Annotated in this window: 51 protein-coding genes, 1 tRNA gene and 1 riboswitch (2 of these 53 running past the window's edge); of the genes, 26 read left to right on the forward strand and 26 right to left on the reverse strand. The window is 71.0% G+C overall.

What is annotated here, in order from left to right:
- Positions 1-361, reverse strand: the 5' portion of a protein-coding gene (locus ACIHIX_RS29020) for a GNAT family N-acetyltransferase (protein ID WP_399961170.1). Its footprint begins 134 nt before the window's first position; only the first 361 of its 495 coding nucleotides appear in the window; it begins with the start codon at positions 359-361; its stop codon lies beyond the left edge, outside the window.
- Positions 362-623: 262 nt separating this feature from the next.
- On the opposite strand from ACIHIX_RS29020, the gene ACIHIX_RS29025 reads away from it, so the two are divergent.
- Entirely contained in the window at positions 624-1,397 is a 774-nt protein-coding gene (locus ACIHIX_RS29025) for a LuxR C-terminal-related transcriptional regulator (RefSeq protein ID WP_399961172.1), read from the forward strand.
- A 13-nt stretch (positions 1,398-1,410) separates the two neighbouring features.
- Here the strand turns inward: ACIHIX_RS29025 and tamR are convergent, their stop codons facing one another.
- Positions 1,411-1,908, reverse strand: a complete 498-nt coding sequence (tamR, locus tag ACIHIX_RS29030; protein WP_126903729.1) for a MarR family transcriptional regulator TamR — start codon at positions 1,906-1,908, stop codon at positions 1,411-1,413.
- A gap of 89 nt (positions 1,909-1,997) precedes the next feature.
- On the opposite strand from tamR, the gene ACIHIX_RS29035 reads away from it, so the two are divergent.
- From ACIHIX_RS29035 to ACIHIX_RS29045, 3 genes are read left to right on the forward strand one after another with little or no spacing between them, the layout of a single operon-like run.
- Complete coding sequence (locus tag ACIHIX_RS29035) at positions 1,998-2,792, forward strand: trans-aconitate 2-methyltransferase (RefSeq protein WP_399961174.1); 795 nt, start codon at positions 1,998-2,000, stop codon at positions 2,790-2,792.
- A gap of 3 nt (positions 2,793-2,795) precedes the next feature.
- On the forward strand, positions 2,796-3,158 hold the full coding sequence (locus ACIHIX_RS29040; protein ID WP_399961176.1) for a VOC family protein: 363 nt from the start codon (positions 2,796-2,798) through the stop codon (positions 3,156-3,158).
- A 58-nt stretch (positions 3,159-3,216) separates the two neighbouring features.
- On the forward strand, positions 3,217-3,390 hold the full coding sequence (locus ACIHIX_RS29045) for a CsbD family protein (protein ID WP_399961178.1): 174 nt from the start codon (positions 3,217-3,219) through the stop codon (positions 3,388-3,390).
- 90 nt (positions 3,391-3,480) lie between these two features.
- Here the strand turns inward: ACIHIX_RS29045 and ACIHIX_RS29050 are convergent, their stop codons facing one another.
- On the reverse strand, positions 3,481-4,158 hold the full coding sequence (locus ACIHIX_RS29050) for a TetR family transcriptional regulator (RefSeq protein WP_399961180.1): 678 nt from the start codon (positions 4,156-4,158) through the stop codon (positions 3,481-3,483).
- Entirely contained in the window at positions 4,155-5,165 is a 1,011-nt protein-coding gene (locus ACIHIX_RS29055; RefSeq protein ID WP_399961182.1) for an acyl-CoA desaturase, read from the reverse strand. Before ACIHIX_RS29055 ends, ACIHIX_RS29050 begins: the two co-directional genes overlap by 4 nt.
- A 303-nt stretch (positions 5,166-5,468) precedes the next feature.
- On the opposite strand from ACIHIX_RS29055, the gene ppc reads away from it, so the two are divergent.
- The gene (gene ppc, locus ACIHIX_RS29060; protein WP_399961184.1) at positions 5,469-8,210 is read left to right on the forward strand and encodes a phosphoenolpyruvate carboxylase; all 2,742 of its coding nucleotides are present in this window, start codon (positions 5,469-5,471) and stop codon (positions 8,208-8,210) included.
- Between the two features lie 76 nt (positions 8,211-8,286).
- Here the strand turns inward: ppc and ACIHIX_RS29065 are convergent, their stop codons facing one another.
- From ACIHIX_RS29065 to ACIHIX_RS29100, 8 genes are all read right to left on the reverse strand, one after another.
- Positions 8,287-8,973: an LPXTG cell wall anchor domain-containing protein gene (locus ACIHIX_RS29065; RefSeq protein ID WP_399961186.1), complete on the reverse strand. Its 687-nt coding sequence runs from the start codon at positions 8,971-8,973 to the stop codon at positions 8,287-8,289.
- 135 nt (positions 8,974-9,108) lie between these two features.
- Positions 9,109-9,612 (reverse strand): hypothetical protein, encoded by a 504-nt coding sequence (locus tag ACIHIX_RS29070; RefSeq protein ID WP_399961188.1) that lies wholly within the window; start codon positions 9,610-9,612, stop codon positions 9,109-9,111.
- A 42-nt stretch (positions 9,613-9,654) separates the two neighbouring features.
- Positions 9,655-10,257, reverse strand: coding sequence for an aminoacyl-tRNA hydrolase (pth, locus tag ACIHIX_RS29075; RefSeq protein WP_399961190.1), 603 nt, complete (start codon positions 10,255-10,257; stop codon positions 9,655-9,657).
- Positions 10,258-10,341: 84 nt separating this feature from the next.
- Complete coding sequence (locus ACIHIX_RS29080) at positions 10,342-10,935, reverse strand: 50S ribosomal protein L25/general stress protein Ctc (RefSeq protein WP_399961192.1); 594 nt, start codon at positions 10,933-10,935, stop codon at positions 10,342-10,344.
- Between the two features lie 203 nt (positions 10,936-11,138).
- Positions 11,139-12,119, reverse strand: a complete 981-nt coding sequence (locus tag ACIHIX_RS29085) for a ribose-phosphate diphosphokinase (RefSeq protein WP_059196110.1) — start codon at positions 12,117-12,119, stop codon at positions 11,139-11,141.
- Between the two features lie 132 nt (positions 12,120-12,251).
- A complete protein-coding gene (glmU, locus tag ACIHIX_RS29090) occupies positions 12,252-13,700 on the reverse strand; it encodes a bifunctional UDP-N-acetylglucosamine diphosphorylase/glucosamine-1-phosphate N-acetyltransferase GlmU (protein WP_399961194.1) in 1,449 nt (482 codons plus the stop codon).
- Positions 13,701-13,811: 111 nt separating this feature from the next.
- Positions 13,812-13,885, reverse strand: a tRNA-Gln gene (locus ACIHIX_RS29095).
- Positions 13,886-13,896: 11 nt separating this feature from the next.
- Positions 13,897-14,769 (reverse strand): hypothetical protein, encoded by an 873-nt coding sequence (locus tag ACIHIX_RS29100; RefSeq protein ID WP_399961196.1) that lies wholly within the window; start codon positions 14,767-14,769, stop codon positions 13,897-13,899.
- A 167-nt stretch (positions 14,770-14,936) separates the two neighbouring features.
- On the opposite strand from ACIHIX_RS29100, the gene ACIHIX_RS29105 reads away from it, so the two are divergent.
- Positions 14,937-16,235, forward strand: a complete 1,299-nt coding sequence (locus ACIHIX_RS29105) for a sensor histidine kinase (RefSeq protein ID WP_399961198.1) — start codon at positions 14,937-14,939, stop codon at positions 16,233-16,235.
- A 22-nt stretch (positions 16,236-16,257) separates the two neighbouring features.
- On the opposite strand, the gene ACIHIX_RS29110 is transcribed toward ACIHIX_RS29105, so the two are convergent.
- A complete protein-coding gene (locus ACIHIX_RS29110) occupies positions 16,258-16,761 on the reverse strand; it encodes an SUKH-3 domain-containing protein (RefSeq protein WP_399961458.1) in 504 nt (167 codons plus the stop codon).
- A 50-nt stretch (positions 16,762-16,811) separates the two neighbouring features.
- Positions 16,812-17,369: a YwqJ-related putative deaminase gene (locus ACIHIX_RS29115; protein ID WP_399961200.1), complete on the reverse strand. Its 558-nt coding sequence runs from the start codon at positions 17,367-17,369 to the stop codon at positions 16,812-16,814.
- A 322-nt stretch (positions 17,370-17,691) separates the two neighbouring features.
- On the opposite strand from ACIHIX_RS29115, the gene ACIHIX_RS29120 reads away from it, so the two are divergent.
- The 3 genes from ACIHIX_RS29120 to ACIHIX_RS29130 all read left to right on the forward strand — a co-directional run bounded on the left by ACIHIX_RS29120 (position 17,692) and on the right by ACIHIX_RS29130 (position 22,580).
- Positions 17,692-18,699 carry an SMI1/KNR4 family protein gene (locus ACIHIX_RS29120; RefSeq protein WP_399961201.1) on the forward strand — a complete coding sequence of 336 codons (1,008 nt, stop codon included), beginning with the start codon at positions 17,692-17,694 and terminating at the stop codon, positions 18,697-18,699.
- A gap of 8 nt (positions 18,700-18,707) precedes the next feature.
- Positions 18,708-21,482, forward strand: a complete 2,775-nt coding sequence (locus ACIHIX_RS29125; RefSeq protein WP_399961203.1) for an SUKH-4 family immunity protein — start codon at positions 18,708-18,710, stop codon at positions 21,480-21,482.
- Between the two features lie 210 nt (positions 21,483-21,692).
- On the forward strand, positions 21,693-22,580 hold the full coding sequence (locus ACIHIX_RS29130) for a cellulose-binding protein (protein WP_399961205.1): 888 nt from the start codon (positions 21,693-21,695) through the stop codon (positions 22,578-22,580).
- A 54-nt stretch (positions 22,581-22,634) separates the two neighbouring features.
- Here ACIHIX_RS29130 and ACIHIX_RS29135 read toward each other — a convergent pair whose 3' ends face one another.
- The 4 genes from ACIHIX_RS29135 to ACIHIX_RS29150 form a co-directional block, all read right to left on the reverse strand.
- Positions 22,635-23,558 carry an RNA polymerase sigma-70 factor gene (locus ACIHIX_RS29135; protein ID WP_399961207.1) on the reverse strand — a complete coding sequence of 308 codons (924 nt, stop codon included), beginning with the start codon at positions 23,556-23,558 and terminating at the stop codon, positions 22,635-22,637.
- 45 nt (positions 23,559-23,603) lie between these two features.
- Complete coding sequence (locus tag ACIHIX_RS29140; protein WP_399961209.1) at positions 23,604-23,987, reverse strand: DoxX family protein; 384 nt, start codon at positions 23,985-23,987, stop codon at positions 23,604-23,606.
- Between the two features lie 89 nt (positions 23,988-24,076).
- Complete coding sequence (locus tag ACIHIX_RS29145; RefSeq protein WP_399961211.1) at positions 24,077-25,687, reverse strand: cation acetate symporter; 1,611 nt, start codon at positions 25,685-25,687, stop codon at positions 24,077-24,079.
- Positions 25,684-26,100 carry a DUF485 domain-containing protein gene (locus ACIHIX_RS29150; protein ID WP_399961213.1) on the reverse strand — a complete coding sequence of 139 codons (417 nt, stop codon included), beginning with the start codon at positions 26,098-26,100 and terminating at the stop codon, positions 25,684-25,686. The genes ACIHIX_RS29145 and ACIHIX_RS29150 overlap by 4 nt, the downstream gene beginning before the upstream one ends.
- 329 nt (positions 26,101-26,429) lie before the next feature.
- On the opposite strand from ACIHIX_RS29150, the gene ACIHIX_RS29155 reads away from it, so the two are divergent.
- The gene (locus ACIHIX_RS29155; RefSeq protein WP_399961215.1) at positions 26,430-27,128 is read left to right on the forward strand and encodes an NAD(P)-dependent oxidoreductase; all 699 of its coding nucleotides are present in this window, start codon (positions 26,430-26,432) and stop codon (positions 27,126-27,128) included.
- A 36-nt stretch (positions 27,129-27,164) separates the two neighbouring features.
- Here the strand turns inward: ACIHIX_RS29155 and ACIHIX_RS29160 are convergent, their stop codons facing one another.
- Complete coding sequence (locus tag ACIHIX_RS29160; RefSeq protein WP_399961217.1) at positions 27,165-27,671, reverse strand: GNAT family N-acetyltransferase; 507 nt, start codon at positions 27,669-27,671, stop codon at positions 27,165-27,167.
- 19 nt (positions 27,672-27,690) lie between these two features.
- Complete coding sequence (locus ACIHIX_RS29165; RefSeq protein WP_399961219.1) at positions 27,691-29,214, reverse strand: MFS transporter; 1,524 nt, start codon at positions 29,212-29,214, stop codon at positions 27,691-27,693.
- A 406-nt stretch (positions 29,215-29,620) separates the two neighbouring features.
- On the opposite strand from ACIHIX_RS29165, the gene ACIHIX_RS29170 reads away from it, so the two are divergent.
- From ACIHIX_RS29170 to ACIHIX_RS29185, 4 genes are all read left to right on the forward strand, one after another.
- Positions 29,621-30,409, forward strand: coding sequence for an ABC transporter ATP-binding protein (locus tag ACIHIX_RS29170; protein ID WP_399961221.1), 789 nt, complete (start codon positions 29,621-29,623; stop codon positions 30,407-30,409).
- Positions 30,406-32,970: an ABC transporter permease gene (locus ACIHIX_RS29175; RefSeq protein WP_399961223.1), complete on the forward strand. Its 2,565-nt coding sequence runs from the start codon at positions 30,406-30,408 to the stop codon at positions 32,968-32,970. Before ACIHIX_RS29170 ends, ACIHIX_RS29175 begins: the two co-directional genes overlap by 4 nt.
- A gap of 281 nt (positions 32,971-33,251) precedes the next feature.
- Positions 33,252-36,782, forward strand: a complete 3,531-nt coding sequence (gene mfd / locus ACIHIX_RS29180) for a transcription-repair coupling factor (RefSeq protein ID WP_399961225.1) — start codon at positions 33,252-33,254, stop codon at positions 36,780-36,782.
- A 75-nt stretch (positions 36,783-36,857) separates the two neighbouring features.
- Positions 36,858-38,855, forward strand: a complete 1,998-nt coding sequence (locus ACIHIX_RS29185) for an NACHT domain-containing protein (protein WP_399961227.1) — start codon at positions 36,858-36,860, stop codon at positions 38,853-38,855.
- Positions 38,856-38,858: 3 nt separating this feature from the next.
- Here ACIHIX_RS29185 and ACIHIX_RS29190 read toward each other — a convergent pair whose 3' ends face one another.
- From ACIHIX_RS29190 to ACIHIX_RS29200, 3 genes are all read right to left on the reverse strand, one after another.
- Positions 38,859-39,230 carry a MerR family transcriptional regulator gene (locus ACIHIX_RS29190; protein ID WP_399961460.1) on the reverse strand — a complete coding sequence of 124 codons (372 nt, stop codon included), beginning with the start codon at positions 39,228-39,230 and terminating at the stop codon, positions 38,859-38,861.
- A gap of 32 nt (positions 39,231-39,262) precedes the next feature.
- On the reverse strand, positions 39,263-40,018 hold the full coding sequence (locus ACIHIX_RS29195) for an SDR family NAD(P)-dependent oxidoreductase (RefSeq protein ID WP_399961229.1): 756 nt from the start codon (positions 40,016-40,018) through the stop codon (positions 39,263-39,265).
- 76 nt (positions 40,019-40,094) lie between these two features.
- Complete coding sequence (locus ACIHIX_RS29200) at positions 40,095-40,679, reverse strand: TetR/AcrR family transcriptional regulator (RefSeq protein ID WP_399961232.1); 585 nt, start codon at positions 40,677-40,679, stop codon at positions 40,095-40,097.
- A 162-nt stretch (positions 40,680-40,841) separates the two neighbouring features.
- Here ACIHIX_RS29200 and ACIHIX_RS29205 point away from each other — a divergent pair, with 162 nt between their 5' ends.
- Positions 40,842-41,741 (forward strand): hypothetical protein, encoded by a 900-nt coding sequence (locus ACIHIX_RS29205; RefSeq protein ID WP_399961234.1) that lies wholly within the window; start codon positions 40,842-40,844, stop codon positions 41,739-41,741.
- Between the two features lie 102 nt (positions 41,742-41,843).
- Here ACIHIX_RS29205 and ACIHIX_RS29210 read toward each other — a convergent pair whose 3' ends face one another.
- A complete protein-coding gene (locus ACIHIX_RS29210) occupies positions 41,844-42,029 on the reverse strand; it encodes an antitoxin (RefSeq protein ID WP_399961235.1) in 186 nt (61 codons plus the stop codon).
- A gap of 225 nt (positions 42,030-42,254) precedes the next feature.
- Here ACIHIX_RS29210 and ACIHIX_RS29215 point away from each other — a divergent pair, with 225 nt between their 5' ends.
- Entirely contained in the window at positions 42,255-42,989 is a 735-nt protein-coding gene (locus ACIHIX_RS29215; protein WP_399961462.1) for an HNH endonuclease family protein, read from the forward strand.
- A 67-nt stretch (positions 42,990-43,056) separates the two neighbouring features.
- The gene (locus tag ACIHIX_RS29220; RefSeq protein WP_399961237.1) at positions 43,057-43,800 is read left to right on the forward strand and encodes a GNAT family N-acetyltransferase; all 744 of its coding nucleotides are present in this window, start codon (positions 43,057-43,059) and stop codon (positions 43,798-43,800) included.
- 38 nt (positions 43,801-43,838) lie between these two features.
- On the opposite strand, the gene ACIHIX_RS29225 is transcribed toward ACIHIX_RS29220, so the two are convergent.
- Positions 43,839-44,642: a hypothetical protein gene (locus ACIHIX_RS29225; protein WP_399961239.1), complete on the reverse strand. Its 804-nt coding sequence runs from the start codon at positions 44,640-44,642 to the stop codon at positions 43,839-43,841.
- A gap of 121 nt (positions 44,643-44,763) precedes the next feature.
- Positions 44,764-45,447, reverse strand: coding sequence for a hypothetical protein (locus ACIHIX_RS29230; RefSeq protein WP_399961242.1), 684 nt, complete (start codon positions 45,445-45,447; stop codon positions 44,764-44,766).
- A 207-nt stretch (positions 45,448-45,654) separates the two neighbouring features.
- Between ACIHIX_RS29230 and ACIHIX_RS29235 the strand changes: the two genes are divergently transcribed.
- The 9 genes from ACIHIX_RS29235 to eno form a co-directional block, all read left to right on the forward strand.
- Entirely contained in the window at positions 45,655-47,847 is a 2,193-nt protein-coding gene (locus ACIHIX_RS29235) for an N-6 DNA methylase (protein WP_399961244.1), read from the forward strand.
- A gap of 225 nt (positions 47,848-48,072) precedes the next feature.
- Positions 48,073-48,741 carry a hypothetical protein gene (locus ACIHIX_RS29240; protein ID WP_399961246.1) on the forward strand — a complete coding sequence of 223 codons (669 nt, stop codon included), beginning with the start codon at positions 48,073-48,075 and terminating at the stop codon, positions 48,739-48,741.
- 38 nt (positions 48,742-48,779) lie between these two features.
- Positions 48,780-50,273 carry a protein kinase gene (locus tag ACIHIX_RS29245; protein WP_399961464.1) on the forward strand — a complete coding sequence of 498 codons (1,494 nt, stop codon included), beginning with the start codon at positions 48,780-48,782 and terminating at the stop codon, positions 50,271-50,273.
- Between the two features lie 169 nt (positions 50,274-50,442).
- Entirely contained in the window at positions 50,443-51,087 is a 645-nt protein-coding gene (locus ACIHIX_RS29250; protein ID WP_399961248.1) for a SurA N-terminal domain-containing protein, read from the forward strand.
- Between the two features lie 54 nt (positions 51,088-51,141).
- Positions 51,142-52,137 (forward strand): nucleoside triphosphate pyrophosphohydrolase, encoded by a 996-nt coding sequence (locus tag ACIHIX_RS29255; RefSeq protein WP_399961251.1) that lies wholly within the window; start codon positions 51,142-51,144, stop codon positions 52,135-52,137.
- A gap of 118 nt (positions 52,138-52,255) precedes the next feature.
- Positions 52,256-53,536 carry a cytochrome P450 gene (locus ACIHIX_RS29260; protein WP_399961253.1) on the forward strand — a complete coding sequence of 427 codons (1,281 nt, stop codon included), beginning with the start codon at positions 52,256-52,258 and terminating at the stop codon, positions 53,534-53,536.
- 191 nt (positions 53,537-53,727) lie between these two features.
- Positions 53,728-54,684 (forward strand): transglycosylase family protein, encoded by a 957-nt coding sequence (locus tag ACIHIX_RS29265; RefSeq protein WP_399961256.1) that lies wholly within the window; start codon positions 53,728-53,730, stop codon positions 54,682-54,684.
- Between the two features lie 194 nt (positions 54,685-54,878).
- Positions 54,879-55,046, forward strand: a riboswitch (cyclic di-AMP (ydaO/yuaA leader).
- Positions 55,047-55,049: 3 nt separating this feature from the next.
- Positions 55,050-55,742 (forward strand): transglycosylase family protein, encoded by a 693-nt coding sequence (locus ACIHIX_RS29270; RefSeq protein ID WP_399961258.1) that lies wholly within the window; start codon positions 55,050-55,052, stop codon positions 55,740-55,742.
- 294 nt (positions 55,743-56,036) lie between these two features.
- Positions 56,037-56,394 carry the 5' portion of a phosphopyruvate hydratase gene (eno, locus tag ACIHIX_RS29275; RefSeq protein WP_399961260.1) on the forward strand. 929 nt of this gene lie beyond the right edge of the window, so only the first 358 of its 1,287 coding nucleotides appear in the window; the start codon lies at positions 56,037-56,039; the stop codon falls past the right edge of the window.

The raw sequence follows: 56,394 nt of genomic DNA on the forward strand, positions 1-56,394 counted from the left end.
CCGGCGCCTGGAAGTCCCAGGTCTCCAGCCGGGACATCGCGCACCCCCGTTCGTCGCGTGCGATCCGCTCCGCCTCCGTGAGCAACCGCGAACCCAGGCTCGCGCCGCGGTGGCGTTCGTCGACCCACAGGTAGGTGACGTGGAGCCAGGTCGTCCAGGTGTGGCCGACCAGACCGCCGGCGAGATCGCCCGCCACGTCCAGTATCCAGACGTGGAGCGGACGTTCCCGTTCGTCCGGGGTGCCGCGCAGGGCGCGCAGGACGGGGGAGGCCGCGGTGTTGGTGTCCCGCAGTCGGATTCGCAGCAGATCGCGCCGGTCCTTGTCGACTTCTGTCTCCATACGAAACATGCGGCTCACCATAAACGCGCTGGACAGCCAGTTCTGCAAATTACCTTCCGCTCCTGCCCCCCGGCCGTACCCTGATGAACAGCACCGGTGGGGGCCGGTGCTGATCAGGGGGCGAGACAGTCGGGTACGGCACCCGAAGTGGGGGTAGCAGTTGGTGCACGGCGGCGGCCGTGCGCAGCGCCATCGCGCTTCGGGCGTCGTACCTGCGCCTGGTCTTCCGTCTCCCGACGATGGGGTATCCCCTGCTCTTCAGGAGCTTGGGGAAGGGGGTTTCGTGGTTCGCATCCGAGTCCTGGTCGTCGACGACCATCGCATCTTCGCCGAGTCGCTCGCCGCCGCCCTGGCGGCCGAGCCCGACGTCGACGTCTCCGCGGCCGGCAGCGGTCCCGCCGCGCTGCGCAGTCTGGAGCGCGCGGCGGCCGAGGGCCGGCGGTACGACGTCCTGCTCGTCGACGCCGACCTGGGCGGCAACGTCCAGGGCATCCGGCCCGCCGTGCCCGTCCAGGAGGCGGGCGAGGACGGACTCGTCGACGGCATCTCACTGGTGGCCGGGGTGCGTTCCGCACAGCCCGGCGTCCGGATCGTCGTACTCGCCGAGAAGGACGATCCGCGGCGCGCCGCGCTCGCCCTTCAGGCCGGCGCGTCCGGCTGGGTGGCCAAGGACTGTTCCTTGTCCCGCCTGTTGACCGTCATACGAGGGGTCCTGCGCGACGAGACCCATCTGCCGCCCGCCCTGCTCACCGGGGTGCTGCGGGAGCTGACCGCCGCGCGCAAGCACCGCACCGAGAGCGAGCGGCTGGTGGAGTCGCTCACGCCGCGGGAGCGGGAGGTGCTGCGGTGCATGGTCGCCGGGCTCGGCAGAAAGGCGGTCGCCGAGCGGCTGTTCCTGTCCCCGCACACGGTGCGCACCCATATGCAGAACGTCCTCGGCAAGCTGGGCGTGCACTCCACGCTGGCCGCCGTCGCGCTCGCGCGGCGTGCCGGGGTCGGGCCGGTGGATCTGGAGCCGGCCGGACGCATCCGGGCGGAGGAGACGCACACCGCCTGAGCCGGACGGGCCCTCAGCCGGGGATGTTGTCGAACGGGGCGGTCAACTGGCGCAGCAGTCCCGCCAGTTCGCCCCGCTGGGCCCGGGAGAGCTCCGCGAGGATCGCCCGCTCCTGGTCGAGGAGACCGGCCAGGGCCTGGTCCGCGCGGTCCCGGCCCTCGTCCGTCAGCCGGACCAGGACACCCCGGCGGTCCGAGGGGTCGGGCAGCCGCTCCACCAGGCCCTTCTTCGTCAGCCGGTCGATGCGGTTCGTCATCGTGCCCGAGGTGACCAGGGTCTGGGTCAGGAGCTGTCCGGGGGAGAGCTGGTACGGCGTTCCCGCGCGCCTGAGCGCGGTCAGGACGTCGAACTCCCAGGGCTCCAGGCTGTGCTCGGAGAAGGCGAGACGGCGTGCGCGATCCAGGTGCCGGGCCAGTCTGCTCACCCGGCTGAGCACCTCGAGCGGTTCCACGTCGAGGTCCGGGCGCTCCCGGCGCCACGCAGCGACCAGCCGATCGACCTCGTCCTCCATGACGATCAGTGTAGTGGTTGTGTCGATGTGAAGTCTCTTGATGTCGAGTCTCTTGACGTCGAGAGATCTGTCGGAGGACAGTGGATCTCATGACGACCTGGGACCCCGCTCAGTACCTGCGCCACGCCGACCACCGCGCCCGCCCCTTCCTCGACCTCCTCGCCCGCGTACCGGACCTGCCGACGGCCCCGGCCTCCATCGCCGACCTCGGCTGCGGTCCCGGCAACGTCACCGCCCTCCTCGCCGACCGCTGGCCCACCGCCCGGATCACCGGCTACGACAACTCGCCCGAGATGCTCGACAAGGCCCACGCCGAGCACGCCGGCCCCACCCCCGGCGGCGGCAGCCTCGACTTCGCCCCCGCGGACGTACGGACCTGGACGCCCACGGAGCCGTACGACCTCATCCTCAGCAACGCCACGCTCCAGTGGGTCCCCGGGCACATGGAGCGCTTCGCGGACTGGATCGGGGCCCTCACGCCCGGCGGCACCCTCGCCTTCCAGGTCCCCGGCAACTTCGACGCCCCCAGCCACCGGCTGATGCGCGAACTCGCCGAGTCCTTCGGCCTCCCCGTCGCCCTGCGCCACGACGACGCCGTCCACGCCCCCGAGGCCTACCTGGACCACCTCACCGCCCTCGGCTGCACCGCCGACGTCTGGGAGACGACGTACGTCCACCTCCTCACCGGCGAGGACCCGGTCCTCGACTGGGTCAAGGGCACGGGACTGCGGCCCGTCCTCACCGCCCTCGCCGACGACCCGGCCGCCCGCGAGAAGTTCCTGGCCGCCTATCGCACCGCCCTGCGCGAGGCCTATCCGACGAGGCCGCACGGCACGCCGTTCCCCTTCCGCCGTATCTTCGCGGTCGCCCGCAAGGAGGCGTAACGAGTGATCACCGCTGTCGACCACGTCCAGCTCGCCGCCCCGCCCGGCTCCGAGGACCGGCTGCGCGCCTACTACGCCGGCGTCCTCGGCATGACCGAGATCCCCAAACCTCCCACGCTCGCGGCCCGCGGCGGCTGCTGGTTCCAGGCCGGGATCGTCCAGCTCCACCTCGGTGTCGAGGCCGCCTTCCGGCCCGCCCTGAAAGCCCACCCGGGGCTGCGGGTCACCGGCATCGAGACGTACGCCGCCCGTCTGGAGGCCCGCGGCGCCACCGTCACCTGGGACACGGATCTGCCCGGACACCGCCGCTTCTACTCCTACGACCCCGTCGGCAACCGCCTGGAGTTCCTGGAACCGGGTGTTTGAGCCGCCGGGCCACGGTTCACCCGGCAGCCGGGAACCAACGCAGTCGGGAGTGAGTGACGTGGCGAAGGACCAGAAGGCCAAGGCCAAGAAGGAACAGGTCAAGGGCAAGGCCAAGGAGGCCGTGGGCCGCGCGGTAGGCAACGAGCGGATGACCACCAAGGGCCGCGCCGAACAGATGAAGGGCGACGCGCGCCAGGCGAAGGAGAAGGAGAAGGACATCTTCAAGCACTGACGTCTTCAAGCACTGACGTCATCAAGCACTGACGTCATCAAGCACTGACGTCTTCCAGTACTGCTGAGGACGGGATCGGCGCCGCAGGGCTCAGCTCTTGCGGCGCCCTATCAGATGCGGCTTCGCCTCCATGCCGTCCAGGCCGTGCCAGGCCAGGTTCACCAGGTGCGCGGCGACCTCCGCCTTCTTCGGGCGGCGCACGTCCAGCCACCACTGGCCGGTCAGCGCGACCATGCCGACCAGCGCCTGCGCGTACAGCGGGGCCAGCTTGGGGTCGAAGCCGCGGCTCTTGAACTCGCGGCCCAGGATGTCCTCCACCTGGGTCGCGATGTCCGAGATCAGCGAGGCGAAGGAACCCGTCGACTGCGGGATGGGCGAGTCACGGACCAGGATGCGGAAGCCGTCCGTGTACTCCTCGATGAAGTCCAGGAGCGCGAACGCCGCCTGTTCCAGCAGCTCACGCGGGTGACCCGCGGTCAGCGAACTCGTCACCATGTCGAGCAGCCGCCGCATCTCGCGGTCCACGACCACCGCGTACAGCCCCTCCTTGCCGCCGAAGTGCTCGTACACCACCGGCTTGGACACCCCGGCCTTCGCCGCGATCTCCTCCACCGACGTGGCGTCGAAACCCTTGGCGGCGAAGAGGGCCCGACCGATCTCAAGCAGCTGTTCCCGGCGCTGGGCACCCGTCATCCGGGTGCGGCGCGCACGCCGGGGCTTCTCATTGCTCTCGGTGCTGCTCGAGTCGGTCGCCACGGCGTCAATCATGCCGCCTCGACGCTGTCCTTCCGGCGCCGGGAGCCGTCTTCCTCGGTGTTGCGCCGCGAATCGATACGCGAGCGTGACGGCCAGCGCACGTCGTACGCCCAGCCGGCCATCTCGAACCAGCGGATCAGCCGCGCCGAGGAATCCACCTGGCCGCGCATCACCCCGTGCCGCGCCGACGTCGGGTCGGCGTGGTGCAGGTTGTGCCAGGACTCACCGCAGGACAGCACCGCCAGCCACCACACGTTGCCCGAACGGTCGCGCGACTTGAACGGCCGCTTGCCCACCGCGTGGCAGATCGAGTTGATCGACCACGTCACGTGGTGCAGCAGGCAGACCCGGACCAGCGAACCCCAGAAGAAGCCGGTGAACGCGCCCCACCAGGACATCGTCACCAGACCGCCGATCACGGCCGGCAGCGCCAGCGACAGCATCGTCCAGTAGATGAAGTGACGGGAGATCGAACGGATCGCCGGGTCCTTGATCAGATCCGGCGCGTACTTCTCCTGCGGCGTCTGCTCCTCGTCGAACATCCAGCCGATGTGCGCCCACCACAGGCCCTTCATCAGCGCCGGAACCGTCTCGCCGAACCGCCACGGAGAGTGCGGGTCACCCTCCGCGTCGGAGAACTTGTGATGCTTGCGGTGGTCGGCCACCCAGCGCACCAGGGGGCCCTCGACCGCCATCGACCCCGCGATCGCGAGCGCGATCCGCAAGGGACGCTTGGCCTTGAACGAGCCGTGCGTGAAGTAGCGGTGGAAACCGATCGTGATGCCGTGGCAGCCGAGGTAGTAGAAGAAGACCATCAGGCCGAGGTCCAGCCAGCTCACCCCCCATCCCCACGCCAGCGGCACCGCCGCCAGCAACGCCAGGAACGGAACGATGATGAAGAGCAGCAGCGTGATCTGTTCGATCCCGCGCTTCTGCTCCCCGCCGAGTGTGGCGGAGGGCATGGGTGAGCCGTCGTTCGCCTTCGGGGCGTCTTCGATCACATCGGACCTTGTGGTCATTGGGGCGTCCCCTGTGGGGTTCGAGGGTTGGAGAAGAATCGTGGTACCGGTAACCGCGCGGGAGTCGAGCGGGACTTCCCTACGGTTCCGTAACCTACGGCGACGTAAGTATGGCAGCGCGTCGCCCGACGGCAAGAGCCCGAGAGTCTGCGCGTCCCGACCGGCACCTATCCTGGAGTCGTTCGGACAGCGCGGTCCGCTCTCATTTCTTCCCGGATGACCGGCCCGTATGCGGCAGCCGCCGTGCGACCGACATCCGGGTTCCCTCCCGGACGAGCTTCAACACTGCAAGGAGCCGCACCTGTGAGCAGTGCCGACGACCAGACCGTTTCTCAGGAGACCACCTCCGCCGAGCTGCGCGCCGACATCAGGCGCCTCGGTGACCTCCTCGGCGAGACCCTCGTCCGCCAGGAGGGCCCGGAGCTGCTGGAGCTCGTCGAGAAGGTCCGCCGCCTCACCCGCGAGGACGGTGACGCCGCCGCCGAGCTGCTGCGGGGCACGGAACTGGAGACCGCCGCCAAGCTGGTGCGCGCCTTCTCCACCTACTTCCACCTGGCCAACGTCACCGAACAGGTGCACCGAGGCCGCGAGCTGCGCGCCAAGCGCGCCGCCGAGGGCGGCCTCCTCGCCCGCACGGCCGACCGGCTCAAGGACGCCGACCCCGAGCACCTGCGCGCCACCGTGCAGAACCTCAACGTGCGCCCCGTCTTCACGGCCCACCCGACGGAGGCCGCGCGCCGCTCGGTGCTCAACAAGCTCCGGCGCATCGCCGAACTCCTGGAGACCCCGGTCCTGGAGACCGACCGCCGCCGCTACGACACCCGCCTGGCCGAGAACATCGACCTCGTCTGGCAGACCGACGAGCTGCGCGTCGTACGCCCCGAGGTCACCGACGAGTCCCGCAACGCCATCTACTACCTCGACGAACTCCACGCGGGCGCCGTCGGCGACGTCCTGGAGGACCTCACCGCCGAACTGGAGCGCGTCGGGGTCACCCTCCCCGAAGCCACGCGGCCTCTGACGTTCGGCACCTGGATCGGCGGCGACCGCGACGGCAACCCCAACGTCACTCCCCAGGTCACCTGGGACGTCCTGATCCTCCAGCACGAGCACGGCATCAACGACGCCCTCGACCTCATCGACGAACTGCGCGGCTTCCTCTCCAACTCCATCCGCTACACCGGCGCCACCGACGAGCTGCTCGCCTCGCTCCAGGCCGACCTGGAGCGCCTCCCCGAGATCAGCCCCCGCTACAAGCGCCTCAACGCCGAGGAGCCCTACCGGCTCAAGGCCACCGCGATCCGCCAGAAGCTGGAGAACACCAAGCAGCGGCTCGCCAGGAACACCCCGCACGAGCCGGGCCGCGACTACCTCGGCACCAGCGAGCTGCTGAACGACCTCACCCTCATCCAGACCTCCCTGCGCGAACACCGCGGCGGCCTGTTCGCCGAGGGCCGCATGAACCGTACGATCCGTACGCTCGCCGCCTTCGGCCTCCAGCTCGCCACCATGGACGTCCGCGAACACGCCGACGCCCACCACCACGCCCTCGGCCAGCTCTTCGACCGCCTCGGCGAGGAGTCCTGGCGCTACGCCGACATGCCCCGCGACTACCGAGGCAAGCTGCTGGCGAAGGAGCTGCGGTCCCGCCGTCCGCTGGCGCCCACCCCGGCGCCCCTGGACGCGGCCGGCGAGAAGACCCTCGGCGTCTTCCACACGGTCAAGCGCGCCCTCGACGTCTTCGGCCCCGAGGTCATCGAGTCGTACATCATCTCCATGTGCCAGGGCGCCGACGACGTCTTCGCCGCCGCCGTCCTCGCCCGCGAAGCCGGTCTCATCGACCTGCACGCCGGCTGGGCCAAGATCGGCATCGTGCCGCTCCTGGAGACGACGGACGAACTCAAGGCCGCCGACACGATCCTGGAGGACATGCTCTCCGACCCCTCCTACCGGCGCCTGGTCGCGCTGAACGGGGACGTCCAGGAGGTCATGCTCGGCTACTCCGACTCCTCCAAGTTCGGCGGCATCACCACCTCCCAGTGGGAGATCCACCGCGCCCAGCGCCGGCTGCGTGACGTCGCCCACCGGTACGGCGTCCGGCTCCGGCTCTTCCACGGCCGCGGCGGCACCGTCGGCCGCGGCGGCGGCCCCTCGCACGACGCGATCCTCGCCCAGCCCTGGGGCACCCTGGAGGGCGAGATCAAGGTGACCGAGCAGGGCGAGGTCATCTCCGACAAGTACCTGGTCCCCTCGCTGGCCCGCGAGAACCTGGAGCTCACGGTCGCGGCCACGCTCCAGGCCTCCGCCCTGCACACCTCCCCCCGCCAGTCCGACGAGGCCCTCGCCCGCTGGGACGCCGCGATGGACGTCGTGTCCGACGCCGCGCACGCCGCGTACCGCAAGCTGGTCGAGGACCCGGACCTGCCGACGTACTTCGTCGCGTCGACCCCCGTGGACCAGCTCGCCGACCTGCACCTCGGCTCCCGGCCCTCCCGCCGGCCCGGCTCGGGCGTCTCCCTCGACGGACTGCGCGCCATCCCCTGGGTGTTCGGCTGGACCCAGTCCCGCCAGATCGTCCCCGGCTGGTTCGGCGTCGGCAGCGGACTCAAGGCCCTGCGCGAGGCGGGCCTCGACACGGTGCTCGACGAGATGCACGGGCAGTGGCACTTCTTCCGCAACTTCATCTCCAACGTCGAGATGACCCTCGCGAAGACCGACCTGCGCATCGCCCGCCACTACGTCGAGACCCTCGTCCCGGCCGAGCTCCAGCACGTCTTCGCCACCATCGAGGCCGAACACGCGCTCACCGTCGCCGAGGTCCTGCGGGTCACCGGCGAGAGCGAACTCCTCGACGCCCAGCCCGTCCTGAAGCAGACGTTCGCCATCCGCGACGCCTACCTCGACCCGATCTCCTACCTCCAGGTCGCCCTGCTCAAGCGCCAGCGCGACGCGGCCGCCGCCGGCGAGGAGGCCGACCCGACCCTGGCCCGCGCCCTGCTCCTCACCGTCAACGGTGTCGCGGCGGGCCTGCGCAACACCGGCTGACGGCCCACCCGCAGACGACGGTGCCCCCGAGGTCCGACCTCGGGGGCACCGTCGTACTCCTTGCTGATGCTGTCGCTTATGCCTTACGGCGACGGAACACCAGGTAGCCACCCGCGGCCACCAGCGCGGCGGCCGCACCGCCCAGCAGGCCCACCGGGGCGCCGTTGCCGGTCTCGGCCAGGTCGCCACCCTCACTGTCGCTGCCGCCGCCACCCTGGGCGGACGGCGACGAGGACGCCGAAGGCTCCGAGGACTCACCGGCCGGCGCCGACCCGGACGGCGACGCGGACGGGGAAGCGGACTCGGACGCCGACGCGGAACCCGACGGCGTCGCACCGGGGTTGCCGCCTTCGGAGCCCTCGCAGTCGGTCCAGAAGACCTTGTGCTTCGCGGCGCCCTTCTCGCCCTCGAAGTTCCAGAACAGCTTGTAGTGGCCGTCGGGCAGCGACAGGTCCTCGGTCCGGCCGTGGCCCTCGTCATCGAGGGTGATCTCACCGGACTTGACCGTCTCGCCCTTGACGTCGGCCGACGGGGCCCACGCCTCGATGTGCCAGTCGACCTCCTGGACGGAGTCAAAACCGAACGCGTCCAGGTAGAAGGTGCACACGTGCGGCTCGTTGCGGTGAAGCTCCTCGCCGGTCGTGGCGTCGTGGATCTTCACCGTGCCGTTGTCACCGGGAGCGGTGGCGTAGGCGGAAGGGGCCGCGAGCAGGGCGGCCAGGGCGACGGCGGACAAAGCGCCGGCGCGGCTGAGGGTACGCATGGGGCAGTCCATCTTCGAGATGTGACAGGGAAGATGTGGAGGGGGCGGCTCAGCATCCAGCCACGACTGACCTCAGGTCAATCACGAACAGACAACACTCAGACCCTCCACAGACGTGGAGAACCCCGAAAGCCGTCAGATGGTCACGAAAGCGGCGGTGAGCAGCGCGATTCCAGCCCCCGCCATCACCCACGCGCCCCGCGTGCGCCCCAACCCGCCCGCCACCACGACCGACGCCAGCAGCAGCGCACCACCCAGCGGAACCCAGGCATAGAGAATCCCGGCCGGACCGGACCGCACGACGTCATCACTGCTCGGCTTGAGGACGACCGTGTACGTCTCGCCCTTCCGCACGGCCACCGTCTTCTCGATGACGACCTCGGCCCGCGCCTTGGACCCCTCGGAGATCGGCGTGTACGGCCCGGTACAGGTGTCCTCCCCGCACCGCGTCACCTCGATCGTGCCGCTCTCCCGGCCCTTCGTCAGCATCACGTGCTGCGCGGTGCCCCACGACGCCCACACACCGGCGATCAGGATCAGCACCGCGACCGCGCCCATCGCCGCGAGCCGCCCGAAACGAAGAGCCGCGACCGAGGCCTGGCGGGAAGTGATGGCTGTGGCAGGCATGGCGGGGATCATTGGCCATGCCTCAACGCCCCGTCAACCTCGCTGGGTGACAAGTCAGGAGTTGTACGTGCTTTGCGCCCGCTCCAACCCCTCGATCACCAGACACTCCACGGCATCCGCCGCCCGGTCCACGAAGTAGTCGAGTTCCTTGCGCTCCGCCGAGGAGAAATCCTTCAGCACGAAGTCGGCGACCTGCATCCGACCCGGAGGCCGGCCGATCCCGAACCGCACCCGGTGGTACTCGGCGCCGAACGCCTTCGTCATCGACTTCAGCCCGTTGTGCCCGTTGTCCCCGCCGCCCAGCTTCAGCCGCAGTACCCCGTAGTCGATGTCCAGCTCGTCATGGATCGCCACGATGTTCGCGACGGGCACCTTGTAGAAGTCCTTGAGCGCGTTCACCGGCCCACCGGACAGATTCATGAACGACATCGGCTTTGCGAGGATCACCCGGCGGTTGAACGGCCCCGGCGGCCCGATCCGCCCCTCCACGACCTGCGCCTGCGCCTTCCCGGCCCGCTTGAACCTCCCCCCGATCCGCTCGGCCAGCAGATCGGCCACCATGAAACCGACGTTGTGGCGGTTGGCCGCGTACTCCGGCCCGGGGTTGCCGAGGCCGACGATCAGCCAGGGGTCGTTGGCGGGGGTCGTCACGTCCATGTCTCCTCGATACGCGCCAGCCGCCACTCCCGTACGGGAGCAGCGGCTGACGAATTCTTGCAGAGCTCCGGCAGAGCCTCAGGCTCAGGCCTCGGCGGCCTCGTCGCCCTCGGCCTCGCCCTCAGCGGACTCCTCGGCCTGCGCGGCCAGGACCTGGAGAACGACGGCGTCGCCGTCGACGGCCAGGGTGGTGCCCTTGGGGAGCGTGATGTCCTTGGCGAGGATGGAGGCACCGGCCTCCAGGCCCTCGACGGAGACCGTGACCGACTCGGGGATGTGGGTGGCCTCGGCCTCGACCGGAAGCGCGTTCAGGACGTGCTCCAGCAGGTTGCCACCGGCGGCCAGTTCGCCCTCGGCGTGGACCGGGATCTCGACCGTGACCTTCTCGCCACGCTTGACCAGCAGCAGGTCGACGTGCTCCAGGAAGCCCTTGATCGGGTCACGCTGGACCGACTTCGGGATCGCCAGCTCGTTGGTCTTGCCGTCGATGTCCACGGAGAGCAGGACGTTCGGCGTACGCAGGGCGAGCAGCAGCTCGTGGCCCGGAAGCGTCAGGTGCAGCGGGTCCGAACCGTGGCCGTACAGCACACCGGGAACCTTGGCGTCACGACGGATGCGGCGGGCGGCGCCCTTGCCGAACTCGCTGCGGGTCTCGGCGGAGATCTTGATCTCGGACATGTGGATCACTCCTCGTATGGGTGAGAGCGGACAAGGTCACCCGGCCACGAACGGCCTGCTACGAAGAGCGCGTCGATAACGGAGCGCCGTATCCCGCACTGGGTACGGCCTCCCTCGCCGAGCAACCTGAGCAGTCTACTCAGCCAGGGAGGCCGCAGAAAAATCGATCATGCAGAAGCGTTCTTCCGCATGGGCGGAACGTCCTACTGCTCGTCGAACAGGCTCGTCACCGAACCGTCCTCGAACACCTCACGCACCGCACTCGCGATCGTCGGCGCGATCGACAGCACCGTCATCTTGTCCAGGTCACGACCCAGCTCACCCGGCGTCGGCAGCGTGTTCGTGAACACGAACTCGCTCACCCGGGAGTTCTTCAGCCGGTCGGCGGCGGGCCCGGAGAGCACCCCGTGCGTCGCCGTGACGATGACGTCCTCGGCACCGTGCGCGAACAGCGCGTCCGCGGCGGCGCAGATGGTGCCACCCGTGTCGATCATGTCGTCGACGAGAACGCAGACCCGACCCTTCACCTCACCGACCACCTCATGCACGGTGACCTGGTTGGCGACGTCCTTGTCGCGCCGCTTGTGCACGATCGCCAGCGGCGCACCGAGCCGGTCGCACCAACGGTCGGCGACCCGCACACGACCCGCGTCCGGGGACACGACCGTCAGCTTGTCCTTGTCGACCTTCGCCCCGACGTAGTCCGCAAGCAGCGGCAGCGCGAAGAGGTGGTCGACCGGGCCGTCGAAGAAGCCCTGAATCTGATCGGTGTGCAGATCCACGGTCAGGATGCGGTCCGCACCGGCCGTCTTCATCAGGTCCGCGATCAGACGGGCCGAGATCGGCTCACGGCCACGGTGCTTCTTGTCCTGACGGGCATAGCCGTAGAACGGCACGATGACCGTGATGGAGCGCGCCGAAGCCCTCTTCAGGGCATCGATCATGATCAGCTGCTCCATGATCCACTTGTTGATCGGAGCCGTGTGGCTCTGGATCAGGAAGCAGTCGGCACCGCGCGCCGACTCCTGGTACCGCACATAGATCTCGCCGTTGGCGAAGTCGAAGGCCTTCGTCGGGACGACCCCGACACCCAGCTGCTGGGCGACCTCCTCGGCAAGCTCGGGGTGGGCGCGGCCGGAGAAGAACATCATCTTCTTCTCGCCGGTCGTCTTGATCCCGGTCACAGCACTGTCTCCTCAGAGGTGTCTCAGCTGGGTGTCGAGAGACCTCGCCGCTGGGCGCGACGGGCCGTCTCAGCTGGTAGGTGCGGGTGTGCACTTATCACGGTACGCCGTGTTTGACGCACCTGTTTCCGGTCAGCTTTCGCTGCCCGGCTCCCGGGACGCCGCCTCGGCCGCCTTCGCCGCCGCGCTTCCCGGACGCTTACGGGCCACCCAACCCTCGATATTCCGCTGCTGGCCACGGGCCACGGCCAGCGAACCGGGCGGCACGTCCTTCGTGATCACCGACCCTGCGGCGGTGTACGCGCCGTCCCCGACCGTGACAGGCGCCACAAACATGTTGTCCGAACCCGTCCGGCAGTGCGACCCGACGGTGGTGTGATGCTTGTCCTGCCCGTCGTAGTTCACGAACACGCTCGCGGCACCGATGTTGGTGTACTCACCGATGGTCGCGTCCCCGACGTAGGAGAGATGGGGAACCTTCGTCCCCTCCCCGATGGAGGCGTTCTTCGTCTCCACGTACGTCCCGATCTTGCCCTTGGCGCCGAGTCGGGTACCGGGTCGGAGATAGGCGTACGGCCCCACGGTCGCGTCCGCCCCGATGAACGCCCCGTCCGACACGGTGTTGTCGACGCGGGCGCCGGCGCCCACGTGGGTGTCCTTGAGCCGGCTGTTGGGACCGACCTCGGCGTCGGAACCGATGTGGGTGGTGCCGTGCAGCAGGGTGTTGGGGTGGACGACGGCGTCCTGATCGAAGGTGACGGTGACGTCGACCCAGGTTGTCGCCGGGTCGATGACGGTGACCCCGGCGAGCATGGCCTGCGTCAGCAGCCGGTCGTTGAGGATCCGGCGGGCCTCGCTGAGCTGGACGCGGTTGTTGATGCCGGCGATCTCACGGTGGTCGGCGGCGACGGAGGCGCCCACGCGGTGCCCGGCCTCCCGGAGAATCCCGAGAACGTCGGTGAGGTACTCCTCGCCCTGGCTGTTGTCGGTCCTGACCTTCCCGAGCGCGTCGGCGAGCAACTGCCCGTCGAACGCGAACACCCCGGAGTTGATCTCACGGATCGCCCGCTGCGAGTCGGAGGCGTCCTTGTGCTCCACGATCGCGGTGACCGCACCCGAGGCGCCGTCCCGCACGATCCGCCCGTACCCGGTCGCGTCCGGGACCTCGGCGGTGAGAACGGTGACGGCGTTGCCGTCGGTGGAGTGGGTGTCCGCGAGGGTGCGGAGGGTGTCCCCGGTGAGAAGGGGTGTATCCCCGCAGACGACGACAAAGGTCCCGTCGACGACCCCACCCAGCTCTTCGAGCGCCATCCGTACGGCGTGCCCGGTGCCGTTCTGCTCCGCCTGCACGGCGGTCCGTACGTCGGGGTCGATGTCGCCGAGATGCGCGCTGACCTTCTCGCGGGCGTGGCCCACGACGACGACGAGATTCTCGGGGTCCAACTCGCGGGACGCGGCGAGCACATGGCCGACGAGGCTGCGGCCACAGAGTTCGTGAAGAACCTTGGGTGTGGCCGACTTCATACGGGTGCCCTCACCCGCTGCGAGAACGACGACGGCTGCCGGGCGGTTGGCGCTCACGGGATGCCCTTCGGCTGTGGAGGGGGTGGGGTGACATCCGCAGGATACCGGGGCGTTTCTTGGGGGACATGAGTGTGGGCCCTGACTGTGCTGTCAGGGCCCACGTTCAGCTGGCTCCCGGGGAAGGAATCGAACCCTCATTCAATGGACCAAAACCATTTGTCCTGCCTTTAGACGACCCGGGATGGTTCGTCCGCTATGTCCGATTCTTTGGATCGGCGCGGCTTGCAGCCCCTACTATGCCGTACCACCAGCCTTCGATGCGACGGTACAAGTCGGCTCCCTTCAGGACTCTGACGGCCAGGCAGCCGCGGTAGGAGTCGCCGGTGTTCTTCCGTACCGTCTTCGGGTTGTGTGTCTTGAGCGTTGTCTTGTAGAAGGCGGAGCGGTCGGCATCGACGAGCTCGGCCCAATACTCTTCGGCGGCGGATACGTCCGCGGTCTCATGGATCATCACGGAGTACCGCAGGCGCTCACGCTCAATGCCGAGAAGGTTGAGCCAGGCATGGAAAACCTTGATCATTCCAGGGTCGCTGTTGACGAAGGTGACGCTTTCCCGGCGGGCGTACGGCTTGTCCTTGCCGCCCTCGGCCCAATAGAGGGCGACGCCGGCGATGAACAGATCTCGATCGGACAGTTCGCCGATCTCTGCAGTTGCGGCCGTCTTCGTTTGCCGACGCTGCTCGTCTCGTACCGCCAGTTCGTGCTCCCAGCGCTTGCGACCCGCCAGCCTGGCCTGCTCTGCAGGATCACGTCGCTCCGGCTTCGGCAGATCCCGTACCCACAGTGAGATCGAACTCTTCGAGCACCCCAGCTCCAGCTGGATCTGGTCGTATGTCCAGCCCTGGAGTCGTAGCTCCCTCGCCCTGCCCTTCACGTCGTCCTTCGCGTTCGGGCGCTTCGTCCATTCGGGCGGGGGCTCGCCCTCCAGGAGGCGGTTGAGGATGTCGTTGTTGTCGACGTGCAGGCGGTCGCGGATCTGGCGTCGGCTGAGTCCTGACCGCCGTAAGGTCACCGCCTGCTTCCGCAGCCCCTCGAAGTCCGCGTATTTGCCAGCTGTGTGTGCCATGGGCATACCATCCGGGCGGAATGATCGCTTCCGGGTTCGAACAGGGGCTGGTTCAGCAGTTCGAGGGAAAACGGGTGGTTTCGCTTCTGGCCGGTCATGGCATGTGGTGTAGGCCAGTCCCGGAAACTCACCGGAAAAGCCGCGCCCGCCGCCCGTAGGCTGGAGGCATGACCACGACGGGGGAAGACCACGCCGCGGCCCGGACGGGGCCGTGGTGGTGGGCCAGGTGGCGTACCGCACTGTTGGACATGGGCCTCGCGTTCGTCTCGGTGATGGAGTGCGCGAACGAGGGGATCGACTTCGCGAAAGATGCCGGCATCCCCACTGCGGCCGGGGTGGTGTTCGGGGCGTTGGCCGGGGCCGCGTTGCTCGTGCGGCGGAAGTGGCCCATCGCGGTGGTGCTGGTGTCCATCGCCATCACGCCTGCCCAGATGGGGTACCTCATGGGCATCGTGGGGCTCTACACCCTCGCCGCCTCCGAGCTGCCTCGGCGGATCATCGGGTCGCTGGCCGGGATGTCGTTCGTCGGCATGCTGATCGTGATGTTCGTGCGGGTGCGGCAGAGCATGGAGACGGGGGAGAGCGACCTCGGGAGTTGGTCCGTTCCGTTCGCGGCGATCGCCATTTCCATCGGGCTCACCGCTCCGCCCTTGCTGCTCGGGTTGTACGTCGGGGCTCGGCGGCGGCTCATGGAGAGTTTGCGGGAGCGGGCCGACAGCTTGGAGCGGGAGCTTCAGCTGCTCGCCGAGCGGGCGGAGGAGCGGGCCGAGTGGGCCAGGAACGAGGAGCGGACCCGGATCGCGCGGGAGATGCATGACGTCGTCGCGCATCGGGTGAGTCTGATGGTGGTGCATGCCGCCGCGCTTCAGGCCGTTGCCCGCAAGGATCCTGAGAAGGCCGTCAAGAATGCGGCGCTCGTGGGGGACATGGGGCGGCAGGCGCTGACCGAGTTGCGCGAGATGCTCGGGGTGTTGCGGAGCGGGGACGGTGGTGGGGTGCGGCAGGCTGCCGTGCCCTTGGCCGCCGTGGGGGCCGCTGCTGCGGCTGCCGCTTCGCGGGCCGTCGATGAGGCTGAGGGGCCCTGTCTGTCCGAGTTGGAGGAGTTGATCGGGCAGTCGGCGGCTGCGGGGATGGTCGTGGATCTGACGGTGGACGGGGAGGTGCGGTCGTATGCGGGGGAGGTCGAGCAGACCGCGTACCGGGTCGTCCAGGAGGCGTTGACCAACGTCCACAAGCATGCGGCGGGGGCGAAGACGCATGTGCGGCTCGCGCATCGGGGGTCGGAGATCGCGATGCAGGTGGAGAACGAGCCGCCGCCGGAGGTGGGGGTCTCGGCGCGGCTGCCTTCCGGGGGGAACGGGCTCGTGGGGATGAAGGAGCGGGTCGTCGCGCTGGGCGGGGTGTTCGTGTCCGGGCCGACGGATGCGGGGGGTTTTCGGGTGTCGGCGGTGATTCCGGCGTCGTAGCGCCGCGTTGCCCGGGGTGGCTTCAGCTCGCGGTGAGTCGTACCGGTTCCGTGCCTGCGACGAGGGCGGCGAGGGCGTGGTCGATGTCGGGGCCGAGGTACCAGTCGCCGGTGTGGTCGAGGGTGTAAGTGCGGCCTTCGGCGTCGATGGCGAGGAGGGCGGCGGTGTCGGTCTCGGTGCCGAGGGGACAGATCTCGGTGTCGAGGGCGCGGCCGAGGTCGCCGAGGGTGCGGGCGAGGTGGAGGCCGTGCAGGGGGTCGAGGTGGAGGTGGGCCGGGGCGACCTGGCGGCCGGGGCCGGTGGGGGTGATGTGGAGGCCGCCGAATTCGGCCCAGGCTTCGACCGCGGCGGGGAAGACGGTGTGGCGGTGGCCGGCGGGTGAGGTGTGTGCGCGCAGGGCGTCGGCCCAGATCTCCGCTTGTTTGATGTCCCAGCGTCCGGGTTGCCAGCCGGCGGCGCGCAGGGCGGCGTCGACGGGTACGGGGAAGCGCGTGGTGCTGGTGCTGGTGCGGGGGTCGGGGTGCATCTGCCCTTCGATCGTCGAGGTCATGGGGTCGTACTGGTGGCGTGTGCGGGTCAGTCGTCCGCCGCCGGGTCGACGATGCGTACGCCGAAGTGGGCGCTGAGGGCGGTGCAGGCGCGGCAGGGGGTGGCGAAGCTGCCGTGGAGGGGGTCGCCGTCCTCGCGGATGCGGCGGGCGGTGAGTTTGGCCCCCTTGAGGGCTTTGCGGGCCTCGCCGTTGGTCATGGGTTTGCGGGCGGCGCGTTTGGTGCGGGCGGCGTCGGCCGCGGCGAGGTGGCGGGAGACGAGGATCGTCTCGGCGCAGCGGCCGGTGAAGCGGTCGCGCTGGGTGGATGTGAGGGTGTCGAGGAAGTCCTGGACGAGTGGGTGCAGGGGCGGGGCCTGGTCGCCGCGGGCGGCGGTGCCGGTGAGGGTGGCGCCGCGGACGGAGAGGGCGGCGGCGATGGTGGGGAGTATGCCGTCGCGGCGGTGGCGCAGGGTGGGGGCGTGGGCGGCTTCGGTGCTGCTCCAGCCGATGCGGGGATCGCCTGACAGGCCGGTCCGTGCGTCGCCGGTTGTGGCTGGTCGCGGTCCTGGGCGAGGTCCCGTCTGCGTCGTATTCATGATCATCATCCCCTCCGAGCATCCCCCCGGATCACACAGAGTGCCAAATGCCGTGGCTGGTGCGGAAGCTGGGGCGGCGCGACACGCCCGGGTTTGGGCGGGCTGTCACGAGGGGGTGACGGCTGGTCACGGAAGCGGAGGGCCGCTGACCGGCGCCCGGTGACCGGTGTCGTCGTACCGCATAGGCTGTCGGCACCCGCATGTATGCGGTCACACGCTGGAGAACGTCGGAGAAGTCGAATACGGGCTGGGGTGGCGGGTCGGAGCCGGGTGGACCGGGGCCGGGGCCGGTCGCCGTGGGTCGTACAGAGTGCCGCAGGGGGCAACCGCCATGACGACAGGTCGGCTCGGGCAGCAAGCCGCGCCGCCGAACGCGGCCTATGCCGGGCAGGTCGTGCATTTCCCGGATCCGGTCCGGGCTGCGCGTCACCCGAGGGGGGTGCGGGTGGACGAGCACGGCTATCCCGACTTCTCGACGTATGCGCGTGCGGCTGCCGAGATCGCTGATCCGCCGGAAGGTTTCGGTGTCGACGAGTTGCGGCTGACGGACTATGTGTCGGCGAACGCGGCGCTCGCGGCGACCGGCCATGACCTGTGGGACACGATTCCCGCGGTGGCGACGCCGCACGGCTGGACGTGGCATCACGTGGTGGGTTCGCGCCGTCTTGAGCTGGTGCCGGTCGAGGTGAAGGCGCTGCTGCGGCATCACGGCGGGATCGCGACGGCGACGGTGGACCACGGGAAGCGGGGGACGCGGCCGTTGCAGGAGACGCGGCCCGCGCATTTCGGGTTGCCCAAGTCGGGTACGGCGGTGTCGGAGTCGCAGGTGCTGGGGGTCGAGGAGGACCTCGGGTACCGGCTGCCGGGCGCGTACCGGTCTTTCCTGAAGGCGGCGGGTGGTTGTGCGCCGGTGGGGACCGCGCTGGACCCGGAGTTGGGTCTGCTGGTGGACCAGCCGTTCTTCACGGTGCGGGACGAGGCGGCCGTCAATGACCTCGTGTACGTGAACAAGTGCCTGCGCGACCATCTGACCAAGGACTATCTGGGTGTCGGGTTCGTGCAGGGCGGGTTGCTGGCCGTGAAGGTGAAGGGCGCGGGGATCGGATCGGTCTGGTTCTGCGCGTACGACGACGCGCGTGACGTCGACCCTTCGGTGGCGCCCGCGGACCGGGTGGAGCGGCTGTTGCTGCCGTGCGGTGACGACTTCGATGTGTTCCTGTCCCGACTGGCGGGTTCTCCGCCGGAGTTGGAGACGGTGGCGAACCTGATGGTGGACGGCGGTTTCGCGCGGTCCGTGCCGGTGGCTGGAGCCGGGGCTGTTGCCGGGGCTGGGGAGTGAGCTGACCGATGGTGACGTTCGCGCAGGCGCAGGAGCGTGCGGAAGAGTGGATCAACGGGGACGTTCCCTCGTACCAGCATCGTGAGGTGCGGGTGCGGGAGTTCGAGCTCGGGTTCGTGGTGTGGGCGGAGGACCGTGCAGACGGGCCGCGTTCGGACGGCGGCGCTCAGCGGTTGGTGCTCGCCCGGGACAGCGGGGAGGCCACGTTGTGGCCGGCGCTGCCGGTGGGCGAGGTGATCCGCCGGTACGAGGAGGAGTACGGGCGCGCCGCTGAGGACGCGGCCGCCGCTGCGGCTTCGGCGCCTGCGGCTCGGGTGGATCTGAATCAGACGTCGTTCCTTTTGACGCCGCCGGAGTGGTTGCAGGAGGCGGCGGATCAGTTGGGGATTCCTGATCGGCGGGGTTCGGGTTCTGGTGCGTTGCCCGAGACGCAGGCCGGTGTGCCGGTCGGGTCGGGGAACGGGGCCGGGGGGCCGGGTGCGGCTTCGGCGGCGCTGGGTGTGCCGGGTGTGCCTGCCGGGGCGACGCCGTGGGCCGGGACCGACACCAACGCCGATGCGGGCGACGACCGTTCGGTGCCGTTGCCGGCGACGGTGTTCGCGCCGCCGCTGAGCGGTAGCGACGATGATACTCCGCCGCCCGCGACGCCGCCGGAGGCCCAGACCGCGCTGATGTCGGGCGGTAGCCAGCTTCCGCCGACGGCGCTGGCAGCGGCGCTCGACGATCCGCATGCGCCGGGCGCGGTTGCGGGTGCGCCGGCGCCTGGGGTTGTCGGTGCGCCGGGCGCGCCTGGGATGGCTCCGGGTGGGGCGCCGTACGGGTATCCGCAGGGTGCGGGGAGTGTGGGTGGTGCGGGAGTGCCTCCTACGCCCCCTCCGGGCGCCCCGCACGCGCCTGCGCCTGTGCCGGGTGGGCCGGGGGCGCCTCAGCCTCCTGGTGCACCGGGCGGGGTCGGTGGTCCGGGGGCGTCGGAGCGGTCGCTCGCGCCGAACGCCGGGGACATCGCCGACGCCGCGACCAGCAAGGCAGCGCCTCCGCCGCGCCGTGGACAGGGAGGCGGGACGCCGCCTCCGCCGCCGGGTGTCCCGGGGGCGCCGGGCGCGCGTCCGGGGGGCACGCCCCCGCCTGTGCCGGGTGCGCCCGGTACGCCGGGTGCGGCGGCCGGCGGGTATGTGCCGACGCAGCTGGTGTCCGCGCTCGGGCCGGACGGTCCTCAGGGCGTGCCGTCTGCGGGGCCGACCCCGCCGGGCGCCCCGCAGCCTCCCGGCGCGCCGAACCCGCCCGGCGGTACGCCTCCGGGTGGCGCTCACCATGCCGCCACGATGCTGGCCGACCCGGGGCGGATGGGCCCTGGCGGGGGCGCGCAGACCCCTCCGGGTGCTCCGGGTGCTCCGGGTGCTCCGGGTGCTCCGGGTGTGCCTCACGCGCCCGGCGCTCCGGGCGTCCCGGGTGCCCCCGGCGTTCCCGGTTTCGCAGGTGCCCCGGGTGGCCCCGGCGCACCGCAGCCTCCCGGCGCCCCGGGTGCGCCTGGCTCTGCCGGGGGCGCGGGGGGCGCTGTTCACCAGGCGGAGACGATGCTGGCAGCGCCCCCGGTGGGCGGCCCCGGCGCGCCTCCGCCGCCGCACGCCCCGGGTGTGCCCGGCGCCCCCGGCATGGCGCCGGGCGCGGGTGCCCCTCAGCCGATGGCGCCCGGTGCGATGCCTCCCGGTGCGATGCCGCCTCCCGGTGCGATGCCGCCGGGTGCCGTGCCGCCGCCGGGGCAGCCCGGTCCCGGTCAGGCGCCGGCGTACGGCTACCCGCAGCAGGGTCAGCCGACCGTCGGTCCGGGCTACCAGGCCGTGTTGCGCTACCGCGCGCAGGACGGTTCGGAGCAGCAGCTGATCCGGCGTTCGGCGCCGGGTACGCCGCACCCGGAGTGGCAGATCTTCCATGAGCTGCGAGGGATGAACATCCCGCCGGACCAGGTGCTGGAACTGCACACGGAGTTGGAGTCGTGTGAGCTGCCGGGTGCGTACTGTGCGCGGATGATCCGGGAGCAGTGGCCGCAGGCGCGGATCGCGAGCATCGCGCCGTACGGCACGGATCACGCGAGCCGGCAGCAGGGGATGCGGCAGTTGCTGGCGCATCAGGGCGAGTTGCACCAGGTGGCGGACGGACCGGCGCGACCGGGACCGGTGCGTGCCCCGCTTCCGCCGGTGCAGGCCGCTCCGCCGATTCCGCCGGAGGGTGTGGCGCAGGAGCTGGCGGGGGCGTTCGGGCCGGGGATCTTCCGGTTCGAGCAGGCCGCGGTGTCCCGGCAGGGCGTGCCGCCGGTCGTGGCGCACTCGTTGGTGGCGGCGGGGCTGCCGATGGACATGGGCCCGTTCTTCTGGGCGCAGGCCCAGCCGGGGCGGCCGGTTCCGACGCTGGCCGAGCTGGCGCAGGAGCGCGGGGTGCAGCCGGCCTCGGACGCGGGGTCGTACCTGGTGATGGGCAGTGACTTCGGCCGGGCGATCTGTGTGCAGTACGGGACGGCGAACATCGTGGCCGTGCCGGTGGAGGCGGGGCCCGGCGGGGCGCCCGTGCCGCCGCAGTTCGTGAACACGGGGCTGCCCGAGTTCCAGCGGTGTCTGGCGTTGCTGGGGCGGATGTGGCGACTCAGGTTCGGGCTGAACCAGGAGCAGGCGGGTCGTTGGACCGTCGACTTCCAGGCGCAGCTGGCCTCCTTGGATCCGGCGGCGCTGGGTTCTCCGGAGAGCTGGTGGTCGGTGCTGCTGGAGCAGATGTGGGACGGGCTGCTGTAGGGCCCTGAGCGTGGGAGGCGGGTCCGGTCGGAGTGACCGGGCCCGCCTCCTCGTCGTTCCGGAACGCTTCCGACACGGCCGTACCTCCGCCTACCGGGGGACGGCCGTGACCTGTGCGCGGAGTGTCGCGTTATGCACTGTTCTGCCCGATACATCAAGATGTGCGCGAAATCATCATTTCGCATCTCTTCGATGGAGAGGGGTTCCAGGATGAGCGTCACACCTGTCTCGTCCCACGGCTTCGCGGTCGTACGGGGGCGTGGCTACCGTCCCGGACAGGTCGACGCGTACGCCGCGGCGCTCTCGCAGGACCGTGACGCCTCCTGGGAACGTGCCGCTCGTCTCACTGTGCTCGCCAAGGAGATGGAGGCGGAGCTGGAGGAGTTGCGCGAGAGGGTCGTACGGCTCGCTCCGCAGACGTACGAGACGCTCGGGGAGCGGGCGCGCCGGATCTTCCAGCTGGGGCAGGAGGAGGCGGCGGCCCTGCGCGACGGCGCGCGGCAGGAGGCGCGGCGTCGTGTGGAGGAGGCGCGGGCGCGCGCGAACGGCGTGCGCGACGCGGCTCAGGCGCACGCCGACGCCGTACGTGCCGAGGCGGACGAGCGCGCCCGGCAGCGTCTGCTCGCGGCGCGCGCCGAGGCCGACGAGATCCGTATCGCCGCTCGGCGCGAAGTGAAAGAGGGGCGCACCGAGGCACTTGAGGCGTTGCGCGAGGTGCGGCAGCGCACCACCGGCATGCTCGCCGAGCAGGCCAAGGAGCTCGCCGAGCGTTGGGCCGAGGCCGAGCGCGTGGAGGTCGAGCGCGCCGCCGCGCTGGACGCCCGGCACGCCGAGCAGGTCGCCCGCGCGGAGGCCGCGCTGTCCGAGGCCAAGCAGGCGTTCGCCGACGCGGAGGCCGCCACGCGCGGCCGCCAGGAGGAGGCGCGGGCGCGGGCCGCGGAGCTCCTCGCCGAGGCGCGGCTGCGTGAGGACCGCATCGCGCGGGAGACGGAACGGGTGCTGCGCGAGCACGGGGAGCGCTGGGACGACGTACGCGCCCACATGGACCTCGTACGCAACAGCCTGACCACACTGACGGGACGGGCACCGGCGGAGTAGCGGCGCCCTTCACGCCCCGCCCATTGCCCCCGCCCAGCACGCCCCGCCCCCGGATCACCCCTGCGCGCCTCGCGCCCGCCGCGCCTGCCGGGTGATCGCCCAGGCGTCCGCCACCGGGCCCAGGTGGGTGAGCTTGTCGGGGTTGAGGATGGTGCGGATCGTCTGGACGCGTCCGTCGAGGACGTCCAGCGTCCAGGTGTGGAGCACCCTGCCGTCCCGGTCGCGGGAGACGGCGCCCGGCTGGCCGTTCAGCTCGCACGGCTCGGTCGTGATGTCCACGCGCGCGTGGAGGTCGACGAGGGAGGCGAGGACGCGGGCCACGTGGTCGGCGCCGGTGACGGCCCTGGCCAGTTGGGGGGCCTTGCCGCCGCCGTCGCCGACCAGGGCCGCGTCGGCGGCGAGCAGGTCCGTGAGCGCGGTGACGTCGCCCTCGCGGAAGGCGTCGAAGAAGCGGGCGGCGAGTTCCGTGCGCTCCTCGCGGTCCGCCGGGAAGCGGGGCCGGCCCTCGGCCATGTGGCGCCGGGCCCGTACGACGAGCTGACGGCACGCCGACTCCGAGCGCCCCACGGCCGACGCGACCTCGGGGAAGCCGAAGTCGAAGACCTCGCGCAGGATGAAGACGGCCCGTTCCAGCGGGGAGAGGCGTTCGAGCAGCAGGAGGGCCGCCATGGACACGGAGTCGGCCAGTTCCGCCGAGCGTTCCGGGTCGTCGTAGGGGTCGTCGAGCAGGGGTTCGGGGAACCACGGGCCGACGTACGCCTCCCGGCGCACGCGCGCCGAGCGCAGTACGTCGATCGCGATCCGGGTCACCGTGGTGGAGAGGAAGGCCTTGACCGACCGGGGCTCGGTCGGCGAGGCGGCGTAGCGCAGCCAGGTCTCCTGGACCGCGTCCTCGGCCTCGCCGATGCTGCCCAGCATGCGGTAGGCGAGGGAGAACAGCAGGGGCCGCAACTCCTCGAACTCCTCGGTCCTGCACATGCGTCGACTCCTCCCTCACACCCCGGACCCGGCTTCCGCGGCCGGTCAGTTCATGAACGACTCGGGGCCGAAGCGCCCCCACGCGACCACCACGGCGAGCGCGAGGTAGACCAGGTTCAGCGGTACGAACCCGGTCTCGCCGCGCCGGCCGTGAGTGATCATCGCGCCGATCATGAGCAGGGTCCAGCAGACGGCGGTCACCGGCACCAGGACCGGTGCGACGCCGACGGCCGCGGGCAGGACCAGGCCCGCCGCGGCGAGGAGTTCGAGGACGCCGAGCGTCTTGACGAAGACGACGCTCCGGTCCCCGGTCCAGGCCCCGCCGTGGTGCGCGGCCAGGGTCTCCTTCGGGATGAAGGTCTTGCAGACACCGCCGGTCAGCGCCACCGCGGCCAGCAGTCCGGCGGCGATCCACAGTGCGAGGTTCATCGGCCACTCCCAGATCGAGGATGCTCTGCACCCTCTGGACGAGACAGCGACCAGCCCTGTGACATCCCCCGACGGCATGCTCTCTCCGGTTACTCCTCCCTTCGCGCCGCCCCCGCCAGAATCCACCCCTCCACGGCCTCGTACCGCCGTCGCTGCTCCTCGGAGCCGCGGCGTTCGGAGAGCACCGTGCCGAGCCAGCCGAGGGCGAAGCCGGCCGGGATGGAGACGAGGCCGGTCGTGGTGAAGGGGAACCAGTTGAAGTCGCTCTCCGGGAACGCCGAGACGGGTGACCCCGAGACGAGGTTCGTGCCCGGCATCAGCAGCAGGACCACCAGCGAGCCGCCGATCAGCGTGCAGAGCAGGCCGGTTCGGGTGTAGCGGCGCCAGAAGAGGCTGTAGACGAGGGCCGGGGCGATGGCGGAGGCGCCGAGACAGAACGACAGCGTCACCAGGGGCTGGAGGCTGCGATGCTGGACCAGGGCCGCCAGCAGGATCGCCGGGAGGCCCACGGCGAGCGCGGAGACGCGTGCCACGGTCATCTCGCGGCGGGCCGAGATCTCCCGGCCGCGCCCCGCGAACACGTCGTGGGCAAGGGAGTTGGCGCAGGCCAGGATCATGCCGGCGACCGAGGCCAGCAGGGTGAGGAAGATCGCGGTGGTGACGGTCGTGAACAGCAGGGTCTCGGCGGTCGAGACCTCCGTGCCGAACGCCGCCCGGGAGCCCAGCAGATAGGCCGTGTTGCCCTGCGGGTCGGCCTGCGCGATGACGGCCCGGCCGATGAGGGCCGTGGCGCCGAAGCCGACGACCGTGATGACGAGCACGAACAGCACCACCGAGGACACCGCCCAGGACATCGAACGGCGGACCTGGCGGGCGCTGCCGGCGGTGTACATGCGCATGGTGATGTGCGGGAGGCAGGCCCCGCCGACGACGACCGTGAGCTGCGAGACGATCATGTCGAGGCGGGGGTTGGGCCCGCCCGCGAACTGCAGCCCGGAGTGCAGGAACGACGTGCCGACGCCGCTCTGCGCGGCCGCCGCGTCGAACAGCGCGCCGGGGTCCCAGTCGAAGCGCTGGAGGATCAGTACGGCGACCACGCCGCCGGAGCCCAGCAGCATCACCATCTTCAGGATCTGGATGAGGGCGGTGCCCTTCATCCCGCCGATCGCCGCGTAACTGATCATCAGCACGCCCAGTCCGAGGATGCAGCCCGTCTTGAGGGAGTCCGAGGAGAAGCCGAGGATGAACGCCAGCAACTGGCCCGTGCCCGCGAGCTGCACCAGCATCAGCGGTACCAGCGCGGCCAGCGTCACCGCGCACGCGGCGATCCGGACCGCGCGCCCGGGCATCCGGCGCGTCAGCGCGTCGCCCATGGTGAACCGGCCCGCGTTGCGCAGGGGTTCGGCGAGCAGGAACATCAGCAGCACCAGCGACAGGGCGGTGCTGAGGGCGAGGACGACCCCGTCGTAGCCGCACAGGGCGATGACGCCGCCGGTGCCGAGGACGGTCGCGGCGGAGATGTAGTCCCCGGCGATGGCGAGGCCGTTGCGCATGGGGGACAGGGAGCCGTAGCCGGTGTAGAACTCGTCCAGGTCGTCGCGGTCGGGGCCGGTCATCACGCACAGCAGCAGCGTGACCGTGGCCACCGCCGAGAACGCCACCAGCGACATCGCCTGCGCGGAATCACTGAATCCGGTCATCGTGCGGCCTCCCGCTTGGCGTCGACCGCGGCCTGCTTGCGGATGCGGTCCGCGATCGGGTCGACGTACACGCGCGCGGTGTGCTCGTAGAGCGCGATCGCCAGCCAGGTGACGGGGAGTTGGAGGAGGGCGAGCAGCAGGCCGGTGGGCAGCCCCGCGGCGGCTGTGCTCGTCATCAAGGAGGGCGCGAAGGCGGACAGGATCAGGAAGAGGGTGAAGTAGCCGAGCGCGGTGAGGGTGGCGACCCTCCGCTGGCGGCGGTAGGCGCCGCGCAGGACGCGCAGATCGCTGTGGTGCCCCAGGGCGGGGCGGCGCGGGCGGCGGCGGGCTGCCTCCGGTTCGCGGTCGACGGGCGGCTGCCAGGGGTACGTCGGGTGGGTCGGTGGTGGGGACGAGAACGGGTCGTAGGACATCCCGTTGGCTCCTTGCGCGGCTCGGGTCCTGTGTGGTGCGGACTGCAGGGAGTTGGGGGGTGGGGTGCGGGGGAGTCACGCACGTTACTCGTAGGTAGCCGGAGGTGCGAGCTTTTCGGCAAACTGATTGGTCGGTACGCGCTTACTTCGCTGACCTCGGGTGTTACCCGGATTAACTCAGATTTTTGAATGTGACGTCCGGGCGGAAAGTGTCACCCATGTCTCATCGGCGCCCTCCCGCGTCACATCGCCCGGTACGTCGCTCTCTTGTGGGCACACACGCCTCGGGGTCGTTCCTCGAAGGCATCCGCTCAGGAGAGGGGACCCCCGTGAACATCGTCGTCTTCGGCGCGAACGGACCGACCGGGCGCCTGGTGGTCGCCCGCGCCGCCGAGGCCGGGCACACCGTCACCGCCGTCACCCGCCGCCCCGACGCCTTCCCGGTGCCGGGCGCGCGCGTGATGGCGGCGGACGTCCACGACGCGGCCGCGGTGAGCGCCGCCGTCGCCGGACAGCACGCGGTGATCTCGGCGCTCGGCGTGCCGTACACCCGCGACCCGGTGACCGTGTACTCCGGCGGCATCACGCACATCGCCGAGGCCATGCGCGAGCACGGCGTGCTGCGACTGGTCGCCGTCACCTCGACGGTGCTCTTCGGCACGCCCGCGCCCGGCGAGAACTTCCTGTTCCGCAGGGTGCTGGAGCCCTCGCTCATGCGGTTCATGGGGCGCACGGTGTACGAGGACATGCGGCGCATGGAGGAGATCGTGCGCGCGAGCGGCCTGGACTGGACGGTCCTGCGGCCGGGCGGGCTCTTCGACGCGGAGCGGGCGAGCGACTACGGGACCGGTACGGCACGGCTCGCGGGGCGTTACACCGCGCGCGTCGACCTCGCCTGCGAGCTGGTGCGACAGGCCGTCGAAGAGCGGTGTCAGGTGGGGGAGTTCGTGGACGTACGCACCACCGTGGGCACCCCGAGCCTCCTGGACCTGATGCGGAAGGAGGCGGTGGGAGGGAAGGCGGCGTGAGGGGACGCGGGCGGGGGCGTGGGGGCGCTGGGCCCGTCAGGGGGTGAGGCGTGCGCGCCGGTAGCGCACGGCGGGGCGGGTGCCGATGACGCACTCCCCTACGGGAGTGAAGGCGTTGCGGGCGAGGACCGCGCGGGAGGCCAGGTTGTCGAGGGTGGTGCGCGCGATCAGAGAGGTCAGGCCGTACGCCGTCCCGGCCGTCCGGCACACCTGCGCCACCGCCTCCGTCGCCACCCCGCGGCCGGCCGCCCGCTCGCCCACGCGGTAGCCCAGTTCGGCACAGCCGTCCTCGACGTCGATCAGGTTCACGCGTCCGAGGATCTCCCCGGAGGCGTCCAGGACCAGGTGGAAGTGGCAGATCCCGGCGTCCTGTTCGGCCAGCCGCGCGCGGTGCACCTCCGTGAAGTCGGCGAAGTAGGCGTCCCCGCGGTCCGAGATGGTCCGGGTGAAGTACTCCCGGTTCTCCCGCTCGAACGCGAGCAGCGCCGCCGCGTGATCCGCCCGCAGTCGCTCCAGCCTCAGCCCCAGCTCCGGTCCACCCATGCGGGCACCCTACGCAGACTCAGTCGGAGAGCACCGGGAATTTCCGTGGCGCGAGGAGCAGCAGCACCAGGAACGCCAGCGCCGCCGCGCACGACGCCCCCAGGTACACGGAGTGGACCGCGTCCGCGATGGCCCGCCGGGTCGACTCGGGGGCCGTACCGGCGTCCAACGCGCGCGTGACGGAGTCGAGATCGCTCGCCCCGCCGAGCCGGGCGGCCAGCACCCCGTTGGCCACCGCCCCGAAGAGCGCGGCGCCGAGTGTCTGCCCGGTCTGCCGGCAGAAGAGGACCGAGGCCGTCGTCGTACCGCGCTCCGCCCAGCCCACCGTCGACTGCACCCCGACGATCAGGGGGAGTTGGAACAGTCCCAGCGCGGCGCCGAGGACCAGCATCAGCAGCGTCGGCTGCCAGGCCGCGCCCGGATACGGCAGGAAGGGGAACGCGAACAGCACCAGCGCGGCCGTGCCGATGCCGATCATCGCGGTGTTGCGGAAGCCGATCCGCCGGTACACGTGCTGGCTCAGCGCGGCCGACACCGGCCAGCTCAACGTCCATACGGACAGCACGAATCCGGCGGCCACCGGTCCCAGGCCCAGCACCGACTGGGCGTACGTCGGCAGGAACACCGTCGGCGCCACCATGAGCAGCCCGAGCGCGCCCAGCGCCAGGTTCACGGCGGCGATCGTACGGCGCCGCCACACCCACCCCGGGATGATCGGCTCGGCCGCCCGGCGCTCCACGGCCACCACGACCGCCACCAGCGCGAGTCCCGTACCGAACAGGCCCAGGGAGGGCGCCGACAGCCACGGCCAGGCCACTCCGCCCTGCACCAGCGCCGTCAACAGGACGCCTCCGCACGCGAACACGGCGAGTGCGCCCGCCCAGTCGACGCGCGGGCGCGTGCCGCGGGCGCGTTCCGGCTCGTGCAGATGGCGCACGATCAGCCACAGCGCCACCGCGCCGATGGGCAGGTTCACCAGGAAGATCCAGCGCCAGTCCGCGTACGCCGCGAGGACACCGCCCACCGCGGGGCCGGCCACCGCCGAGACGGCCCACACCGTGGAGAGCTTCGACTGGATCTTCGGGCGTTCCTTCAGGGGGTACAGATCGGCGGCGAGCGTCTGCACGGTGCCCTGGAGCGCGCCGCCGCCCAGGCCCTGCACCACCCGGAACGCGATGAGCGCGGCCATGTTCCAGGCGAGCGCGCAGAGCATGGAGCCGAGCAGGAACAGCGCCGCGCCCGCGACCAGGACCGGCTTGCGGCCGAAGGTGTCGGACAGCTTGCCGTAGACCGGGAGCGTCACCGTGACGGCCAGCAGATAGCCCGAGAACAGCCACGAGAAGACGGAGAAGCCGCCGAGGTCGCCGACGATCTGCGGGACGGCCGTCGAGACGATGGTGGCGTCGAGCGCGGCCAGCGCCATCGCGAGCATCAGCGCGGCCACGACGGCTCCGCGCCGGTGCGCCGATCGCGGGTCGTCCGCCGTCGCCGCCGGCTGTGTCTCCGTCTCCCCCTCGCCCACCAGGATCCTTTCCCCTTGCATCTATCTGATGCTGCACACCCTCTCACTTGACCCTCACGTCGCGGCAGGGTGCAGGCTGAGCCCGCTGAAGGGTGGAGCGGACCCCGAGATCGTCTCCACCCCGGGGTGGACGGCCCCTAGGGGTCCCTCCGTACTACGGCTCGGGGAGGGTTCGTCCCGCCGGAGGACGAGACGGCCCCCGACCCGTCCTTAACCTGGCTTTACGCCGCTCGGGAGGGGCTCGGGGTGGCGGACCGCAGGTCCGGGGGTGGGGTTTTCCCCAGGAAAAGACTGCGCTGGGCACCAGCGCGCCGGACCCCCGGTGAGCAGCAGACTCATCGACGTAGCCAGAACGCAGGCACGACTCAGCAGTACACGTGAGCGCAGTACACGTGATTCATCCGCTGACCGATATAGGAGACATACCGTGACATCGGCTGTGACCATCACCAGGCACGGGGGCACTGGAGGGACTACGGCCGTTGCCGCGCGGGCGCGGCAGGTCGTGAAGGCGTACGGGTCCGGCGAGACCCGTGTCGTCGCCCTCGACCACGTGGACGTGGACATCGCACGCGGTCAGTTCACCGCGATCATGGGCCCCTCGGGGTCCGGCAAGTCCACGCTCATGCACTGCCTCGCCGGGCTCGACACCGTCAGCAGCGGCCAGATCTACCTGGACGACACCGAGATCACCGGACTGAAGGACAAGAAGCTCACGCGGCTTCGCCGGGACCGGATCGGGTTCATCTTCCAGGCGTTCAACCTCCTGCCCACCCTCAACGCCCTCGAGAACATCACGCTGCCCATGGACATCGCGGGCCGCAAGCCCGACAAGGAGTGGCTGGCGCGGGTCGTGGACACGGTGGGGCTGTCCTCGCGGCTCAAGCACCGGCCCACCCAGCTCTCCGGCGGCCAGCAGCAGCGCGTCGCCGTGGCCAGGGCGCTGGCCGCCCGGCCCGAGATCATCTTCGGTGACGAGCCGACCGGAAACCTCGACTCGCGCGCGGGCGCCGAGGTGCTGGGCTTCCTGCGGCGGTCCGTGGACGAACTCGGCCAGACCATCGTCATGGTCACCCACGACCCGGTCGCCGCCTCCTACGCCGACCGGGTGCTGTACCTCGCCGACGGCCGGATCGTCGACGAGATGTACAAGCCGACCGCGGACGCCGTCCTGGACCGCATGAAGGACTTCGACGCCCGGGGGCGTACGTCATGACCGTCATGAAGACCTCGATGCGCAACTTCTTCGCGCACAAGGGGCGCATGGCCCTCTCCGCGGTGGCGGTGCTCCTGTCGGTGGCGTTCGTGTGCGGCACGCTCGTGTTCACCGACACCATGAACACGACGTTCGACAAGCTCTTCGCCACCACCGCCTCCGACGTCACGGTCTCCCCGAAGGAGGCCAAGAGCGACGACACCCCGCAGAACGGCAGGCCCGCCTCCCTGCCGGCCGCCACGGTCCAGCAAGTGGCCAAGGCGGACGGCGTGAAGTCCGTCGAGGGCGGGGTCAGTTCGATGAACGTGACCGTCGTCGACGACGAGAACAAGAACATGGGGTCGTCCAACGGCGCGCCCACCATCGCGGGCAACTGGACCAAGGGCGACCTGCGTTCCATGGAGATCACCTCCGGGCACGCCCCGCGCGGGCCGACCGAGACCATGGTCGACGCCGACACCGCCGACAAGCACCACCTGAAGATCGGTGACGAACTGCGCACCATCTCCGTCGTCGGTGACTTCAAGGCGAGGATCGTCGGCATCGCCACCTTCAAGGTCACCAACCCCGGCGCGGCGATCGTCTACTTCGACACCGCCACCGCCCAGCGCGAACTCCTCGGCGCCGAGGGCCGCTTCACCCAGGTCTTCGCCACCGCCGCCACCGGCGTCAGCGACACCCAGCTCAAGCAGAACGTCTCGCAGGCCCTGGACGGCTCGTACAAGATCCAGACCGCCAAGGAGAACGCCGACGAGAACCGTCAGGACGTCGGCGAGTTCATGAACGTCATCAAGTACGCCATGCTCGGCTTCGCCGGGATCGCGTTCCTGGTCGGCATCTTCCTGATCATCAACACCTTCTCCATGCTGGTCGCCCAGCGCACCCGCGAGATCGGCCTCATGCGGGCGATCGGCTCCTCCCGCAAGCAGGTCAACCGTTCGGTACTGGTCGAGGCGCTGCTGCTCGGCTTCGTCGGCTCGATCCTCGGCGTCGGCGCCGGTGTCGGCATCGCGATCGGCCTGATGAAGCTCATGTCGATGGCCGGCATGAACCTCTCCACCGACGACCTCACCATCAAGGCCTCCACCCCGGTGGCGGGCCTGGTCCTCGGCGTCGTCGTCACCGTCCTCGCCGCCTATCTGCCCGCCCGCCGGGCCGGCAAGGTCTCCCCGATGGCCGCCCTGCGCGACGCCGGCACCCCGGCCGACGGCAAGGCCGGCTGGGTGCGCGCCCTGATCGGGCTGGTCCTGACGGGTGCGGGCGGTTACGCCCTCTACGCCGCCGCCACCGCCGACACCGCCAAGGACGGTTCGCTGCTGCTGGCCGGAGGCGTCGTCCTCACCCTGATCGGCTTCGTCGTCATCGGCCCGCTGCTGGCCGGCGGTGTCGTCCGGGTCATCAGCGCGGTGATCCTGCGGGCCTTCGGACCCGTCGGCCGCATGGCCGAGCGCAACGCCCTGCGCAACCCCCGTCGTACGGGAGCCACGGGCGCGGCCCTCATGATCGGCCTGGCCCTGGTCGCCTGTCTGTCCGTCGTCGGCTCCTCCATGGTCGCCTCGGCCACCAGCGAGCTCGACAAGTCGGTCGGCGCGGACTTCATCGTCGAGGGCAACCAGCGGATCGTCCCGCAGGCCCAGAAGGCCATGGAGCAGACCCCGGGTCTGGCCCACGTGACCTCCTACAAGGAGGTCGAGGCGGTCCTGACCTCGCCCGACGGCAAGAAGGACGACTCCCAGGTGACGGCGGCCGACCCGTCGTACGCCCAGGACCTGCGCCGCGCGACGACCGCGGGCACCCTCTCCGCCGCCTACGGCAAGGACTCCATGTCCGTCGGCTCCGACTACGCCAAGGACCACGGCGTCCACGTCGGCGACACCATCAGCGTCGCCTTCAAGGGCGGGGAGACGGCGAAGCTCAAGGTCGCGGCCATCACCGACGACGACTCGGCACTGGACCAGGGAGCGCGCTACCTCTCCATCGAGACGATGAAGAAGTACGTCCCCGCCGACCAGGTACCGCCGAACACGATCATGTTCGCCAAGGCCAAGGACGGCCAGGAGGCGCAGGCCTACGCCGCCCTGAAGAAGGCGCTGGACGAGTACCCGCAGTACCAGGTCCGCGACCAGACCGACTACAAGCAGGAGCTGAAGGACCAGATCGGCCAGCTTCTCAACATGGTCTACGGCCTGCTGGCCCTGGCGATCATCGTGGCGGTGCTGGGTGTGGTCAACACGCTGGCCCTCTCGGTCGTCGAGCGGACCCGGGAGATCGGCCTGATGCGGGCCATCGGCCTCTCGCGGCGCCAGCTGCGCCGGATGATCCGCATGGAGTCGGTCGTCATCGCCCTCTTCGGCGCCCTGCTGGGCCTCGGGCTCGGGATGGGCTGGGGGGCCACCGCGCAGAAGCTGCTCGCGCTGGAGGGCCTGAACGTCCTCGACATCCCGTGGCCGACGATCATCGGAGTCTTCGTCGGATCGGCCTTCGTGGGACTGTTCGCGGCGCTGGTCCCGGCGTTCCGGGCGGGGCGGATGAACGTCCTGAACGCGATCGCCACCGAGTAGCCACAGCCCACGGGGGAGCAAGGGCCCGGCGCCGAGAAGTCACGGGGGACTTCTCGGCGCCGGGTCCGTCGCTTTTGGTTCACCGGGAGCTTTTGGTTCGCGGGGGTTTTGGTCGGCGGGGGCTTTTGGGCGGCGGGGAGAACCGGCGTTGTCCACAGCCCCCGGCACCGCCGCTCGCACCGACGTACGCTGGATACCCCCCGGCCGGTCACCGCGTCGGGCCCCTCGTGATGCCCAGCCACGTTCGTGTTGTCCACACCCAGGACGGAAGCGCCCCCTCCATGAGCCTGCACGGTCTGCTCGACGCCGTAGTCAAGGACACCGCCCTCGCGGAAGCGATCACCGCGGCCGCGGACGGCAACCGCATGCACGTCGACCTGGTCGGCCCTCCGGCCGCCCGGCCCTTCGCGATCGCCGCGCTGGCCCGCGAGGCCGGCCGCCCGGTGCTGGCGGTGACGGCGACCGGCCGCGAGGCGGAGGACCTGGCGGCGGCCCTGCGCTCGCTGCTGCCCTCCGAAGGAGTCGTCGAGTACCCCTCCTGGGAGACCCTTCCGCACGAGCGCCTCAGCCCGCGCAGCGACACCGTCGGCCGCCGCCTCGCCGTCCTGCGCCGCCTGGCCCACCCGCGCCCCGACGACCCCGAGACCGGCCCCGTGTCGGTGGTCGTGGCGCCGGTACGGTCCGTGCTCCAGCCGCAGGTCAAGGGCCTCGGCGACCTGGAGCCGGTGGCGCTGCGGACCGGCCGGACCGCCGACCTCAACGCGATCGTCGAGGCCCTCGCGGCCGCCGCCTACGCGCGCGTGGAGCTCGTCGAGAAGCGCGGCGAGTTCGCCGTACGCGGCGGCATCCTGGACGTCTTCCCGCCCACCGAGGAGCACCCCCTCCGCATCGAGTTCTGGGGCGACGACGTCGAGGAGATCCGCTACTTCAAGGTCGCCGACCAGCGCTCCCTGGAGATCGCCGAGCACGGCCTGTGGGCGCCGCCCTGCCGAGAGCTGCTCCTCACCGACGAGGTACGCGCGCGTGCCGCCGCCCTCGCCGCGGAGCACCCCGAGCTCGGCGAGCTCCTCGGCAAGATCGCCGAGGGCATCGCGGTGGAGGGCATGGAGTCCCTCGCCCCGGTCCTCGTCGACGACATGGAGCTGCTGATCGACGTGCTCCCCAAGGGCGCCATGGCCGTCGTGTGCGACCCGGAGCGGGTCCGCACGCGGGCCGCCGACCTGGTGGCGACCTCGCAGGAGTTCCTCCAGGCGTCCTGGGCGGCCACGGCGGGCGGCGGCGAGGCCCCGATCGACGTCGGCGCGGCCTCCCTGTGGTCCATCGCGGACGTCCGGGACCGGGCGCGCGAGCTGGACATGATGTGGTGGTCGGTGTCGCCGTTCGCCGCGGACCTGGAGCTGGAGGCGGACACCCTCCAGCTCGGCATGCACGCGCCCGAGACCTACCGCGGCGACACCGCGAAGGCACTGGCCGACACCAAGGGCTGGCTCGCCGACGGCTGGCGCACGGTCTTCGTGACCGAGGGCCACGGCCCCGCGGCCCGCACGGTCGAGGTCCTCGGCGGCGAGGGCATCGCGGCCCGCCTCGACGCCGAACTGGTCTCCCTGAGCGCGTCCGTCGTGCACGTGGCGTGCGGCTCGATCGACTACGGCTTCGTCGACCAGGCGCTGAAGCTCGCCGTCCTCACCGAGACCGACCTGACCGGCCAGAAGGCGGCCGGCAAGGACGGCGCCCGGATGCCGGCCCGGCGCCGCAAGACCATCGACCCGCTGACCCTGGAGGCGGGCGACTACATCGTCCACGAGCAGCACGGCGTGGGCCGGTACATCGAGATGGTCCAGCGCACCGTGCAGGGCGCCACGCGCGAGTACCTCGTCGTCGAGTACGCCCCCGCCAAGCGCGGCCAGCCCGGCGACCGCCTCTACATCCCCACCGACCAGCTGGAGCAGATCACCAAGTACGTCGGCGGCGAGGCTCCCACCCTGCACCGCCTGGGCGGCGCCGACTGGACGAAGACCAAGGCGCGCGCGAAGAAGGCCGTCAAGGAGATCGCGGCCGACCTGATCAGGCTCTACAGCGCGCGCATGGCGGCCCCCGGCCACACCTTCGGCCCGGACACCCCCTGGCAGCGCGAGCTGGAGGACGCCTTCCCGTACGCGGAGACCCCCGACCAGCTGACCACGATCGCCGAGGTCAAGGAGGACATGGAGAAGTCGGTCCCCATGGACCGCCTGATCTGCGGCGACGTCGGCTACGGCAAGACGGAGATCGCGGTACGGGCCGCGTTCAAGGCCGTGCAGGACGGCAAGCAGGTGGCGGTGCTCGTCCCCACCACCCTGCTGGTCCAGCAGCACTTCGGCACGTTCTCCGAGCGCTACTCGCAGTTCCCGGTCAACGTGCGGGCGTTGAGCCGCTTCCAGACGGACACGGAGGCGAAGGCGGTCCTGGAGGGCCTGCGCGAGGGCGCGGTGGACGTCGTCATCGGCACCCACCGGCTGTTCTCCTCCGAGACCAAGTTCAAGGACCTGGGTCTGGTCATCGTCGACGAGGAGCAGCGCTTCGGCGTCGAGCACAAGGAGCAGCTGAAGAAGCTCCGCGCGAACGTCGACGTCCTGACGATGTCCGCGACCCCGATCCCCAGGACCCTGGAGATGGCGGTCACCGGCATCCGCGAGATGTCGACGATCACCACACCCCCCGAGGAGCGCCACCCGGTCCTGACCTTCGTCGGCCCCTACGAGGAGAAGCAGATCGGCGCGGCCATCCGCCGTGAACTGCTGCGCGAGGGCCAGGTCTTCTACATCCACAACCGCGTCGAGTCGATCGACCGCGCGGCCGCCCGCCTGCGCGAGATCGTCCCCGAGGCCCGGATCGCCACCGCGCACGGCCAGATGTCGGAGTCGGCGCTGGAGCAGGTCGTCGTCGACTTCTGGGAGAAGAAGTTCGACGTGTTGGTGTCGACGACGATCGTCGAGTCCGGCATCGACATCTCCAACGCGAACACCCTCATCGTGGAGCGCGGCGACAACTTCGGCCTCTCCCAACTGCACCAGCTGCGCGGACGCGTCGGCCGAGGTCGGGAGCGCGGCTACGCCTACTTCCTCTACCCGCCGGAGAAGCCGCTGACGGAGACGGCCCACGAGCGCCTGGCCACCATCGCCCAGCACACGGAGATGGGCGCGGGCATGTACGTCGCGATGAAGGACCTGGAGATCCGCGGCGCGGGCAACCTCCTCGGCGGCGAGCAGTCCGGCCACATCGCGGGCGTCGGCTTCGACCTGTACGTCCGCATGGTCGGCGAGGCGGTCGCGGACTACCGGGCCTCCCTGGAGGGCGGTGTGGAGGAGGAGCCGCCCCTGGAGGTCAAGATCGAGCTCCCGGTCGACGCGCACGTCCCGCACGACTACGCCCCCGGCGAGCGGCTCCGCTTGCAGGCCTACCGCGCGATCGCCTCGGCCAACACCGAGGACGACATCAAGGCCGTACGGGAGGAACTCGTCGACCGCTACGGCAAGTTGCCCGAACCGGTGGAGAACCTCCTCCTGGTCGCGGGCCTGCGCATGCTGGCGCGCGCGTGCGGCGTCGGAGAGATCGTCCTCCAGGGCGCCAACATCCGCTTCGCGCCGGTGGAGTTGCGGGAGTCCCAGGAGCTGCGGCTCAAGCGGCTGTATCCGGGGACGGTGATCAAGCCCGCGGTGCACCAGGTGCTGGTGCCGCGCCCGAAGACGGCGAAGGTGGGCGGGAAGCCGCTGGTCGGGCGGGAGTTGCTGGGGTGGGTCGGGGAGTTCCTGACGTCGATTCTGGGGTCGTAGCGGGCAGTGGCGCCGCGTTCGCGAGTGGTGTGATTCGGGGGGCGTGGCCTGGCGGGTTCCGGCACCATGGCGGGCATGGCTGTCGGGGGAGGCGGGAGCAGGACCGCCTGGGCGGGCGTGGCCTGTGTGGGAGCGGCCGGGGTGCTGGCGTACGCGCTGGCGGGGGAGCACGACCGGTTGAGCGTGTCGGACCGCAGCGGTCTGGTGTCCATGGTCCTGGGCGTGCCCGCGCTGGTGCTGGCCCTGGTCGCGGCATGGGTGATGCGGCAGGGTGCCCGCGAGGACGACGCGGCGGCGGTGGCCCGCCTCGCGCGGGAAGTGAGGTCGGTCGGTGAGCCGCTGTGGATGCACAGCCTCGGCGGTGAACTGACCCCCATCGACGTGACGTTCGCGTTCCGGCCGTACGCCCACGCGGGAGCGGCCGGGCTTCCGCCCACCCCCGCAGGGCAGTTGGGGCGGGTCGTCGAGGACTACCGGGCCGTACGGCCGAGACGGCTGGTGATCACGGGAGAGCCCGGGGCGGGCAAGACGGTACTCGCGCGCAAGCTCGTGATGGAGCTCAACAAGGCACGGGACGAACGCGAACCCGTCGCCGTACTCGTGTCGTTGGCCGACTGGGACACGAGGGAGAAGCTGTCCGACTGGGTCGCGCGGCACCTCGAACGGGACTTCGGGATGCCGTCCCGCTCCGCGCGTGCTGTGGTGGAGGCACGCATGGTCCTGCCCGTGCTCGACGGGCTGGACGAGATGGACGCGACGGACGTGGCGGCGGCCGACTCGCGGGCAGGGAGGGCCCTGGATGCCTTGGCGCACCATCAGGACGGCGCCGATCCGGCGCCGCTCGTGCTGACCTGTCGTACGCGGCGCTACGACGAGCTGGAGGCCGAGGGAAGCCACATCCTGGACGCGGCCCGCATCGAGATCCACCCCGTGGACTCCGGGCAGGCCGTGGGCTTCCTGGAACGGCGTGGGGCGGCGCGCAGGCCCGCCCTGTGGCAGCCGGTCCTCGATGAGTTGCGGGCGTCACCCGGTGGCGTCCTGGCCACGGCCCTGTCCACGCCCTGGCGGCTGACCCTCGCGGCCACGGCGTACGAACGGCAGGGCGATCCGGGCGAGTTGGTGGGCACGGCGGCCTCAGGTTCGGTGGACGACGTGGCGGAGCTGCTGCTGAGCCGGTTCATCGGGGCCGCCGCGCGCAACGCGCCCAAAGGGGCGGGGCGTTATGCGGAACGGGTGATCCACGCGCGGTTGCACCGGCTCGCGGTGGTGCTGGGGGGCGGGAGCACGGCGGAGACCGATCTCGTACTGCATCGGCTGGGGGAGCGGGTGGCGACGGCGTGCAAGGTGGTGATGCGGATCGGTACTCTGCCCGCCGTTGTCGTGCCGGTGCTGTTCCTGCTGCGGGATCCGGCCGACTCCAACACCTGGACCGATCTGGTCCTGGGCTGCGCATGTTGCCTGATGACGTGGCAGTGGGGCGGCGACGCCGGGCTCGCGCTGCTGACCGCTTACTCGACACCACCCTTGGGCAGTCCGCTGTGGCGGCTGGGTTCCCGCAGACTGTGCCGCACCTTCCTGGGCAAGCTCCCGACCTACCTCCTCCTGTGCCTGCTGGGAATCGGCGCCTGGCAGGCCCTGTCGGCCGTGCCGGGCGACGACGGACCGCTCGCCGCGCTGCTCCCGCCGGTCGTGGCCTGTGCCGCCTGCTGGATCCTGGGATGCGCCAGCGCGCTGGACAGTACGGCGGTGGGACCCGTGGGGCCGGTCCGTGCCGGTTGGTTGCTGGTCGTACTCGGCGCGGGCGTGTCGGTTGCGTTCGTCGCGGCCCGAGGCTGGGAGCACAGCGCATGGAGGTCTGCCTCGCTCATGACCGCGGTCGCACTCGTGAACCTGCGGGACTGGGTCGGCTACCTCGTCTACCGCCTCGCCAACCCCGGCCTCGGCCCCCGCCTCCCCGCCTTCCTCGACTGGTGCGTCACCGCAGGCCTGCTCCGCACCTCCGGCATCGCCTACCAGTTCCGCCACCGCGAGTTCCAGGAGTGGCTGGTGCGGCGCCCGCGGCCGCCCCACTGAGCCTCACGCGACCGTCCGTACCCGCCCATGCGTCGCCTGCGTCAACGCCGCCGCCAGCCGGTCCCGTACGGCGACCTGCGCGGCGATCCGCTCCTCCATCACGGCGAGCCGCTCCAGGGCCACTCGCAGCGCCTTGTCGGAGGCCGGACCCTCGGTCACGTCGCCGTCGAGACACGGCAGGAACACGCGTACGTCGTCCAGGACGAGGCCCGCGTCCAGGAGGTGCCGGATGTTGCGGACCCGCGCGGCGACCCCGGCGTCGTAGAACCGGTAGCCGTTCGCCGCGCGGACGGACGTGATGAGTCCCGCCTGCTCGTAGTGGCGCAGGGAGCGCGGTGTGGTGCCGGTGGCCTGGGCCAGCTCGCCGATCCGCAGGCGTGGCGTCGGGGCTGTCATGCCGGTGAGTCTCATGCGACGACCGCACCCCCGTCCACCGGAAGGATCACGCCCGTGATGAACGACGCCTGTGGCGAAGCGAGTTGGGTGATGGCCCAGGCGACTTCCTCGGGGCGGCCGACCCGGCCAAGCGGAGTGTGCTCCAGCTGCCACGCGCGGATCGCGGCACGCTGCTCGGGGGTGTAGCCGGAGTGGTCCGCGATGGGCGTCTCGATCGCGCCGGGGGCGACGGCGGCGACCCGGATGCCGAGCGGGGCCAGTTCGACGGCCCAGCTGCGGGTGAGCACTTTCAGGGCCGCCTTCCCGGCGGCGTAGAGCGAGTTGCCGGGCCAGCCGCGCTGACCGATGGCGGTCGTGACGTTGACGACGACACCCCGGCTCTCGGTGAGGGCGGGGAGCGCGGCCTGGGTGAGCAGCACGGGCGCGAGGAGGTTCGTCGCGAGCTGCGGCGCGACCGACGCGCGCGTGTACGTGCGCAGGGACTCGGTGTTGACGATCGCCGCGTTGTGGACGAGGACGTCGATACGGCCGTGCCGCGCGAGTGCCGTACGCACGACGGTGTCGGGGCCGTCCTCGGCCGTGATGTCGACGGGGAGCGGGGTGATGAGGGCCTCGTCGTACGTCGCGGTCTCGGTGAGGGGGGCCGGGCGGCGGCCCACGGCGAGGACGTGCGCGCCGCGGGCCGCGAAGGCGTGGGCGGTGGCTCGGCCTATGCCGGTGCCCGCTCCGGTGACGATGACGGATTCCGGGGCCTTGGTGGAGGTCATGCGGGGATCCTCGAACCCTCACACCGGTGTCAAGGTCAAGCCCCACAGTGCCGGGGCGGGAGTCGTGCGGAGCCTGTCAGCGGAACAGGGTCGCCGCCAAGGTCCGGAACACCTCCTCGGGGTCCCTGTCGCCCACCGGCCCGTCCAGGTTGTGGCCGAGCAGGAGCGTCGCGAAACCGTGGGCGAGGGACCAGGCGGCGACTCCGGCGAGGCGGGGGTCGATGCCGCTGGGGTCGACGGCGGACACGGACTCGCGCAGGGCGTCGCCGGCGAGCGCGCGGGCGGTGGTCAGTTCGAGGTCGTCGGCGCGCAGCAGCCCCGGTGTGAACATCACCTGGAAGTGCGCGGGGTGTTCGCGTGCGAAGCGCACGTAGCGCACGCCCGCCTCCTTGAGGTCCGGGGCCTCGCGGAGCGCGGTCGCCAGCAGCCCGAAGCCCTCGGCGGCGATCGACGTGAGCAGACCGGTGCGGTCCTTGAAGTGGTGTGCGGGGGCCGCGTGCGAGACCCCGGCCCGGCGGGCGAGGTCGCGCAGGCTCAGCGCGGCGGGCCCGTCGGCGGCGATGACGTCGAGCGCGGCGGTCAGGATCGCGCGCCGCAGGTCGCCGTGGTGGTAGGGGCGGGGTGAGGCCGGCTTGGTGCTGTCGGTGTCCGCAGGTGCCATGGGCAGCAGCGTACGCGCAATCTAGGCATTGACAAGTTCGGGCGGGCGAGGCAATCTTGTCAGTGTCAAGTTGCGTGGCGGGGTCGGGAGACTCCTGTCGGCTTCGGCACGAGCTTCGGCACGAGCTTTGATGCGAGCGTTGATACGACGAGGAGGCGTGGCATGTCGCAGCACGAGGGTGGGACCGGCGTCGGCGGCGGCGTGGAGCCGGCCCGGGTGCGTCAGCTCTGGCACCTGTTGGAGCCGCTGCACGCGGTTCTGTACTACGCGCCGGAGGTCTTCGAGGAGGCGGCGACGCTCGGCTACGACACCAAGGAGCGCTGGCCGAGCTACTTCCCCTTCCGTGCGGCGCCGTTGGGGGCGGTGGACGCCGGGCGCGTGACGTCCTCGTTCTACAGCTTCAGCCCGCGCATGGTCGCCGAGCATGTCGACGCCGCGTGGAGCGTCGCGCCTCCGGAGGCGGTGCTGGCGGCGCGGCTGAGAGGGATCGACCGGGCGTACCGCGCGATGTTCGGCGACCGCGTCGACAGTCCCGAACTGGCGGAGGCCGCCGCCCTCGCCCGGCGCGCGGCCGAGGCGGCGGACACCGCGGGCCGCCCGTTGGCCGCGGCCAACGCCGCGCTGGAATGGCCCGCCGCACCGCACCTCCAGCTGTGGCAGGCGGCGACGATCCTGCGCGAGCACCGCGGCGACGGCCACCTCGCCGCCCTGCTCGTCGCCGGCCTCGACCCGGCCGAGTCGCTCGTCTCCTTCGCGGCGATAGGCGCGGCGCCCGTCGAGCGCTTCGAGAGCCGCGGCTGGAGCGAGGCGGAGTGGACGGCCGCCCGTGAGCGCCTGGCCGCCCGCGGCCTGATTGACGCCGACGGCACGGCCACGGAGTCGGGCCGCGCCCTGCGCCGCCGCGTCGAGGAGCACACCGACCGACTCGCCGCCGCTCCCTGGCAGTCCCTCGCGCCGGCCGACATCGACCGCCTGGTCGAACTGCTCGGTGACTACTGGGTGGCGGTGCTGTCCTCCGGTCTGCTGCCCTCGGAGACGACGCTGGGGATCGGGAAGGTGTGAGGTCCCGAGAGGCGGGGGCATGGGCACGCGAAGCCGCCCGCGGGAGGGGTGCTCTCCGCGGGCGGCCTCTGCGATGTCGTGTTCCTCCGTGGGCCTCCGGCCTTACGGCTGCTCGGGCCTGTCTCGGTCCATGCCCATCGCGCCTTCGATCTTCTGCTGCGCGTCGTCGACCTGGCCCTCGTACTTGTTGCCCGTCTTGTCGTTGGCCTTGCGTTCCGCCATGTCGGACATGTCCTTGGCCTTGTCCTGCATCTGGCGGTTGCTCTTGAACCTGTCGAAGATGCCCATCCAGAGCTCCTTCCGGAGGTGACTCGAATCGACGATACGCCCGACATGCGAGGAACGCCCCTTGAGGCCCCATATGGTCTGGACCTCTTGCCCGCTACGGTGAGATCAGGCAACTGAGAACAGGCAGCACATGCCTGTGCGGGGCGGAGACGGACAGAACAAGGGGAGGGACGCACCGTGACGCGTCTGAGGGGCGGGGCGGCGGGCGTCGCCGCGATACTCGGCATGGTCGTACTGCTCACCGGATCGCTCACCGGATGCGAGGGCGTCGACCTGCCCTCGGACGGTGAGCCCTCGGGCTCCGCCCCGGCCGTCGGCTCGGGCCGCGCCGTGAGCCCGCTGGACAACCCGGACGGCACGAAACCCGGCCTCGCGGCGATCACCTCGGACGCCGACCGGGCGAAGGCCCGGGAGCTGATCGAGAAGGTCGCGACCAAGGGCCGCGGCCCCAAGACGGGGTACGACCGCGACGAGTTCGGCTACGCCTGGATGGACTCCGCCCCCGGTGGCGTCCCCTTCTCGCACAACGGCTGCGACACCCGCAACGACCTCCTCAAGCGAGACGGCGACGACGTCCGCTTCCGCTCCGGCTCGGACTGCGTCGTCACCTCCATGACCCTGGCCGACCCCTACACCGGCCAGGAGATCGACTGGGTCAAGGCCCGTGCCACCAAGGTGCAGATAGACCACGTCATGCCCCTGTCGTACGACTGGCAGATGGGCGCGGCCCGCTGGACCAAGGGCAAGCGCGAGGACATCGCCAACGACCCGCTCAACCTGATCCCGGTCGACGGTCCGACCAACGGTTCCAAGAGCGACTCGGGCCCCGCCTCCTGGCTGCCCCCGAACAAACAGATCCGCTGCTCCTACGTGGTGCGCTTCGCGCAGGTGTCCCTGAAGTACGAGCTTCCCGTGACGAAGGCGGACAAGGAGATGATGCTGCGCCAGTGCGGCGGCTGATCCGCCCCGGGGACCGGGTCCGGAAAACCGGTTCCGGCCCCCGGCGCCGCCCGCCTACGGTGACCGCATGGAGCTGAAGGTGTCGAGTCTCGCCGAGCGCCCCGACGACGTGGACCGAGTGTTCGGGATGGCTGACAGCTGGCCGGAGTTCGTCTCCCGGGACATCGTGGCCAACTACCACTACGGCCGGATCGCCAGGGAACTCGCGGCGTATGTGCTCTTCGCCGAGGACGAGCGGGGCGAGGTCGTCGCGACCGCGTTCAGCGTGCCCTTCGCCCTCGACGTCGAGGGCCGGGGCGAACTGCCCGTCCGGGGCTGGGACGAGGTCCTCATGTGGGCCTTCGCCGACCTGCGCCTCGGACAACGACCCGACACCGTCAGCGCGATCGCCGTCAACGTCCGGCCCGACCACCAGGGCAGGGGCCTGTCCGGCCGCATGCTGTCGGCGATGCGGGACAACGCCCGCGCACACGGCTTCGGCGAGGTCGTCGCCCCGGTCCGCCCCAGCGCCAAGCACCTCGAACCGCACACCCCCATCGAGGAGTACGCCCACCGCGTACGCCCCGACGGACTCCCGCACGACCCGTGGCTGCGCGTGCACGCCAGAGCCGGCGCCACCGTCGAGGCGGTGGCGCCGGCGTCCATGACCGTGGTCGGCTCGCTGGAGCAGTGGCGCCGCTGGACCGGGCTGCCCTTCGACACCCGGGGCGACATCGAGGTGCCCGGAGCGCTGGTGCCGGTGCGGTGCGAGCCGGAGCGTGGGTACGCCGTGTACGTCGAGCCCAATGTGTGGATGAGGCATCCGCTGTAGTCGTACGGCGCGGTTGTACGGCGCGGTCGTGCGGTGGCTCAGCCGGCCAGGGCGTCCAGGTCCAGGATCTCACCGCTGGGCTTCTGCGCCGGGACCTTCTTGTCGTAGTCGCTGAAGGTGAGGGTGCCCGGGTCCTTCGCGGAGACGCTGTCGACGCGCAGCAGATACGGCTTGCCCTCGGTGGCGACGTACAGCGTGTAACGCTCCTTGCCGTCCCGCTCGTTCAGCACGATCGCGGGCGTGCCGTCGACGGTGGTGGTCTTGCCGCGCGAGGCGTCCGTTTCGGCGTCGTCGGCGTCGCCGAGCACCGTGTCGAGGTCGCAGAAGCCCGCGATGTCCTTGGCGTCCTCGCCCTTCGCGGACATCTTGGTCCACTTCCCGGCGAGCAGCGCCACGGCCGCGTCCACGTCCGACTTCTTCTCGCCCTTGCTCTGCTCGCGCAGGAACTCCTCGTCGTACTTCATGTAGACGGTGTCGCCGACCTTGATCAGATCGGCCTTGCCCTGGCCGCCCATGCTCATCGTGCCGGCGCACTCGCCCTGCTTGTTCAGGGCCATGTCGATCGTGATGGTGCTCCCCGACTCGTCGTCGGCGACGTCCCCCTTCATTCGCAGCGACGAGGCACCGGTCGTGGCCTCGACGGCCTTGTCGGCGATCTCGGCGCCGGTGAGTCCGGCGAAGGCTTCCTTCGCGGCGCTCTTGCCCGGCGAGGGCGAACTCGACGTGCTGGAACCGGCCTTGTCCGGTTTGCTGTCGGCCTTGTCCTGCCCGGACTGGCAGCCGGTGAGACCGATCGTGGCCGCGGCGGCGAGGCAGACAGTGGCGAGTGCGGTGTGACGCATGGGAATTCCCCGATGGTGAGGCGGTGGGATGAGCGGGTACGGCGAGACCTGACGCGGGTGGATGCCGTACGGCATCACGTGCGCGGGCGGCGTGGAGGGTCTCGCCGTACGGGGGCCGGCGTCAGCCGGTCTTCTTCCAGTCCGTGCAGCCGGACGTCTTGAAGTAGGTGTCCTTGGCGCTGATGGTGACGACGGCGCTGCCGGACACGTTGTCGTTCGCGATGATCGAGTCGAGGCCGTGCTCGGCGTCCTTGGCGCGCTCCCAGTAGCACATGTCGTCCTCGTTGCCGGTGGACTTGTACGTTCCGGGCGCGATGTCGGCGCCGACTCTGAACATGCCACCGTCGCCGGCCATCTTGGCGGCGGGCGAACCCTTCGCCTTGGTGTCGACGGCCTCCCAGTCGTTGCAGTCGCTCGACTTGAAGATCTTGTCGGTGGCCTTGACGGTGACGTAACTGGTGCCGGTGACATTGTCGTTGGCGAGCAGCGAGTCCATCTCGCCCGAGGCGTCCTTGGCGCGCTCCCAGTAGCACATGCCGTCCTCGTTGCCGGTCGTGCGGTAGGTGCCGGGCTTGATGTCCGAGCCGACCTGGAACTGGCCGTCCCCCTCGAAGGCCGGCTTCTTCTCCTCGGCGGCCTTCGCCGACTCCTTACCGCCCCCGGGCTTCGCCTGGGCGGACGAAGAAGAGCCCTTGCCGCTGCTCTCGGAACCGCTCGTGGAGTCGTCACCGGAATTCGCCGAAACGGCCCCGATGACGACGATCCCCACGACGGCCCCCAGCGCGATCTTGCCCTTCATGCCCATGACTGTGTCCCCTCCCGACACGGTGACAGCCGCTGATCGGCCGTCGTTCGTTCGCTGGGTCAATAAGAGCAGAGGCTGTGAACCGAGTCAACACGGTTCACGAGATGAGCCGTGTACACGGCCGTGAATGGGTAGATCTTGCCTACGCCGCTATGCTCGGCGTCACACGCGGGACACGCGGAGCGGGGACGATGAGGGAGCGGGCCGGTGCAGGACAACGCCACAGAGGTGACCGCCGCCGGGATCGCCCGGCTCGCCGGGGTCGGCCGCGCCGCCGTCAGCAACTGGCGCCGCCGCCACGCCGACTTCCCCAAGCCGGTCGGCGGCACCGAGACCAGCCCGTCCTTCGCCCTCGCCGAAGTGGAGAACTGGCTGCGCAAGCAGGGGAAACTCGCCGAGGTCCCGCTGCGGGAACGCGTCTGGCAGCAACTTGTCGGCCACCCCGAGGGCCCGGTCGCCGCGCTCACCCACGCCGGGTGCGTGCTGCTGCTCATCCATGACCGGCCCACCGTCTGGCTCGACGTGAGCGCCGGATCCGACGAGCGGCTCGCGGCGATGCTGCCGGGCGCGCTGGAGGAGGTGCTGACGCCCCGCTTCGGACCGGTGTCGCCCGTGAACTCCCGGCGCGCTGTGAACTCGCCGCGCCCCGTCAACGCGCCGCGCGCCGTGAACACCGCCGATGCCGACTCCGCCCGTGTGAACACCCCCGGCACCGACACCCCTGTGAACACCCACCCGGCGGTCCCCCACCCCCACCCCCACCCCGCCGCCCAGCCGGCCGTCCACCTCCCCACCGGCCCCGACCTCCTCCCCTCCGCCCCCCTCCTGCGCGGCGCCGCCGAACTCGCGGCGGAACTCGGCGCCCGGCAGACCTTCGAGTTCCTGCTCGGCCGGCACCTCGACGCCAACCCGCGCCAGTACACGCTCACCCCCGCCGACCTCGCCGACCTCATGGCCGACCTGGCCGGCCCCGTCCGCACCGTCCTAGACCCTGCCTGCGGCACCGGCGCCCTGCTGCGCGCCGTCACCGCCCGCACCGACCAGGAGCTGTACGCCCAGGACAGCGCCCCCGAACTCGCCGCCCTCACCGCGCTCCGGCTCGCCCTGCACACCCGTGCCGTCGTGCGCGCCGCCACCGGCGACACCCTGCGCGCCGACGCCCACCCCCACCTGCACGCCGACGCCGTCCTGTGCCACCCGCCGTTCAACGAGCGCAACTGGGGCCACGACGAACTCGCCTACGACCCCCGCTGGGAGTACGGCTTCCCGGCCCGCACCGAGTCCGAGCTGGCCTGGGTGCAGCACGCGCTCGCCCGCCTCAAGGACGGCGGCACCGCCGTCCTCCTCATGCCGCCCGCCGCCGCCTCCCGCCGCTCCGGCCGCCGTATCCGCGCCGACCTGCTGCGCCGCGGCGCGCTGCGGGCCGTCGTCGCCCTGCCGGTGGGCGCGGCACCGCCGTACAACATCCCGCTCCACCTGTGGGTGCTGCGCCGGCCCGAGAAGGCGCCGGCGCAGCCCGAGGTGCTGCTCGCCGACACCGGGCAGTTCGCCGCCGACGGACGCGGCGGGCCCGACTGGCGGGACGTGCGGGAGGCCGTACTCGACGCCTGGCGGGCCTTCGACCGCGCGGGCACCCTGGAGGACCGGCCCGGCCTCGCCCGTTCCCTGCCGGTCATCGACCTCCTCGACGACGACGTGGACCTCGCCCCGGCCCGCCACCTCCCGCCACCGACCGCGGCCGACGGCGCCGAGCAGCTCACGGCCGTGCGCGAGCGGCTCGGCGAGACCCTGCGCCTGACCGCGGACCTCACGCCGTCGCCCGCCGACGCCGCGCACCCCGTCCGCTGGCCGCTCACCACCATCGGCGAACTCGCGCGCGGAGGCGCCCTGGTGCTGCGCACCGGCGGAAACGGCGGCCACGCACGCGTGCCCGTCCTCACCGACCACGACGTCCTCGCCGCAACGGCACCCTCCGGCTCACTCCCGGAGAGCGACGAGGCCGCCGTGCTGGTCGAGCCCGGCGATGTCGTCGTCCCGGTGCTCGGCGGCGGCTCGATGGCGCGCGTGATCGACGACGCGACCGGGGGCGCCGCCCTGGGGCGCAACCTCGTGCTCCTGCGCCCCGAGCGCACGGCCCTCGATCCCTGGTTCGTGGCCGGCTTCCTGCGCGGCACCGCCAACAACCGCCAGGCCAGCAGCTACGCCTCCACCGCCACCCGCCTCGACGTGCGCCGCCTCCAACTGCCCCGGCTCCCGCTCGACGAACAACGCCGCTACGGCGAGCGGTTCCGCGCACTCGACGAGTTCGAGCGGGCGCTCAGGCGCGCGGGCCGGCTCGGAGAACAGCTCGTGCGCGGGATGTACGACGGCCTCACGGACGGCACGGTCGCCCCCGACTGACGCTCCCGGGCGTTCCCTTGGCGCACGCCCGGCGCGGAAGCCGCCACTCCGCCGACCTGCGCGGGCGCGAGAAGTGATCAGTGCGACAACGGTTCGGTACAACCCGGGACCGCATGTCCGTGTCGGCCTATACGCTCGCCTGTACGCGCGAAGCGACAATCGCAGGAACGGGGTTGCCGGGCGTCGGCCGCCCTCGTACGCCCACCCAAGGCACCAGGAGCAGTCATGCATGGCCACGGCTACACGCAGCCGGTGAAGCAGCCGCCCCACCCGGCATGGCTGGTCCTCCTGCGTGTGCTGTTCGTGGTGCTCGGGATCTTCACCATCGGCCTGTTCTCCTGGGCGATGCTGCTGCGCCTGGCGCTCGTGACGCGCAGGGGGCTCGACTGGGCCCTGTTCGCCGCCTCGCTCGCCGCGGTCACCCTCGGGCTCGTGCTGATCGGCATCGAACCGGGCGACGAGATCCACACCGCGGGCGGCTGGACCGGCATGGCCCTGCTGTTCGGCACGCTGGTGGCGGCGATCGCGTACTACCTCTCCGCGGACGTACGCCACTTCCACCAGCTCCGCTACAGCGCGTACGCCGGGCAGCCCGCCCCGGTCCCGACGCCCTCACCGGCGTACGGCTACCCGCAGCCCCACACCCAGCAGCCCCCCGCACCGTCGCCGTACACCGCCACGACCCTGCCGCAGGCGCCCGCCCCGATCCCGCAGCCGCAGCCGCACCAGCAGATCCCCATGCCGCAACCTCCCGCGCCCCACACGCCCCCGCCCGCGCCCCAGCGCCCAGCGCCCGCCCGTATCGACCAGGTGCGCGCCGAGCTGGACGAGCTCAGTGACTATCTGCGCCGGCAGGACGGCCAGGCCGGCGGCAACCACGAGGGCGGAAGGTGACCGTGGCGACAGGACGTGTCGTCGCCGGCCGCTACGAACTGTCCACGCTCATCGGACAGGGCGGCATGGGACAGGTCTGGACGGCGTACGACCAACGGCTGGACCGGCGCGTGGCGGTGAAGCTGCTGCGCCCCGACAAGGTCGCCGGGCAGGAGGCCGACGAACTGCGCCGCCGGTTCGTGCGCGAGTGCCGGGTGACCGCGCAGGTCGACCACCCCGGGCTCGTCACCGTGCACGACGCGGGCAGCGAGGGCGAGGAGCTGTTCCTCGTCATGCAGTACGTCGACGGCGCGGACCTCTCCGACCACCTCGCCGAGCACGACCCGTACCCCTGGCCGTGGGCCGTCGCGGTCGCCGCGCAACTCTGCGCCGTGCTGAGCGCCGTGCACGCCGTGCCGATCGTCCACCGCGACCTCAAGCCGCGCAACGTGATGGTGAAGCAGGACGGCACCGTCACCGTCCTCGACCTCGGTGTCGCCTCCGTCATGGACGCCGACACCACCCGCCTCACCCACACCGGCACCCCCATCGGCTCGCCCGCCTACATGGCGCCCGAGCAGGCCATGGGCGGCGCCGTCGGCCCGTACACCGACCTCTACGCGCTCGGTGTGCTGCTCCACGAACTCCTCAGCGGCGACGTCCCGTTCTCCGGCTCCACGGCGCTCGGCGTACTGCACCGCCACCTGTACGAGCCCCCGCTCCCCGTGCGCCGTCTGCGCCCGGAGGTGCCCGAAGCGCTTGAGACGCTCGTCCTGCGCCTGCTCGCCAAGGACCCGCAGCACCGGCCCGCCAGCGCGCAGGAGGTCTACGAGCATCTGGAGGCGCTCCTGCCCGCGCGCGGGATGCCCACGGGTGCGCCGCTCGACCCCACGCGCCCCTTCCTGCGCCCGCACGCCCCCTGGCCGGACCGTGCCCGCACGCCCGCGCCCCAGCCGGCGCCCGCCGTGCCGCACACGCCCCCCGCCGAGAAACCCGACGTCGCGCGCGCCGTCGACGAGGTCAAGCGCCTCCTCGGCGAGGGCCGCATCACCCAGGCCGTCGACATCCTCGGCGCGATCCTGCCCGCCGCGGCCGAGCAGCACGGCGAGCACTCACCGGTCGTCCGCACCCTGCGCAAGCAGTACGCCGCCACGCTCATGGACGACGGCCAGTACCGGCGCGCACTGCCCGAACTGCGCCGCCTCGCCGACGAACGCGCCGCCGAGGCCGGCCACGCCGACCCCCAGTCCCTCCGCTTCCGCCACGACGCCGCCCAGTGCCTCGAACAACTGGGCGAACCGGCGGCGGCCCTGGCGGAGTACCGAGCCCTGCTCCCCTTCTACGAGAACCAGTACGTGGCCGGCGACCCCGACATGGCCCACGACATCCGCCGCCGCATCGGCCACCTCCTCCTCGCCCTCGGCGACCGCCCCGCCGCCCACGACACCCTGGCCCGCCTCGTCCACGACGTCGAACACCTCCACGGCCCCGGCCATCCCCTCGCGACGGAGGTACGCCGGACGCTGGAGTGGCTGGGACAGGTACGCGGCTGAGACCCGTCAGGACGCCTTCGGCCCGGGGCACAGGGCACGCCGTGCCGCGCCGGTGCCCCAAGTCCCGGTGAATCGTTGGTCGAATGGGTTGGCCAGAGCTTGCCCACTGCCTACCATCGATCACCGCAAGACTTTGTGCACCGTCGCACAATCTCCTCGGGAGGCTTCCTTGCACCGCCGTCGTCGCACCGCGTTCCTCCTCTCCGCCGCGATCCTCGCGGCGCCGCTGCTCACCGCCTGCGGCAGCGACGCGCATCCCGGCGCGGCCGCCGTCGTCGGCGACCAGCGGATCACCGTCGCGCAGCTGGAGACCAGGGTGAACGAGGTGCGCGACGCCCAGCGCGCCGCGCTGCCGGACGACGCGCAGTACGCGCAGGCCATCGCCAAGACCGGCACCCTCGCCCGCGACACCCTGCACGGCATGGTCCTCGACCAGGTCCTGCACCGCGCCGCCGAGGACGCCGGCATCACCGTCACCCGCAAGGAGATCCAGACCATGCGCACCGGTCTGGAACAGCAGGCCGGCGGCTCCAAGGCCCTGGAGACGGCCTGGCTCCAGCAGTACGGCGTCGCCCCCGAGCGCCTCGACGACAACCTCCGCCTCCAGCTGGAGGCCCAGAAACTCGCCGCCGCCCTCGGCACCGACACCAGCCAGCCCGCCTTCTGGGCAGCGCTGTCCAAGGCGTCCAAGGAACTCGACGTCGACCTCAACCCCCGCTACGGCACCTGGGACGTCGAGAAGAGCAGCCGCGTCGACGCCAAGACGCCGTGGGTGCGCGAGGTCACGGCATCGGGAACCCAGCAGACGGCCTGACCCGGGCTGTGGATGACTCGCGGGGCTGTCGGCGGCGTGGGTTAGCTTCGAACCGTGAACACCACCAGCCCCGAAGCCACGCCGGACACCCCCGCGGCCCCCGGCCGCATCGTCCTGCTGACCACCAGCCACCGCGTCGCCCCCGGCCTGCTGTCCTGGCCCGCCTGGCAGACACTGCACGCCGCCGACCGCGTGCTGTGCGCCGACGGCGCGCACCCGCAGCTGCCGTATCTGCGCGAGGCCGGGACAAGGGTCGACGAGGCGTCGCCGACGGCGGAGGAACTGGTCGCCGCCTGCGCGGGCGGTCACACCGTGGTCGTCGTGGCGACCGGTGAGGGCGAACCGGCCCTCACCGACGGCCTCGCCCGCCTCGCCGGCACGGGCCGCGTGTCCATGCCCGACCTCGAACTCCTCCCCGCCTCCTACGACCTCCCCGGCGCCCGCCTCCTCGACCTCGTCCAGGTCATGGACCGCATCCGCGCCGAATGCCCCTGGTCCTCGCAGCAGACCCACAAGGGCCTGGCCAAGTACGGCATCGAGGAGGCGTACGAACTCGTCGAGGCCATCGAGGACGGCGACCGCGACGAACTCCGCGAGGAACTCGGCGACGTCCTCCTCCAGGTCGTCTTCCACGCCCGCATCGCACAGGAGCACCCGGACGCCCCCTTCTCCATCGACGACGTGGCGGGCGGCATCGTCACCAAGCTCATCCACCGCCACCCCCACGTCTTCGGCGACGAGACCGCCTCGACCCCCGAGGAGGTCAAGGCCCACTGGCTGCGCACCAAGGCGATAGAGAAACAGCGCGAGTCGGTGACGGACGGCATCCCCCTCGGCCAGCCCGCCCTGGCCCTCGCCACGAAACTGGCGTCACGGGTCCGCACGGCGGGCCTGGCGGTAACGCTCCCGAAGGGCGAGGGCATCGGCTACGAACTGCTCGCACTGGCAGCCGCCGCCGAGGCCGAGGGCGTCGATCCGGAGGCGGCGCTGCGGGTCGCGGCGCGGGCTTATCGGGACGCGGTTCGGGCGGCTGAGGGGCTGGGTGCCTAGTACGCCGACATCCGTACGTGGCGGCCCGGCGAGGCTGGGCGGTGGTATGCAGGGCCGCCGAGACGGGTCGTCCGGAGCCCGCGCGGGTGTCGGCGGAAAACCCGGATACCGTCAAGGAGTGACCGACCAGCCCCTCGCCGAGCGCACCACCCCCACGGCCCCCGAACTCTTCACCTGGGAGTTCGCCACCGACCCCTACCCCGCCTACGCCTGGCTCCGCGAGCACGCACCCGTGCATCGGACGCGGTTGCCGAGTGGGGTGGAGGCCTGGCTGGTCACGCGTTACGCCGACGCCAAGCAGGCCCTCGCCGACCAGCGGCTCAGCAAGAACCCCGCGCACCACGACGAGCCCGCGCACGCCAAGGGGAAGACCGGCATCCCCGGGGAGCGCAAGGCGGAGTTGATGACGCATCTGCTCAACATCGATCCGCCGGACCACACGAGACTGCGCCGGCTCGTCAGTAAGGCGTTCACACCGCGCCGGGTCGCCGAGTTCGCCCCGCGCGTGCAGGAGTTGACCGATCAGCTGATCGACCGGTTCGCCGCGCAGGGCTCCGCCGACCTCATCCACGAGTTCGCGTTCCCGCTCCCCATCTACGCCATCTGCGACCTGCTCGGCGTCCCCCGCGAGGACCAGGACGACTTCCGGGACTGGGCAGGCATGATGATCCGGCACGGGGGCGGGCCGCGCGGCGGGGTCGCGCGGTCGGTGAAGAAGATGCGCGGGTATCTGCTGGAGCTCATCCACCGCAAGCGCGAGAGCCTCCCCGCCGATCCCGTCCCGGGTGAGGACCTGATCTCCGGCCTTATCCGCGCGTCCGACCACGGCGAGCATCTCACCGAGAACGAGGCCGCGGCGATGGCCTTCATCCTTTTGTTCGCGGGGTTCGAAACCACGGTCAATTTGGTGGGTAATGGGCTGTTTGCGCTGATGACCCACCCTGACCAGCGTGCCCGCCTCCAGGACTCCCTCGCCGCAGGCGAGACCGGCCTCCTGGAGACCGGTGTCGAGGAACTCCTGCGCTACGACGGCCCGGTGGAGCTCGCCACGTGGCGCTTCGCCACCCAGCCGCTCACTGTTGGAGGGCAGGACATCGCCGCCGGCGACCCCGTGCTCGTCGTGCTCGCCGCCGCCGACCGGGACCCCGCACGATTCGCGGACCCCGACACGCTCGACCTGTCCCGCCGTGACAACCAGCACCTCGGCTATGGCCACGGCATCCACTACTGCCTCGGCGCACCGCTTGCCCGGCTGGAGGGTCAGACCGCGCTCGCCACCCTGCTCACCCGGCTCCCCGACCTCCGACTCGCGGCGGATTCTGCCGATTTGAGATGGCGTGGCGGTCTCATCATGCGTGGGCTGCGGACGTTGCCGGTCGAGTTCACGCCGACCTCGTAGCAGGGTTCGCGCCAACTCGGCCATGAGCGCAGGCCGTTGTAAACGTGACACGCCCTCATCTCTGTGATCTTCACGTGATCTGCGCGGCATTAACTTGTGACAAGTGATCGTCTGCCGATACGTTCACCAACCAGCGTGGCGACCAGCACCACCCGCCACGCCGGTCACCGCTGTCTCCGAAAGGTCCCCGCATGCTCACCGGGAACGGTCGTCACCGTCGCCCCCGCCAAGCTCCGGCGCTTCTCGTCGCGGCCGGAGTGACCGGCTCCGCCATCGCGATCCCGCTGCTCGCCGCCACCGCCGCGAACGCGGCCGACGGGAGCACCTGGGACAAGGTCGCCAAGTGCGAGACCGACGGCTCCTGGAGCCAGAACAACGGTGACGGCACCTACGGCGGGCTCAGCCTCTCCCAGGAGAACTGGGAGGAGCACGGCGGCCTCGACTACGCCCCGACCGCCGACCTGGCCAGCCGCAACCAGCAGATAGCCGTCGCCGAGAAGGTCCTCGCGGACCAGGGTGTCGGCGTCTGGGGCGCCTGCGGGCTGCTCAACGGGCTGAGCAAGGACTCCGGCTCGGCCGATGTCGACACGGGTGTCGGGAGCGGCTCGTCCGACACGGCCGGCTCCGCGTCCGATGCGTCCGGATCGGGGTCGGAATCATCCGGGTTGTCCAACTCCTCGGAGTCCGACTCGTCGGGTGACGCCTCCACCGACGCCTCCGGTGACGCGTCCGGGAGCGCCTCCGGTGATGCCTCCGCCTCACCCTCCGCTTCACCGGACAAGTCTTCCAAGTCGGACACGTCCGACTCCGGGGTGGCCGATTCACAGTCGCCCGACAGCTCGCCCACAGTTCCGGCCAATGAGGTCGAATCGGACAACTCGTGGCAGGAGGGCGGTTCTTCGAGCCTCGTCGACATCGGCGCGCTCGGTGATGGCGCCGAGAGCGAGGCGGGCACCGGGCGGCACCGCGGTGCGAGCGCGGCCGAGAAGGCGTACACCGTCCGCGAGGGCGACACGCTCGCCTCCATCGCCGACTCCCTTGGGCTCGACGGCGGATGGCGTCGGCTCTACGCCGTGAACAAGAAGGTCATCGGCACCGACCCGAGCGCCATCATGCCCGGTCAGACCCTCGTAGTCGGGTCTGAATAGGGCGAAAACCGGCGGGAGTTCACGTCATGCTTCGCGCTGAATGTCCGGTTTGGCGAAAGTGTGGGATGAGTCTCAGAAGCCCTGATCGTCTTTGAAATTCCCCGGATTCCGTGGCTACGGTCAACACCGCTCGTCACCACGAGCCCCGGCTGCCGCAACGCCGAATCCTGCCAGCGGCCGTACGGGAACAGTCGTCGCGTCAAGCGCCGTAGGCAGGAGCGGGGGACCCAAGGTAAGTGCCGGGCCCAGCAGTTCACGCTGGACCGGCTTGGGGTGAAGCCGCGCATCGGGAGATGCGCGGCCGGGCAACTCAACCGGCCCGAACCCGACAGCTCACCTCGCAGGCGTCGGTGAGGGGATCCACCATGCTGTTTTCCGGCAAGGGCAAGCACCGCCGTCCGTCCAAGGCCACCCGCGCCGCCGCGCTCGCCGGCGTCACCGGTGTCGCCATCGCCGCCCCGCTGATGGCGGCCGGCAACGCCTCCGCCGCCACCGCCTCCGAGTGGGACGCCGTCGCCCAGTGCGAGTCGGGCGGCAACTGGTCCATCAACACCGGCAACGGCTACTACGGCGGTCTGCAGTTCTCCGCCTCGACCTGGGCCGCGTACGGCGGCACGGCGTACGCCTCCACCGCCGACCAGGCCTCCAAGTCGCAGCAGATCGAGATAGCCGAGAAGGTCCTCGCCGCCCAGGGCAAGGGCGCCTGGCCGACCTGTGGTGTGGGCCTGTCCGGCGCCACCTACACCGGCGGCGGCAGCTCGTCCTCCTCCGGCTCCTCCAGCTCGTCGAGCGACAGCAGCACCAGCACCCGCTCCTCCGAGCAGTCGACGTCCCGCTCCTCGGAGCGCACGACCGCCAAGAAGACCGTCACCACCCCGACCGGCAAGAAGGTCAAGAAGGGTGATGGCGAGTACAAGGTCGTCAAGGGCGACACCCTCAGCTCCATCGCCGAGAAGCACGACGGCAAGGGCGGCTGGCAGAAGCTGTTCAAGCTGAACAAGGACATCGTCAGCGACGCCGACTTCATCTACCCGGGCCAGCAGCTGCACCTCAAGTAGGGCAGCCGGGCAACGCCCAGCTGAACCACAGCGCCCTCACATCCGTGGTCCTCATACTGAAGGCCTCGTGAGGGTCACCCCCGTCCCCCACGGGCTCCCCGCTCCGGTGCGTGTTCCCCCGTACGCACCGGGGCGGGGTTTTTTACGCCATCTCTTTGTTCCGTTCGGAAACAATTTACTCTCGGTTCTGTCCACGGGGCGGTCCACGCGGTGGCCGATCGCCCTGAGCCGGTTAGGCTCGTCTCGCAGAGCCGCTGCGGCAGTGCCGTAGCCGCGTCACATCCCAAGAAGGAGATGCTCGTGCCGTCCATCGACGTCGTCGTAGCCCGGGAAATCCTGGACTCCCGAGGCAACCCCACGGTCGAGGTCGAGGTCGGCCTCGACGACGGCAGCACGGGTCGTGCCGCCGTCCCCTCCGGCGCCTCCACGGGCGCCTTCGAGGCCATCGAGCTTCGCGACGGTGACCCGAACCGCTACATGGGCAAGGGTGTCGAGAAGGCCGTCCTCGCCGTCATCGAGCAGATCGGCCCCGAGCTGGTCGGCTACGACGCCACCGAGCAGCGCCTGATCGACCAGGCCATGTTCGACCTGGACGCCACCGACAACAAGGGCTCCCTCGGCGCCAACGCCATCCTCGGCGTCTCCCTCGCCG

It is taken from the genome of Streptomyces sp. NPDC051913 (assembly GCF_044593635.1).
Classification (GTDB): domain Bacteria; phylum Actinomycetota; class Actinomycetes; order Streptomycetales; family Streptomycetaceae; genus Streptomyces.

What these genes read in the sequence shown, in the direction of transcription:
- tamR (WP_126903729.1), bottom strand. Translation starts at nt 1,908, where the DNA reads ATGGAGGACGAGGTCGATCGGCTGGTCGCTGCGTGGCGCCGGGAGCGC.
- ACIHIX_RS29035 (WP_399961174.1), top strand. Translation starts at nt 1,998, where the DNA reads ATGACGACCTGGGACCCCGCTCAGTACCTGCGCCACGCCGACCACCGC.
- ACIHIX_RS29050 (WP_399961180.1), bottom strand. Translation starts at nt 4,158, where the DNA reads ATGATTGACGCCGTGGCGACCGACTCGAGCAGCACCGAGAGCAATGAG.
- ACIHIX_RS29055 (WP_399961182.1), bottom strand. Translation starts at nt 5,165, where the DNA reads ATGACCACAAGGTCCGATGTGATCGAAGACGCCCCGAAGGCGAACGAC.
- ACIHIX_RS29065 (WP_399961186.1), bottom strand. Translation starts at nt 8,973, where the DNA reads ATGCGTACCCTCAGCCGCGCCGGCGCTTTGTCCGCCGTCGCCCTGGCC.
- ACIHIX_RS29070 (WP_399961188.1), bottom strand. Translation starts at nt 9,612, where the DNA reads ATGATCCCCGCCATGCCTGCCACAGCCATCACTTCCCGCCAGGCCTCG.
- pth (WP_399961190.1), bottom strand. Translation starts at nt 10,257, where the DNA reads ATGGACGTGACGACCCCCGCCAACGACCCCTGGCTGATCGTCGGCCTC.
- ACIHIX_RS29080 (WP_399961192.1), bottom strand. Translation starts at nt 10,935, where the DNA reads ATGTCCGAGATCAAGATCTCCGCCGAGACCCGCAGCGAGTTCGGCAAG.
- ACIHIX_RS29100 (WP_399961196.1), bottom strand. Translation starts at nt 14,769, where the DNA reads ATGGCACACACAGCTGGCAAATACGCGGACTTCGAGGGGCTGCGGAAG.
- ACIHIX_RS29105 (WP_399961198.1), top strand. Translation starts at nt 14,937, where the DNA reads ATGACCACGACGGGGGAAGACCACGCCGCGGCCCGGACGGGGCCGTGG.
- ACIHIX_RS29110 (WP_399961458.1), bottom strand. Translation starts at nt 16,761, where the DNA reads ATGCACCCCGACCCCCGCACCAGCACCAGCACCACGCGCTTCCCCGTA.
- ACIHIX_RS29115 (WP_399961200.1), bottom strand. Translation starts at nt 17,369, where the DNA reads ATGATGATCATGAATACGACGCAGACGGGACCTCGCCCAGGACCGCGA.
- ACIHIX_RS29120 (WP_399961201.1), top strand. Translation starts at nt 17,692, where the DNA reads ATGACGACAGGTCGGCTCGGGCAGCAAGCCGCGCCGCCGAACGCGGCC.
- ACIHIX_RS29125 (WP_399961203.1), top strand. Translation starts at nt 18,708, where the DNA reads ATGGTGACGTTCGCGCAGGCGCAGGAGCGTGCGGAAGAGTGGATCAAC.
- ACIHIX_RS29130 (WP_399961205.1), top strand. Translation starts at nt 21,693, where the DNA reads ATGAGCGTCACACCTGTCTCGTCCCACGGCTTCGCGGTCGTACGGGGG.
- ACIHIX_RS29135 (WP_399961207.1), bottom strand. Translation starts at nt 23,558, where the DNA reads ATGTGCAGGACCGAGGAGTTCGAGGAGTTGCGGCCCCTGCTGTTCTCC.
- ACIHIX_RS29140 (WP_399961209.1), bottom strand. Translation starts at nt 23,987, where the DNA reads ATGAACCTCGCACTGTGGATCGCCGCCGGACTGCTGGCCGCGGTGGCG.
- ACIHIX_RS29145 (WP_399961211.1), bottom strand. Translation starts at nt 25,687, where the DNA reads ATGACCGGATTCAGTGATTCCGCGCAGGCGATGTCGCTGGTGGCGTTC.
- ACIHIX_RS29150 (WP_399961213.1), bottom strand. Translation starts at nt 26,100, where the DNA reads ATGTCCTACGACCCGTTCTCGTCCCCACCACCGACCCACCCGACGTAC.
- ACIHIX_RS29160 (WP_399961217.1), bottom strand. Translation starts at nt 27,671, where the DNA reads ATGGGTGGACCGGAGCTGGGGCTGAGGCTGGAGCGACTGCGGGCGGAT.
- ACIHIX_RS29165 (WP_399961219.1), bottom strand. Translation starts at nt 29,214, where the DNA reads ATGCAAGGGGAAAGGATCCTGGTGGGCGAGGGGGAGACGGAGACACAG.
- ACIHIX_RS29175 (WP_399961223.1), top strand. Translation starts at nt 30,406, where the DNA reads ATGACCGTCATGAAGACCTCGATGCGCAACTTCTTCGCGCACAAGGGG.
- mfd (WP_399961225.1), top strand. Translation starts at nt 33,252, where the DNA reads ATGAGCCTGCACGGTCTGCTCGACGCCGTAGTCAAGGACACCGCCCTC.
- ACIHIX_RS29185 (WP_399961227.1), top strand. Translation starts at nt 36,858, where the DNA reads ATGGCTGTCGGGGGAGGCGGGAGCAGGACCGCCTGGGCGGGCGTGGCC.
- ACIHIX_RS29195 (WP_399961229.1), bottom strand. Translation starts at nt 40,018, where the DNA reads ATGACCTCCACCAAGGCCCCGGAATCCGTCATCGTCACCGGAGCGGGC.
- ACIHIX_RS29200 (WP_399961232.1), bottom strand. Translation starts at nt 40,679, where the DNA reads ATGGCACCTGCGGACACCGACAGCACCAAGCCGGCCTCACCCCGCCCC.
- ACIHIX_RS29205 (WP_399961234.1), top strand. Translation starts at nt 40,842, where the DNA reads ATGTCGCAGCACGAGGGTGGGACCGGCGTCGGCGGCGGCGTGGAGCCG.
- ACIHIX_RS29210 (WP_399961235.1), bottom strand. Translation starts at nt 42,029, where the DNA reads ATGGGCATCTTCGACAGGTTCAAGAGCAACCGCCAGATGCAGGACAAG.
- ACIHIX_RS29215 (WP_399961462.1), top strand. Translation starts at nt 42,255, where the DNA reads ATGGTCGTACTGCTCACCGGATCGCTCACCGGATGCGAGGGCGTCGAC.
- ACIHIX_RS29220 (WP_399961237.1), top strand. Translation starts at nt 43,057, where the DNA reads ATGGAGCTGAAGGTGTCGAGTCTCGCCGAGCGCCCCGACGACGTGGAC.
- ACIHIX_RS29225 (WP_399961239.1), bottom strand. Translation starts at nt 44,642, where the DNA reads ATGCGTCACACCGCACTCGCCACTGTCTGCCTCGCCGCCGCGGCCACG.
- ACIHIX_RS29230 (WP_399961242.1), bottom strand. Translation starts at nt 45,447, where the DNA reads ATGGGCATGAAGGGCAAGATCGCGCTGGGGGCCGTCGTGGGGATCGTC.
- ACIHIX_RS29240 (WP_399961246.1), top strand. Translation starts at nt 48,073, where the DNA reads ATGCATGGCCACGGCTACACGCAGCCGGTGAAGCAGCCGCCCCACCCG.
- ACIHIX_RS29265 (WP_399961256.1), top strand. Translation starts at nt 53,728, where the DNA reads ATGCTCACCGGGAACGGTCGTCACCGTCGCCCCCGCCAAGCTCCGGCG.
- ACIHIX_RS29270 (WP_399961258.1), top strand. Translation starts at nt 55,050, where the DNA reads ATGCTGTTTTCCGGCAAGGGCAAGCACCGCCGTCCGTCCAAGGCCACC.